The 57,671-nt window shown below is 63.6% G+C and carries 50 protein-coding genes (1 of these 50 cut by a window edge); 27 read left to right on the top strand and 23 right to left on the bottom strand.

Annotated elements, in window-relative coordinates:
- Window positions 1-85 precede the first annotated feature (85 nt).
- Window positions 86-472, bottom strand: a complete 387-nt coding sequence (locus ABDB81_RS16010) for a hypothetical protein (RefSeq protein WP_160473414.1) — start codon at window positions 470-472, stop codon at window positions 86-88.
- A gap of 312 nt (window positions 473-784) precedes the next feature.
- On the opposite strand from ABDB81_RS16010, the gene ABDB81_RS16005 reads away from it, so the two are divergent.
- Window positions 785-2,140: a tetratricopeptide repeat protein gene (locus tag ABDB81_RS16005; protein ID WP_346812064.1), complete on the top strand. Its 1,356-nt coding sequence runs from the start codon at window positions 785-787 to the stop codon at window positions 2,138-2,140.
- Here the strand turns inward: ABDB81_RS16005 and ABDB81_RS16000 are convergent.
- Both ABDB81_RS16000 and ABDB81_RS15995 read right to left on the bottom strand, forming a co-directional pair.
- A complete protein-coding gene (locus ABDB81_RS16000; RefSeq protein WP_137925634.1) occupies window positions 2,127-2,954 on the bottom strand; it encodes a class I SAM-dependent methyltransferase in 828 nt (275 codons plus the stop codon). The genes ABDB81_RS16005 and ABDB81_RS16000 overlap by 14 nt on opposite strands.
- Window positions 2,955-3,174: 220 nt before the next feature.
- A complete protein-coding gene (locus ABDB81_RS15995; RefSeq protein WP_237380430.1) occupies window positions 3,175-4,701 on the bottom strand; it encodes a BON domain-containing protein in 1,527 nt (508 codons plus the stop codon).
- A 310-nt stretch (window positions 4,702-5,011) separates the two neighbouring features.
- On the opposite strand from ABDB81_RS15995, the gene ABDB81_RS15990 reads away from it, so the two are divergent.
- The 3 genes from ABDB81_RS15990 (at window position 5,012) to ABDB81_RS15980 (ending at window position 8,872) form a co-directional block, all read left to right on the top strand.
- The gene (locus ABDB81_RS15990; RefSeq protein WP_137925635.1) at window positions 5,012-5,578 is read left to right on the top strand and encodes a lipocalin family protein; all 567 of its coding nucleotides are present in this window, start codon (window positions 5,012-5,014) and stop codon (window positions 5,576-5,578) included.
- A 220-nt stretch (window positions 5,579-5,798) separates the two neighbouring features.
- Entirely contained in the window at window positions 5,799-7,658 is a 1,860-nt protein-coding gene (gene ilvD, locus ABDB81_RS15985) for a dihydroxy-acid dehydratase (protein WP_346812063.1), read from the top strand.
- Window positions 7,659-7,798: 140 nt separating this feature from the next.
- Window positions 7,799-8,872 (top strand): mechanosensitive ion channel family protein, encoded by a 1,074-nt coding sequence (locus ABDB81_RS15980; protein WP_346812061.1) that lies wholly within the window; start codon window positions 7,799-7,801, stop codon window positions 8,870-8,872.
- On the opposite strand, the gene ABDB81_RS15975 is transcribed toward ABDB81_RS15980, so the two are convergent.
- Complete coding sequence (locus tag ABDB81_RS15975; RefSeq protein WP_346812060.1) at window positions 8,855-10,597, bottom strand: ABC transporter ATP-binding protein; 1,743 nt, start codon at window positions 10,595-10,597, stop codon at window positions 8,855-8,857. The genes ABDB81_RS15980 and ABDB81_RS15975 overlap by 18 nt on opposite strands.
- A gap of 167 nt (window positions 10,598-10,764) precedes the next feature.
- Here ABDB81_RS15975 and ABDB81_RS15970 point away from each other — a divergent pair, with 167 nt between their 5' ends.
- Window positions 10,765-12,171, top strand: coding sequence for a selenium-binding protein SBP56-related protein (locus tag ABDB81_RS15970; protein WP_346812058.1), 1,407 nt, complete (start codon window positions 10,765-10,767; stop codon window positions 12,169-12,171).
- A gap of 74 nt (window positions 12,172-12,245) precedes the next feature.
- The gene (locus ABDB81_RS15965; protein ID WP_237380716.1) at window positions 12,246-12,848 is read left to right on the top strand and encodes a hypothetical protein; all 603 of its coding nucleotides are present in this window, start codon (window positions 12,246-12,248) and stop codon (window positions 12,846-12,848) included.
- Between the two features lie 14 nt (window positions 12,849-12,862).
- On the opposite strand, the gene ABDB81_RS15960 is transcribed toward ABDB81_RS15965, so the two are convergent.
- Window positions 12,863-13,798: a LysR family transcriptional regulator gene (locus tag ABDB81_RS15960; protein WP_137925641.1), complete on the bottom strand. Its 936-nt coding sequence runs from the start codon at window positions 13,796-13,798 to the stop codon at window positions 12,863-12,865.
- Window positions 13,799-13,911: 113 nt separating this feature from the next.
- Between ABDB81_RS15960 and ABDB81_RS15955 the strand changes: the two genes are divergently transcribed.
- From ABDB81_RS15955 to ABDB81_RS15935, 5 genes are all read left to right on the top strand, one after another.
- Window positions 13,912-14,874, top strand: a complete 963-nt coding sequence (locus ABDB81_RS15955) for a tripartite tricarboxylate transporter substrate binding protein (protein WP_346812056.1) — start codon at window positions 13,912-13,914, stop codon at window positions 14,872-14,874.
- A gap of 32 nt (window positions 14,875-14,906) precedes the next feature.
- Window positions 14,907-16,325, top strand: coding sequence for a 3-isopropylmalate dehydratase large subunit (leuC, locus tag ABDB81_RS15950; protein WP_346812054.1), 1,419 nt, complete (start codon window positions 14,907-14,909; stop codon window positions 16,323-16,325).
- Entirely contained in the window at window positions 16,318-16,962 is a 645-nt protein-coding gene (leuD, locus tag ABDB81_RS15945; protein ID WP_346812052.1) for a 3-isopropylmalate dehydratase small subunit, read from the top strand. The genes leuC and leuD overlap by 8 nt, the downstream gene beginning before the upstream one ends.
- A gap of 178 nt (window positions 16,963-17,140) precedes the next feature.
- On the top strand, window positions 17,141-18,409 hold the full coding sequence (locus ABDB81_RS15940; protein ID WP_346812050.1) for a serine hydrolase domain-containing protein: 1,269 nt from the start codon (window positions 17,141-17,143) through the stop codon (window positions 18,407-18,409).
- A gap of 27 nt (window positions 18,410-18,436) precedes the next feature.
- Window positions 18,437-19,447 carry a tripartite tricarboxylate transporter substrate binding protein gene (locus ABDB81_RS15935; RefSeq protein ID WP_160473404.1) on the top strand — a complete coding sequence of 337 codons (1,011 nt, stop codon included), beginning with the start codon at window positions 18,437-18,439 and terminating at the stop codon, window positions 19,445-19,447.
- Between the two features lie 4 nt (window positions 19,448-19,451).
- Here ABDB81_RS15935 and ABDB81_RS15930 read toward each other — a convergent pair whose 3' ends face one another.
- The gene (locus ABDB81_RS15930) at window positions 19,452-20,351 is read right to left on the bottom strand and encodes a LysR family transcriptional regulator (protein ID WP_137925646.1); all 900 of its coding nucleotides are present in this window, start codon (window positions 20,349-20,351) and stop codon (window positions 19,452-19,454) included.
- Between the two features lie 725 nt (window positions 20,352-21,076).
- Window positions 21,077-22,417, bottom strand: coding sequence for an LLM class flavin-dependent oxidoreductase (locus ABDB81_RS15925; protein ID WP_346812048.1), 1,341 nt, complete (start codon window positions 22,415-22,417; stop codon window positions 21,077-21,079).
- A 269-nt stretch (window positions 22,418-22,686) separates the two neighbouring features.
- Here ABDB81_RS15925 and ABDB81_RS15920 point away from each other — a divergent pair, with 269 nt between their 5' ends.
- The 5 genes from ABDB81_RS15920 to ABDB81_RS15900 are packed head-to-tail and all read left to right on the top strand — an operon-like array spanning window position 22,687 to window position 28,137.
- Window positions 22,687-24,303, top strand: coding sequence for an ABC transporter substrate-binding protein (locus tag ABDB81_RS15920; protein ID WP_346812046.1), 1,617 nt, complete (start codon window positions 22,687-22,689; stop codon window positions 24,301-24,303).
- Window positions 24,304-24,307: 4 nt separating this feature from the next.
- Window positions 24,308-25,306 carry an ABC transporter permease gene (locus ABDB81_RS15915; protein WP_346812044.1) on the top strand — a complete coding sequence of 333 codons (999 nt, stop codon included), beginning with the start codon at window positions 24,308-24,310 and terminating at the stop codon, window positions 25,304-25,306.
- Entirely contained in the window at window positions 25,303-26,181 is an 879-nt protein-coding gene (locus ABDB81_RS15910) for an ABC transporter permease (RefSeq protein ID WP_160473398.1), read from the top strand. The genes ABDB81_RS15915 and ABDB81_RS15910 overlap by 4 nt, the downstream gene beginning before the upstream one ends.
- Before the next feature lie 4 nt (window positions 26,182-26,185).
- A complete protein-coding gene (locus ABDB81_RS15905; RefSeq protein WP_346812042.1) occupies window positions 26,186-27,193 on the top strand; it encodes an ABC transporter ATP-binding protein in 1,008 nt (335 codons plus the stop codon).
- Window positions 27,190-28,137: an oligopeptide/dipeptide ABC transporter ATP-binding protein gene (locus tag ABDB81_RS15900; RefSeq protein WP_346812041.1), complete on the top strand. Its 948-nt coding sequence runs from the start codon at window positions 27,190-27,192 to the stop codon at window positions 28,135-28,137. Before ABDB81_RS15905 ends, ABDB81_RS15900 begins: the two co-directional genes overlap by 4 nt.
- A gap of 458 nt (window positions 28,138-28,595) precedes the next feature.
- On the opposite strand, the gene ABDB81_RS15895 is transcribed toward ABDB81_RS15900, so the two are convergent.
- A complete protein-coding gene (locus tag ABDB81_RS15895) occupies window positions 28,596-29,927 on the bottom strand; it encodes a hypothetical protein (RefSeq protein ID WP_346812039.1) in 1,332 nt (443 codons plus the stop codon).
- A gap of 268 nt (window positions 29,928-30,195) precedes the next feature.
- Here ABDB81_RS15895 and ABDB81_RS15890 point away from each other — a divergent pair, with 268 nt between their 5' ends.
- Both ABDB81_RS15890 and ABDB81_RS15885 read left to right on the top strand, forming a co-directional pair.
- Window positions 30,196-30,879 (top strand): response regulator transcription factor, encoded by a 684-nt coding sequence (locus ABDB81_RS15890; RefSeq protein ID WP_346812037.1) that lies wholly within the window; start codon window positions 30,196-30,198, stop codon window positions 30,877-30,879.
- A complete protein-coding gene (locus ABDB81_RS15885; RefSeq protein WP_346812035.1) occupies window positions 30,872-32,830 on the top strand; it encodes an ATP-binding protein in 1,959 nt (652 codons plus the stop codon). Before ABDB81_RS15890 ends, ABDB81_RS15885 begins: the two co-directional genes overlap by 8 nt.
- Here ABDB81_RS15885 and ABDB81_RS15880 read toward each other — a convergent pair.
- Window positions 32,793-34,007, bottom strand: a complete 1,215-nt coding sequence (locus ABDB81_RS15880; RefSeq protein ID WP_346812034.1) for an MFS transporter — start codon at window positions 34,005-34,007, stop codon at window positions 32,793-32,795. The genes ABDB81_RS15885 and ABDB81_RS15880 overlap by 38 nt on opposite strands.
- Before the next feature lie 82 nt (window positions 34,008-34,089).
- On the opposite strand from ABDB81_RS15880, the gene ABDB81_RS15875 reads away from it, so the two are divergent.
- The gene (locus ABDB81_RS15875; RefSeq protein WP_346812032.1) at window positions 34,090-34,905 is read left to right on the top strand and encodes a helix-turn-helix transcriptional regulator; all 816 of its coding nucleotides are present in this window, start codon (window positions 34,090-34,092) and stop codon (window positions 34,903-34,905) included.
- On the opposite strand, the gene ABDB81_RS15870 is transcribed toward ABDB81_RS15875, so the two are convergent.
- Together ABDB81_RS15870 and ABDB81_RS15865 are read right to left on the bottom strand one after the other, a co-directional pair.
- Window positions 34,887-36,311, bottom strand: a complete 1,425-nt coding sequence (locus ABDB81_RS15870; RefSeq protein WP_346812030.1) for an amidase family protein — start codon at window positions 36,309-36,311, stop codon at window positions 34,887-34,889. The genes ABDB81_RS15875 and ABDB81_RS15870 overlap by 19 nt on opposite strands.
- A 15-nt stretch (window positions 36,312-36,326) precedes the next feature.
- Window positions 36,327-36,791 (bottom strand): RidA family protein, encoded by a 465-nt coding sequence (locus ABDB81_RS15865; protein WP_137927103.1) that lies wholly within the window; start codon window positions 36,789-36,791, stop codon window positions 36,327-36,329.
- A 143-nt stretch (window positions 36,792-36,934) separates the two neighbouring features.
- Here ABDB81_RS15865 and ABDB81_RS15860 point away from each other — a divergent pair, with 143 nt between their 5' ends.
- Complete coding sequence (locus tag ABDB81_RS15860) at window positions 36,935-37,387, top strand: YaiI/YqxD family protein (protein ID WP_137927104.1); 453 nt, start codon at window positions 36,935-36,937, stop codon at window positions 37,385-37,387.
- Window positions 37,388-37,390: 3 nt separating this feature from the next.
- On the opposite strand, the gene ABDB81_RS15855 is transcribed toward ABDB81_RS15860, so the two are convergent.
- From ABDB81_RS15855 to tauA, 3 genes are all read right to left on the bottom strand, one after another.
- Window positions 37,391-38,206 (bottom strand): ABC transporter permease subunit, encoded by an 816-nt coding sequence (locus tag ABDB81_RS15855; RefSeq protein WP_237380714.1) that lies wholly within the window; start codon window positions 38,204-38,206, stop codon window positions 37,391-37,393.
- Window positions 38,207-38,298: 92 nt separating this feature from the next.
- Complete coding sequence (locus ABDB81_RS15850) at window positions 38,299-39,141, bottom strand: ATP-binding cassette domain-containing protein (RefSeq protein ID WP_346812028.1); 843 nt, start codon at window positions 39,139-39,141, stop codon at window positions 38,299-38,301.
- A 34-nt stretch (window positions 39,142-39,175) separates the two neighbouring features.
- Window positions 39,176-40,222 carry a taurine ABC transporter substrate-binding protein gene (tauA, locus tag ABDB81_RS15845; RefSeq protein WP_346812026.1) on the bottom strand — a complete coding sequence of 349 codons (1,047 nt, stop codon included), beginning with the start codon at window positions 40,220-40,222 and terminating at the stop codon, window positions 39,176-39,178.
- 141 nt (window positions 40,223-40,363) lie between these two features.
- On the opposite strand from tauA, the gene ABDB81_RS15840 reads away from it, so the two are divergent.
- Together ABDB81_RS15840 and ABDB81_RS15835 are read left to right on the top strand one after the other, a co-directional pair.
- The gene (locus ABDB81_RS15840) at window positions 40,364-41,845 is read left to right on the top strand and encodes a PLP-dependent aminotransferase family protein (protein ID WP_346812025.1); all 1,482 of its coding nucleotides are present in this window, start codon (window positions 40,364-40,366) and stop codon (window positions 41,843-41,845) included.
- Window positions 41,846-41,971: 126 nt separating this feature from the next.
- Complete coding sequence (locus ABDB81_RS15835; RefSeq protein ID WP_346812023.1) at window positions 41,972-42,847, top strand: amidohydrolase family protein; 876 nt, start codon at window positions 41,972-41,974, stop codon at window positions 42,845-42,847.
- On the opposite strand, the gene ABDB81_RS15830 is transcribed toward ABDB81_RS15835, so the two are convergent.
- The 3 genes from ABDB81_RS15830 to ABDB81_RS15820 all read right to left on the bottom strand — a co-directional run bounded on the left by ABDB81_RS15830 (window position 42,762) and on the right by ABDB81_RS15820 (window position 47,467).
- Window positions 42,762-43,865 carry a T6SS immunity protein Tli4 family protein gene (locus ABDB81_RS15830; protein ID WP_137927108.1) on the bottom strand — a complete coding sequence of 368 codons (1,104 nt, stop codon included), beginning with the start codon at window positions 43,863-43,865 and terminating at the stop codon, window positions 42,762-42,764. The two genes, ABDB81_RS15835 and ABDB81_RS15830, sit on opposite strands and share 86 nt — an antisense overlap.
- Window positions 43,862-45,724 carry an alpha/beta hydrolase gene (locus ABDB81_RS15825; RefSeq protein ID WP_346812021.1) on the bottom strand — a complete coding sequence of 621 codons (1,863 nt, stop codon included), beginning with the start codon at window positions 45,722-45,724 and terminating at the stop codon, window positions 43,862-43,864. Before ABDB81_RS15825 ends, ABDB81_RS15830 begins: the two co-directional genes overlap by 4 nt.
- 303 nt (window positions 45,725-46,027) lie before the next feature.
- Window positions 46,028-47,467: an FAD-dependent oxidoreductase gene (locus ABDB81_RS15820; RefSeq protein ID WP_346812019.1), complete on the bottom strand. Its 1,440-nt coding sequence runs from the start codon at window positions 47,465-47,467 to the stop codon at window positions 46,028-46,030.
- 210 nt (window positions 47,468-47,677) lie between these two features.
- Here ABDB81_RS15820 and ABDB81_RS15815 point away from each other — a divergent pair, with 210 nt between their 5' ends.
- The 3 genes from ABDB81_RS15815 (at window position 47,678) to ABDB81_RS15805 (ending at window position 50,175) form a co-directional block, all read left to right on the top strand.
- Window positions 47,678-48,070, top strand: coding sequence for a nuclear transport factor 2 family protein (locus tag ABDB81_RS15815; RefSeq protein WP_137927111.1), 393 nt, complete (start codon window positions 47,678-47,680; stop codon window positions 48,068-48,070).
- The gene (locus ABDB81_RS15810; protein WP_346812018.1) at window positions 48,067-49,002 is read left to right on the top strand and encodes an EamA family transporter; all 936 of its coding nucleotides are present in this window, start codon (window positions 48,067-48,069) and stop codon (window positions 49,000-49,002) included. Before ABDB81_RS15815 ends, ABDB81_RS15810 begins: the two co-directional genes overlap by 4 nt.
- 228 nt (window positions 49,003-49,230) lie before the next feature.
- The gene (locus ABDB81_RS15805; RefSeq protein ID WP_346812017.1) at window positions 49,231-50,175 is read left to right on the top strand and encodes a histone deacetylase family protein; all 945 of its coding nucleotides are present in this window, start codon (window positions 49,231-49,233) and stop codon (window positions 50,173-50,175) included.
- A gap of 28 nt (window positions 50,176-50,203) precedes the next feature.
- Here the strand turns inward: ABDB81_RS15805 and ABDB81_RS15800 are convergent, their stop codons facing one another.
- Window positions 50,204-50,494 carry a hypothetical protein gene (locus tag ABDB81_RS15800; protein ID WP_237380426.1) on the bottom strand — a complete coding sequence of 97 codons (291 nt, stop codon included), beginning with the start codon at window positions 50,492-50,494 and terminating at the stop codon, window positions 50,204-50,206.
- Between the two features lie 583 nt (window positions 50,495-51,077).
- Between ABDB81_RS15800 and ABDB81_RS15795 the strand changes: the two genes are divergently transcribed.
- Window positions 51,078-52,625, top strand: a complete 1,548-nt coding sequence (locus ABDB81_RS15795) for a beta-propeller fold lactonase family protein (RefSeq protein ID WP_346812016.1) — start codon at window positions 51,078-51,080, stop codon at window positions 52,623-52,625.
- A 15-nt stretch (window positions 52,626-52,640) separates the two neighbouring features.
- Here ABDB81_RS15795 and ABDB81_RS15790 read toward each other — a convergent pair whose 3' ends face one another.
- From ABDB81_RS15790 to cyoA, 5 genes are read right to left on the bottom strand one after another with little or no spacing between them, the layout of a single operon-like run.
- Window positions 52,641-52,946 (bottom strand): hypothetical protein, encoded by a 306-nt coding sequence (locus tag ABDB81_RS15790; RefSeq protein ID WP_137927115.1) that lies wholly within the window; start codon window positions 52,944-52,946, stop codon window positions 52,641-52,643.
- A 19-nt stretch (window positions 52,947-52,965) separates the two neighbouring features.
- Window positions 52,966-53,331, bottom strand: coding sequence for a cytochrome o ubiquinol oxidase subunit IV (gene cyoD / locus ABDB81_RS15785; RefSeq protein ID WP_346812013.1), 366 nt, complete (start codon window positions 53,329-53,331; stop codon window positions 52,966-52,968).
- Window positions 53,328-54,014 carry a cytochrome o ubiquinol oxidase subunit III gene (gene cyoC / locus ABDB81_RS15780; RefSeq protein ID WP_346812012.1) on the bottom strand — a complete coding sequence of 229 codons (687 nt, stop codon included), beginning with the start codon at window positions 54,012-54,014 and terminating at the stop codon, window positions 53,328-53,330. Before cyoC ends, cyoD begins: the two co-directional genes overlap by 4 nt.
- Window position 54,015: 1 nt before the next feature.
- A complete protein-coding gene (gene cyoB, locus ABDB81_RS15775) occupies window positions 54,016-55,992 on the bottom strand; it encodes a cytochrome o ubiquinol oxidase subunit I (RefSeq protein WP_346812010.1) in 1,977 nt (658 codons plus the stop codon).
- A gap of 4 nt (window positions 55,993-55,996) precedes the next feature.
- Window positions 55,997-56,899, bottom strand: a complete 903-nt coding sequence (gene cyoA / locus ABDB81_RS15770; protein ID WP_346812008.1) for a ubiquinol oxidase subunit II — start codon at window positions 56,897-56,899, stop codon at window positions 55,997-55,999.
- A gap of 191 nt (window positions 56,900-57,090) precedes the next feature.
- Between cyoA and ABDB81_RS15765 the strand changes: the two genes are divergently transcribed.
- Window positions 57,091-57,671: the beginning of a PLP-dependent aminotransferase family protein gene (locus tag ABDB81_RS15765; RefSeq protein ID WP_160473382.1), read on the top strand. 808 nt of this gene lie beyond the right edge of the window; only the first 581 of its 1,389 coding nucleotides appear in the window; its start codon is at window positions 57,091-57,093; its stop codon lies beyond the right edge, outside the window.

Raw genomic sequence — 57,671 nt, 5'->3', positions numbered from 1 at the left:
TGAACTGCCACGCGGTAAGAATTTCACGCCGGCCCCACGAAACTGCCATGCCCCAATGTGGAACATGGCGCAGGACCGGCCGGCTTCAGGCGCCGTCGAGGTACGGATTGCGTTGGCCCAGTCGCGTACCCAGCGCATCGGGCGCCAGCGTCATGCTGGCCGGGTCCACCTGTGCAGGCGGCGGAGTCATGGCCGTCGATGCAGGCGGGGCAACGACGGCGCCCGGTGCGGGCGGCACACCGGTCTGCACGCCCTGCATCGAACCTTGCGCATAGGGGTTGGGCTGCTGCGCGGGTACGGCTTCCGGCGCTGTCGGTGTCGCGCCGGCCGGTACAGCGGAAGGTGCGGCCTGGTATGGCTGTGCGGCTGGCATCGGCTGGCCCTGCTGGAATGGGTTCTGCTGCGCGAGCAGCGGATACGACGCCACCAGCGCGCCAGCCATCAACAGGGATTTCGCCAGATGTTGCTTCATTCAAGATCCTCCGTATAAACGCCTACAGGCATTGGGAACGGCAACTGTAGCGGTGAGGCCCCTGACATTCTGTTCGATTTTGCAACTGACATTTACCAGCCTTGCGACGTCCGCGCATGCACGATATGTACGCGCGCGTGTGCTCGACACGCCGCAGTGCGATGGGTTCCGACATTCCGCTTGTCCCGGTTGTGCCGCAACGTGGCATGCTGTCCGGGACGTGTGTCCCGATACATCGAGCACGCGGTTCCCTACGATGTCTGCCGATTCCGCGCCTCTCGGCGCGGACGCCACGCAAGCACGGAGTACGTCATGGCACATACGGATGCACGAGGACTCGCAGTCTCCACACAGCACGCGCGCTCGGTCGAGCGATACGAAGCGGCACTGGCGCTGCTGAACGGCTACTACGCCGATCCGCTGGCCGAAATCGACGCCGCACTGGAGGACGATCCTGCGTTCGCGATGGGTCATGCGTTCCGCGCCGGCCTGATGGTGACCGCTGGCGATGGCACGGCGGCACCGCTGCTTCGCCAGAGCGTGGAAGCGGGCGAGGCGCTTTATGCGCAAGCCAACGACCGGGAGCGCCGCCACATCGCCGCCGCGCGCGCATGGCTGGATGGCCGCTTCGACCAGGCGCTGCGCCAGTACGGCGACCTCGTGATGGATTACCCGCACGACCTGCTCGCCATCCAGGTAGCGCATCTCTGCGATTTCCTGCTGGGCCAGTCGTCGATGCTGCGCGACCGCATCGGCCAGGTGCTGCCGCATTGGGATACGCACACACCGGGCTACAGCTACCTGCTCGGCATGCAGGCGTTCGGATTCGAAGAGACGCATCTCTACGACCGCGCCGAAGCGGCGGGACATCGCGCACTCGACATCAATCGGCGCGACCCGTGGGCCGTGCATGCCGTGGCGCATGTCATGGAGATGCAGGGCCGTACGGACGATGGCGTGGCGTGGCTCGACAGCCGACGCGACGACTGGGCCAGCGACAACATGTTCGCCGTGCACAACTGGTGGCACCTGGCGCTGTTCCACCTTGAGGCCGGCCATACGGAGGAAGTCCTGGCGCTCTTCGATCGATACATCGCACGACCCCTGCCTGCCATTGCCCTCGATCTGATCGACGCGTCGGCCATGCTGTGGCGCCTGCATCTGCGCGGTGTCGAGGTCGGCCAGCGCTGGCAGCCCGCGGCCGACGACTGGCTGGGGCGCGGCGCAGCCGGCTACTACGCGTTCAACGATGTGCACGCGATCATGGCGAGTCTGGGCGCCGGCCGGCCTGATGGCGCAGCGGCATTGCGCGCAGCACTGGATACGGCGGCGCAGGGTGAAGGCACCAATGCCGCCATGGCACGCGATGTCGGGTTGCCGGTGGCCGATGCGCTGATCGCATTCGAGCGCGGCGAGTTCGCGCAGACCATCGAACTGCTATTGCCCGTGCGACTCATTGCGCACCGGTTCGGCGGCAGCCACGCGCAGCGCGACATCATCGGCCTGACACTGATCGAGGCCGCGATACGCGATGGCCGTGCCAGTCTGGCTGGTGCGCTGACCGCCGAGCGTGCCGCACTCAAGCCGATGAGTCCGAGCCTGCAAATCCTTGTGCGGCGCGCCGACGCGTGCCGCACCAGTGACCAGCCGCAGGTCAGGGCCGCTTGACGGTCACGCGCAGGAAGGTCGCGGGAATCGACGTGGTGTCTGCATTCCCGCTTTTGTTCTGCGCGTTGAACAACGCCTCCAGTTCACGCTGCAAGTCGTCGGTACGTCCGTTGGCCTCCGCCGCGGCAAACGCGTTCATCGTCGGTCCGTAGTAGTTGCGGAATTCCGCGAGCAGTTTCGACGGCGAGCCTGCGAACTTGAAGTCGTAGGTTTCCTTCGAGAAGGAAATATTCCCGGGCGGCACGCCTGCCTTGCCGAAGCGCTCCGTCACCGCTGCCTCGCTGCCCCACAGCATCGGACTGATAAAGCCCTCGGGTGGCGGCGGCGAGTAGCTCATGCTGGTCTTGAGCACCTGCGCCACGAGCGTGGGATCGTTCGGAATCCAGTTGCCCATCACGATGCGGCCACCGGGCTTGGTCACGCGCACCATTTCTCGTGCCACGTCATCGGGCTTCGGCGCGAACATCGCACCGAACATGCTGACGACCAGGTCGAAGGTGGCGTCCGGCAGGTCCGTCAGCGCGCAGGCGTCGCCTTCCTGAAAGCGCAGATTGTCGAGTCCGGCTTCTTTCGCCCGCTTGTTGCCGGCCGCCACGAGGTTGCTGGCGATATCCACGCCCAGCACATCGGCCCCTCGCTTTGCGGAAGGCAGCGCCGTGGTGCCGTCGCCGCAGCCGAGATCCAGCACTTTCATGCCCGGCTTGACGCCAAGGCTCTCGATGATCTGATCGCCGCTATCGCGCATCGTCGCCGCCAGCCGCGTGAAGTCGCCCTTCTCCCACAACGCCTTGTTCGGATTCGGATTGGTATTCATGTGCAGTCCCCTACGATTGGCATTATTGCGGCGGCGCGCTGCAAGAGCAGCGTCGCTGCCGGCTCCCCCGGGGGTTCTGGTTTTGTAGACCATGCGCCCCGCGCAATCAATCCATAGTTGGCCGCTCGTCTCGAAGCCGACGCAAAAAGCCCCGCCAGCAAGACATGCCCGGCGGGGCGATACCAGGGACCGTCAGTTCCGATGTGGCGCTAACGATCTATCAAGTAGACGATTTCGTTGGTGTCGTGGTGCCGCCGTGGGGATCGGTCCCAGCCGGCGTCGTGCCGCTGCGGCCTGCTTCCATGCCACCGCCATAGCTGCTGGCGGACGATCCGGTTGCGCTGCCGCTACTGCTGATGCCGCTGGTCTGCCCCGCCACGTTCTGGCTGGCCGTCTGGCCGGCCTGCCCCAACTGGCCGGTCAGGCCTGGCTGCGAGGATTGACGCGTCCACTGGCCGCCTTGCCCACCTTCCTGCCGTGTGACGCGAAGCTGATTGGTCACCTCCTTCACACCAAAGACCTCGTCGGCCATGTCCTCGATACGGTACTTCTGCTGGCGATCCTGCACCGAACCGCTCAGCGTCACCACCCCATCGGACACCTTCACTTCCACATCGCGGACATCGAGCCGCCCGGAATGCGTGAGCCGTTCGCACAGGTCTTCACGAATGCGATCGTCGGAACGCACGTAGCCCTTCGGACCGACGCGCTTGCGCGCCGGCATGTCGCCGCTGCCGCCAAGGTCGTAGCCATAGCCACCCTGTCCACCGCCCTGGCCGCGGCCTTGCCCATAGCCACTTTGTCCACCCATGCCACCCTGACCGCGCGTCATCCCCTGGCGCTCGTTGGCACCCGTGAACTGTTCGTAGCCGCGGCTCTCGCCACCGCCCGCACCCCGGTCGCCGCCATAGCCGCCGTAGCTGCGTTCGAGAGAGGTCTGGCCGCGTCCGCCGCGAGACCCTTCATAGCCGCCACCTTCATAGCCGCCATAGCCGCTCTGGCCGATGCCACCGCTCTGCCCCCGCTGACCTTGCTGCCACGATTGACCCCGCCCCTGCCCGCCGCGCGTGCCTTGCTGTTCGTCGCCCCATGACTGCATGCCCTGCTGCTCGCTGCCGCGGCGCCATTGTTGCTGCCGATTCATGTCGCTACCGTAGGCATCTTCCTGATGCCAGTCGCCCCAACGCTCGCGATCTCCGCTGCCACCGCGTTGCTGGCCGAAGCGCTGGTTGCCGCCACCGCCGAACCGGCCTTCGCCGCGTTCGCCATAGCGTCCTTCGCCATAGCCTTGATCGCGGCGTCCGTAGCCTTCTTCGCCACGGCCATAGCGTTCCTCGCTGCGTCGTCCTTGCGAGCTCTGCAGGTCGCGCTGATAGTCGCTGCGTTCATAGCCTTGCCCGCTGCCTGACTCGCGTCCCTGTCCCGCGCGCTGGTTCGCGCGCATGCCGGTGAAGCGTTCGTCTTCCATGCGGCGCTGGTCACCGCCGTAGTGGCTGGACGACGATGAAGAAGACAAATCGCGATCCGCATTCCAGTCGCTGCCTGCGCCCTGCTGGCGCGACGCTCCGCCCTGCCAATCCGAACCGCCGCCCTGCTGTCGTTGCGACATCCATCCACCACTATCCGCCTGCTGCTGGCGTTGCGAACCTTGCGATTGCCAGCTATTGCGTTGTGTCTCGCCGCGATGGTCGTCGCTATCGCCATAGCGATTGTCCGTACCGCCGCGTCCGTTGTTTTCCTGAGCCATGATCGTCTCCGGTCAATGCGTCGATGAAAAGGTCCGCGCGGGTGGCTGTCGCCATCGCCACGCACTGGAACCTGATTGACGCAAATTCCATACCGCCTGAGCCGCGCGCCCCGAAGCGCCCCGCAAGGCACGCCAGCGCACCGTGGCGCGCGTAGCGCCCGGACGTTCTTGCACGCTCGTATAAATCCTGCGTGTGTGCTGGCCGGCAGTGCAGGCCGCGTGTCGGCGTTTGTCTGATTCGATGCGCGCAGCGTTGATCGCTTCGCCAGGATGCGCATAATCGACCCGACCATTCCATTCGGAGACCGCCGTGAAACGATCCGTCCTGCATCTCACTGCCGCCAGCGCCGTGCTGGTGGGTTGCGCGTTGCTCGTCCAGGCGTGCAGCACGTTCTCATCGGGCAAGCGCGGCAACATGGCAGTGCCCGAACCGGCCAGGCAAGTGGATCTCAAGCGCTACCTTGGCAAGTGGTACGAATACGCGCGCTATGAAAATGGCTTCGAGCGAGGCTGCGATGGCGTGACCGCCGAGTACGCCCTGCGCGAGGACGGCCTGGTCTCCGTGATCAATACCTGCGGCAACGGTGGCGACAAGGGCGGCGGCGCCCGCACCTCGGAAGGCCGCGCCAAGGTGGTGCCGGACAGCGGCAACGCCAAGCTCAAGGTGTCGTTCTTCGGCCCGTTCTATGTGGGCGACTACTGGGTGCTCGACCATGGGGACGACTACGAATGGTCGATCGTCGGCGAACCGTCCGGACGATACCTGTGGATTCTCACGCGGGACGCGCGTCCCGACGAATCGACAGGCCTGAAGTTGGTGGAACGCGCCCGATCACTGGGCTATGACACGGCGATGCTGAGGAAGACCGCGCATTGAGGGTGGGGCGAAGGGCGATTTCAGGCGGCAAACCGGGCATGCATGTATCCCATGCGCCACATCGACATGATGCGCCGTTCGTGCGTCATATGGGATAATCCTCGGCTTTGCCCCGGGCGCGACTCAAGAGGTTGTCTGCACGGACGAGCGATGGGCCCCAATCCCGCTGGCCCGCCTGATTTCACGCGATTTCCCCGCGAACCTTCATCAGCACCCACAAATGCCCGTATACCGTTCCAAAACCTCCACCGCCGGCCGCAACATGGCAGGGGCGCGCTCGCTGTGGCGCGCTACCGGCATGAAAGACGATGACTTCAACAAGCCGATCATCGCGGTGGTCAATTCGTTCACCCAGTTCGTTCCCGGCCACGTCCACCTGAAGGATCTGGGCCAGCTGGTCGCCCGCGAGATCGAAGCCGCTGGCGGCGTTGCCAAGGAATTCAACACCATCGCCGTGGATGACGGCATCGCCATGGGCCACGACGGCATGCTGTACTCGCTGCCGAGCCGCGACATCATCGCGGACTCCGTCGAGTACATGGTCAATGCCCACTGCGCCGACGCGATGGTCTGCATCTCGAACTGCGACAAGATCACCCCGGGCATGCTGATGGCCGCGATGCGCCTGAACATTCCCGTGATCTTCGTGTCGGGCGGCCCGATGGAAGCGGGCAAGACGCGCCTGGCCAACCCCGTTACCAAGCAGATCGAGTTCAAGAAGCTCGACCTCGTCGATGCGATGGTGATCGCCGCCGACTCGAACTACTCGGACGCCGACGTGGCCGAGGTAGAGCGCTCCGCCTGCCCCACCTGCGGTTCGTGCTCGGGCATGTTCACCGCCAACTCGATGAACTGCCTGACGGAAGCGCTGGGGCTCTCGCTGCCGGGCAACGGCACCGTGGTGGCCACGCACGCGGACCGCGAGCAACTGTTCAAGCGCGCCGGGCGCCGCATCGTGGAACTGGCCCGCATGTACTACGAGCAGGACGACGAACGCGTGCTGCCGCGCTCGGTGGGCTTCAAGGCGTTCGAAAACGCCATGACGCTGGACATTGCCATGGGCGGTTCCACCAACACCATCCTGCACCTGCTGGCGATTGCCATGGAAGCCGGCATCGAATTCACGATGACCGACATCGACCGCCTGTCGCGCGTGGTGCCGCAGCTTTGCAAGGTGGCCCCGAACACGAACAAGTACCACATCGAAGACGTGCACCGTGCGGGCGGCATCATGGCCATCCTCGGTGAACTCGATCGCGCCGGCAAGCTGCATACCGATGCCCCGACCGTGCATTCGGCCACGCTGGGCGACGCACTGGACCAGTGGGACATCGTGCGCACCAAGGACGAAGCCGTGCGCAAGTTCTACATGGCCGGCCCCGCCGGTGTGCCGACGCAGGTGGCATTCAGCCAGGACACGCGCTGGCCGAGCCTGGATCTGGATCGCGCCGAAGGCTGCATCCGCTCGTACGAACACGCGTTCTCGAAGGAAGGCGGACTGGCCGTGCTGTTCGGCAACATCGCCCTCGACGGTTGCGTGGTGAAGACCGCCGGCGTGGACGAGAGCATCCATGTGTTCGAAGGTTCGGCACACGTGACCGAATCGCAGGACGAAGCCGTCGAGAACATCCTCAACGACAAGGTCAAGGCCGGCGACATCGTGATCGTGCGTTATGAAGGTCCGAAGGGCGGCCCCGGCATGCAGGAAATGCTCTACCCGACCAGCTACATCAAGTCGAAGGGCCTGGGCAAGGAATGCGCGCTGCTGACCGATGGCCGCTTCTCGGGCGGCACCTCGGGCCTGTCGATCGGCCACTGCTCGCCGGAAGCTGCTGCCGGTGGCGCCATTGGCCTGGTGCGCGACGGTGACCGTATCCGCATCGACATCCCCAACCGATCGATCAACGTGCTGGTGTCCGACGAGGAACTGGCCCGCCGCCGCGAGGAACAGAACGCCCGTGGCTGGAAGCCGTCCAAGCCGCGTCCGCGCAAGGTATCGGGCGCGCTCAAGGCCTACGCCAAGCTCGTGATGTCGGCTGACAAGGGCGCCGTGCGCGACCTGTCTTTGCTGGACGATTGATTTGGCTGTGCCGCCGGTTTGCTCCCCTCTCCCGTTGCAGGGGAGAGGGGAGCAAACCACAGGGTCGATTCAATCGTTACTCCTGAACTTCCCCTCCTTCCTCCTGTCGTTATGGATTGCTACCTCACATTGCACATCCAATGAACGCTGAGCAGATCCTCTCCCATCCCTGGTTCAACACCTGGACGGCTGCCGTCATCGCTGTCATTGCAGCGCTCGTCGTGCATCGCATTGGTGGCCTGCTGTTGTTGCGCGTCACCCGCTCCACCCTGCTACTACGTGCCATCGTGATCAAGGTGCGTGCGCCGGCGCGGTTCGTGTTGCCGTTGCTGGCGCTACAAACCGTGTGGCAGGCGGCGCCCGATGACTTGCGTTGGATAGACAGCGTGCGGCATGTGAACGGCCTGCTGATGATCATCGTCATCACCTGGCTCGTGGTGCGGATCATCGGCGGGTTCGCGGAAGGCGTACTGGGCCGCAACCCCGTTGACGTGGCCGATAACATCGATGCGCGCCGCATCCACACGCAGACCCGCGTGCTATCGCGCATTGCGATGACGCTTGCGATCGTGATGGGTGCCTCGCTGCTGCTGATGACATTCCCGGGCGCGCGGCAGGTGGGTGCCAGCCTGCTCGCCTCCGCCGGTGTGGTCGGCCTGATTGCCGGCTTTGCCGCCAAGCCCGTGTTCAGCAACCTGATCGCCGGCTTGCAGTTGGCATTGACGCAGCCGATCCGTCTTGACGATGTGCTGATCGTCGAAGGCGAATGGGGGCGTGTGGAAGAAATCAGCGGCAGCTATGTGGTCCTGCGGATCTGGGACGAGCGGCGCATGATCATTCCGCTGCAGTACTTCATCGAGAAGCCTTTCCAGAACTGGACCCGCAGCAGCGCGCAGTTGACGGGCTCGGTCTTCTTCCACGTGGACTACGGCATGCCGCTGGCACCGTTGCGCGCGGAACTGGAACGCATCGTCCACGCCGCGCCGGAATGGGACCGGCGCTTCTTCAACCTCGTGGTCACCGATGCCAACGAGCGCACCATGCAGCTGCGCGTGCTGTGCACGGCAGCCTCGTCGGGACTCGCATGGGATCTGCGCTGCGTGGTACGCGAAGGGCTGATTTCATTCATGCAGCGCGAGTATCCGCAGTATCTGCCACGCCTGCGCATCGAAGCCGATCCCACGCCACCCACCGACTCACCCGGCGCGCCGTGACAGCACCGCGTCGCGCGGTCCGGCATCGGTCACGCGGCCAGCCTCGACCACGACAATCGTATCGAAGCGCGACAGCAGGCTCGGGCGATGCACCGACGCCACGATGCATGCCGTGGGAAACGCCTCGAACATGCGCTCGAACACACGCCCTTCGGATTGCGGATCGAGCGCGCTGGTAGGCTCATCCAGCAACAACAGCGAACTGCCCTGCGCCGCCAGCGCACCGCGCGACAGTGCCAGCCGCTGCCGCTGTCCACCCGACAGATTCCCGCCGCGCTCGTTCAGTGCACTCGCCAGTCCATCGGGCATGCGTTCCAGCACCTCGTCGAATACGCCGGTATGGACTGCGGATTGCAGCGCGGCGGCATCGGCCGGTTCACCGAAGGTGAGGTTCTCCTCGACACTCGCTTCGAACACTTCGGCTTCCTGCGGAATCAGCGTGCCCAGCGTACGCAACGCCGCCCAATCAATCGGCGCACCATCGCAAAGCAGTTCGCCGTGTTGCGGACGATAGAGTCCGGCCAGCATGCGCAATAGCGTGCTCTTGCCGCCGCCACTCGGACCAATGAGTGCGATGCGCGCACCACGTTGCAGATTCAAGTCGATGCCATGCAATCCGCCGCGTGCGTCGTCTGCGTAGCGCAACGTGGCGGCGCGCAATTCCAGCGATTGCCACGGCGCATCTGCCACGATGGCTGGTGTCACTGCATCGGCATCGCCGGGTGCATCCCAGATCGGTTCCGCGCTGCCGTAGTCGGTATGCATGCGCGCGAAGCTCTGGAAGTTCGACGCCATGGCGCCCACCACCGTGGCTGCCTGCTGCGCGTACTGGTAGATCATGAAGATCGTGCCGAGCAGCACTGCCTGTCCCGGCTGGCGTGTCTGCAACACATAGACCACCACGAGAATCCACGTCAGCCCCATGCCGAGCAGGTCCACAGCAAACCACTTGCCCTCGTTGACCATCACCGCGCGGCGCAGAGGCACCATCACGGCATCCATGCGATGGCCCAGCAGCTTGCGCGATGCGGCCTGCAATCGCAGCCCCACGACCGTGCTCGCGTTGCCGACGAAATCGAGCAACGCCGCCGCATAGCGACGCTCGGCATCATTCTCCGCGCGCGCCAGTTGCATCAACGTGCGGTCGAAGCGCAGGATGATGATCGCCACCGCCACATAGCCCGTGATCGCGATCACGCCACTGGTACGCGACAGCAAGGCCAGCGCCACAATCGGTCCCACAAAGTTGAACGCACTCTGCAGATAGCCGAACTGGTTCTGCGCGAAATCCGACAGCGCACGGCTCGACTGCACCACACGATGCTGCAACTCGCCCGAATGGCGCCCATCGCGCCATGCCAGCGGCGCCATGGCAATGCGCGCATAGAGTTGATCCGATAGCCGCTCACGCACCCGTACGCCTACGTTGCGCTCCAGGATGCGCCCCGGACCATGCAACAGCCATGACAGCAGATAGATGCCGATGAGATACACAATCCAGCGCCCGGCCACGTCCATCTGGCCCTGCTGCAATGCATTGATGGCCTGCGCAGCGAGCCATGGCATGGTCAGGCGCAGCAACTGGGCTGCCGAGAGCAGGCCCGCTGCGCCCAGCAGATGGCGCCGTACGCCGTGGGCGTGGCGCCAGAGCGCGCGATACAGGTCGCGTGCCGCACTGCCGAGGCCAATGGCGGGCGGACGTGTGAGTGTGTCGGGTGCCGTCATGCGCAAGGTATCCAGGCTGGTGTGTACGCGTGATTCTATAGGCCCGAGTGCGCTGGTGTGATCGCCGTTGACCCTGTGCGCATCAACTCCTACTCTAGGTACGGTGTTCTTCCCGCTGCGCGTGAGTCCATACCCACGACGCGGTACAGGTATCGAGGAGACCTCATATGACGCTGCGACCCGACCCGACGTTTCACGCATCGCCAGAACTCGCGATGCGCGCACCGCCGGAAGAATATGCTTATACGGTGCTGCTCTCCCCCGATGGCTCGCAACCCGACGCGCTGGCCGTTGTCGATGTCAAACCCGGCTCGCCGCAATACGGCACCGTGGTACATACGGTGCCGATGACGCACAAGGGCGACGAGCTGCATCACTTCGGATGGAACGCCTGTTCGTCTGCGCTTTCGCCGCTGACAGGTCATGCGTTTCTGGAGCGGCGCTTCCTGATCATTCCGGGCATGCGCTCGTCACGCCTGTATATCGTCGATACCAAGCCGCATCCCACGCAGGCCAGGATCCATCGCGTGATCGAACCCGACGAGGTATTCCAGAAGACCGGTTACTCGCGTCCCCACACCATCCATTGCGGCCCGGAGGGGATCTACGTCAGTTGCCTCGGTGGCGGTGGCGCCGACGGTACGGAAGGCGAGCCCGGCATCTTCATCATGGACTGCCAGACGTTCGACGTACTGGGCCGCTGGGAGATCGACCGCGGTCCGCAGGACAAGCACTACGACTTCTGGTGGAACCTGCCGCGCGACTACATGGTGTCGAGCGAATGGGCGCTGCCGCCGCAGTTCGAGAACGGTATCGTGCCCGAGGATCTGCTGGCCAACCGCTACGGCCACCGGCTGCATTTCTGGGATCTGCGCGGCCGGCGCAATGTGCAGACGCTCGACCTCGGACCACAGCATCAGATGGCGCTGGAAGTGCGGCCTGCGCACGATCCGATTCGCGAATACGGCTTTGTCGGTGTTGTGGTGGACACCACGAATCTCGAAGGATCGATCTGGACGTGGTGGCGCGAAGACGGCCAGTTCTTCGCCGAGAAAACCGTGACCATCTCGCCGGAACCTGCTGACAAGGACGATCTCCCGCCCCTGCTGCAAGGCTTTGGCGCGGTGCCGCCGCTCGTGACCGATATCGATCTCTCGCTCGACGATCGCTTTCTCTACGTGTCGTGCTGGGGCACCGGCGAAATGCGTCAATACGATGTCACCGATCCGCACAGCCCCAAGCTCGTGGGCTCCGTGCATCTCGGCGGTATCGTCCGGCGCACGCCGCATCCCAATGGCAAGCCGTTCGCAGGCGGCCCGCAGATGGTGGAGATCAGCCGCGATGGCAAGCGCGTCTACTGGACCAATTCGCTGTATTCCACATGGGATGACCAGTTCTATCCCGATGGCGTTCCCGGTGCGCAGGTCATGGCGAACGTCGGCCCCCATGGCGGACTCACGCTGCAGAAGGACTATTGGGTGGAATTCGCGGATGGCTACCGCGCCCACCAGATCCGGCTCGAAGGCGGCGACTGCTCGACCGATTCCTTCTGCTATCCGTCGATCCGGTCTTGAGTGACGCGTGGCAGTACGCGGGCCTGTGGGCGGCCGTGGTGTTCAGCGGCCTGTACCACGGACTGAATCCAGCGATGGGGTGGCCGCTGGCTGTGTCCAATGGATTGATGGCGCGCACGAGTGGACCATCGTCTCATGCCACATCGCGCGCCATGGCCGGTGCCATGGGCTACCTCGGTGCGGGCCATCTGCTCGCGGTGCTCGCGATGACGCTGCCGTTCGGCATGCTCGCGTCGCTGCTTGCATGGCAACGGCCCTTGCAGATTGTGGCGAGCCTGCTGCCCGTGGCCTTCGGCATCGTGCTGTTGCTGCGTCGCCGCCATGCACGCGTGCTGGCGCGTATCCGTCCCACGCAATTCGCGCTCTGGTCGTTCGCGATTGCCATTGCACACGGTGCGGGGTTGATGCTGATCCCGATCTATCTCGGGCTGTGCGATGCAAATGCGGATGCCGGGCATCAGGCCATGGCCGCACTGTCCACGCGCAATCTGGCGATGGCTGCGTGCGTTGCGTTGATCCATACCCTCGCGATGATGGCAGCCGGGGGGTCCATGGCATGGCTGACGTATCGGCATGTGGGCCTTCAACTCGTGGGACGTAGCTGGTTCAATCTCGATACCGTATGGGCCGCGAGCCTGATTCTCGTGGGCATGGTGTCGCTGTTGCTGCTGACCTGATCACGTAGCGCGCACTACCAGCGTCCGCTGCCACTCGTCTTGCCCGCACGCGTTTCCGCACGATGCGCGGCAAACCGTTCGAGCAGGAAGTCCACCAGCACACGCACCTTGTCAGAGCGATTGTTTCGCGCGCTGTAGACCAGATAGATATCGGCAGGTGCAAGTTGCCATTGCGGCAGCACCCGCACCAACGCGCCGCTGCGCAGATGTCCGGCCACGTCCCACTCCGATCGCACGATCACGCCCTGCCCTTCGAGCGCCCATGCCAGTGCCGACGCGCCATCGTTCGTACTCATCGTGCCGCGCACCTTGACGCTCTCCTGCTGCGTACCGCTGCGCAGATGCCACGTACCAAACGTCTCGTCGGCCTCGCGAATGAAGATGCAGTCGAAGCGCGAGAGGTCGCGCGGGCTGGCGGGCAACCCTGCGCGGGCGATGTATGACGGTGCGGCGCACAGCATGCGCGCATTGTTCGCCAGCAGCCGCGCCGTGAGTCGCACATCGGGTGGCTCACCAAAGTGCACGACCGCATCGAGGCCCAGTTCCGTGAGATTCATGGGGCGCTCGCTCAGATGCAACTGGATTTCGATCTTCGGATACAGCCGCGCGAAATCCAGCAATGCCGGGGCGATGTACTGGCGCCCGAAGCCCAGCGTTGCGCCGATCTTCAGCAACCCATGCGGCGTGGTGCTGCTGCCTGCCACGGTTCGCTCCAGCGACTCCAGTTCGGCAAGGATGCGCCCACCCTCCACCAGGTAGCCCTCGCCCTCCGGCGTCAGGCTGATGCGGCGCGTGGTCCGGTGCAACAACCGCACTCCGAGCCGCGCTTCCAGCGCCTGCAGTCGCTTGCTCACCGCAGACGGCGTGACGCCCAGTTCCTGCGCTGCCGATGCCAGGCTGCCGTGGCGATTGATGCACAGAAAAAAGGCGATATCCGAGAAGCTGTCCATGGCGCGTCAATTGCTGAATCGCAGGAACTAAAGAAGTGATTGTGCCTAAATTATGTTCCACAAGGCAAATGATAGGATGCCTCGCATAACGATTCCTACAGACGGAGACCCCCATGAAACTCGCCAGCATCCTTGCGTTTGCAGCCTGCACCGCCGTGATCGGCACCGCTTCGGCCCAGTCATATCCTCAGAGGCCGGTCCGCCTGATCGTGCCCTACGCCCCCGGCGGCAGCGCCGATATCGCGGCCCGGCTGGTTTCGGATGCGTGGTCGAAGAGCCTGGGCGGCACCATCGTGGTCGAGAACCGCGCCGGCGCAGGCGGCAACATCGGGGTCGACGCAGTGGCGAAGTCGCCGGCCGACGGCTATACCATCGGCCTCCAGACCGTGTCGCTGGCGATCAATCCGGGCTTGTTCCCGCGCATGCCGTATGACACGCTGAAGGATCTCGCGCCCATCGGCATGGTCGCAAGCTCGCAGCACGTGCTGGTCATCAACAACAAGGTGCCGGCCAAGAACCTGCAGGAACTGGTGGCGCTGGCCAAGGCGAAACCTGACAAGCTGACTTACGGCTCCGCAGGCAACGGCAGCACCTTCCATATGTCAGCCGAACTGTTCAAGTCCGTAGCCAATGTCTCGATCGTCCACGTACCGTATCGTGGCGGCGGCCCTGCGTTGGTCGATACCATTGCCGGACAGGTCGACATGAGCTTTCCCGTGGTGTCCGCCGCGCAGCAGCACGTACAGGGCGGCAAGCTGACCGCGCTTGCCGTGACTGGCAGCAAGCGCTCGCCGTCGATGCCCAACGTGCCGACCGCCGCCGAAGCCGGATTGCCTGATTACCAGTTCGAAACATGGTTCATGGTGTTCGCGCCCACCGGTACGCCCAAGGCCGTGATCGACAAGCTCAACGCCACGCTGAATGCCACGCTCGCGTCGCAGCCCGTCAAGGAACGCATGGTCAAGGAAGGCTTCGAGCCCACGCCCACCACGCCGGAAGCGGCCCGCCAGCGGCTGGAGAAGGAAATGCCGATGTGGGCCAAACTGATCAAGCAACGCGGTATCGTTGCCGAGTAAGTCCAGACATAACACGCTAACCAGGTAGCAACATGCCTCCCCGCACCCTTTATCACAAGCTCGTCGACTCGCACACGGTGTCGCGCATCGATGACGACAACGTTCTGCTGTACTGCGACCTGCACCTGATGAACGAGTACACCAGTCCGCAGGCATTCGCCGGGCTGCACGAGCAAGGGCGCGAAGTGCTGATGCCGGGACAGAACGTCTCGGTGGTCAGCCACATCATCCCCACGCATCCCACAAAGATTCGCGTGATTGCGGACACCGCTTCGGCACTGCAGGCCACCAACCTGCGCGCGAACTGCGAGCGCCACGGCATTCCGCTGTTCGATACCAACGACACGCTGCAAGGCATCGAGCACGTCATCGCACCCGAGCACGGCATGATCCGTCCGGGCATGGTGGTGATCTGCGGTGACAGCCATACCACCACCTATGGCGCACTTGGCGCGCTCGGCTTTGGTATCGGCACATCGGAAGTGGAGCACGTACTCGCCACGCAGACACTGGTCTATCGCATGGCAAAGACCATGCGTATCCGCGTGGATGGCAAGCTGCCGGTGGGCACCACGGCCAAGGACCTGATCCTCAAGATCATCGGCAAGATCGGCGCACAAGGCGCGCGCGGCTACGTGGTGGAGTATTGCGGTAGTGCGATCCAGGATCTCAGCGTCGAAGCGCGCTTCACGCTCTGCAACATGACCGTAGAAGCTGCCGCACGCGGCGCGCTGATCGCACCCGATGACGTGGCACTGGATTACGTGCTGCGCCGCGCGTCCGATATCGACGACACGCAGCGCACCGATGCCATCGCGTACTGGAACACCCTGCACAGCGATGCGGATGCGGCTTTCGATATGGAGTTCGCTTTCGATGCCGCCGATATCGAACCCTATGTCACATGGGGGACGAGCCCGGATCAGGTGCTGCCGGTATCGGGGCACATCCCGTTTCCCGAAGACCAGATGGATGACGCCGACCAGCGCTCCGTCGAGCGTGCGCTGTCCTATACCCATCTTTCACCGGGCGCGGCACTTGAGGGCACGGCAATCCAGCACGTCTTTATCGGGTCCTGCACCAATGGCCGGATCGAAGACCTGCGCGCGGTGGCCGACGTGGTGCGGGGCCGCAAGGTAGCCGATGGCGTACGCGCGATGGTCGTGCCCGGCTCCGGCGCCGTAAAGGCACAGGCCGAACGCGAAGGGCTTGCCGACATCCTGACCTCGGCGGGCTTCGAATGGCGCCAGCCGGGCTGCTCGATGTGCCTGGCGATGAACGACGATGTACTGGCCGATGGCGTGCGCTGCGCCTCCACCACGAACCGGAATTTCGAAGGGCGGCAGGGACGTGGTGCCATCACGCACCTGATGAGCCCGGCGATGGCGGCTGCCGCTGCCGTCACCGGCATGATCACCGACGTTCGCAAACTGGAGCTGCAACATGTCTGAGCACACCCATATCATCGGCAAGGGCGCCGCGATCCGTTTCGAGAACCTCGACACCGACCAGATCATGCCGAAGCAGTTCCTGCGCGGCATCGACAAGGCCGGACTCGACAAGGGCGTGCTCTTCGATCAGCGTTTCGATACCCACGGCAACCTGCGCCCCGAGTTCGTACTGAACCGCCCGGAATACGCCGACACGCGCATCCTCGTCGGCGGCGCCAACTTCGGTTGCGGCTCCAGCCGCGAGCATGCGGTGTGGGGACTCCAGCAGTTCGGCATCCGCGCCGTGATCGCCCCGAGCTTCGGCGAGATCTTCTATTCCAACGCGATGAACAATCGTCTGCTGCTGGTGATGCTGCCGCGCGACGTGATCGAAGCGCTGATGGATGCCGTGGACGCCGACAGCCACAATGCCATCGCCTTCGATCTGCAAACCATGCAGGTCACCACCCCGATCGGCACCTTCCCGTTCGAGCTTTCCGCGCGTCATCGCAGCATGTTCCTGCAAGGGCTCGACATGATCGGCTTGTCGCTGCGCCAGCGCGCGGACATCGAACGTTTTGCCCAGCAGTACTGGCAGGCGTATCCGTGGACGAAGAATGTGGCGCAGCGCACGCGGGAGCGGTTGGGCACGACGTAAGCCCCACTCTGCTGCAGGGCCGTCGCATCTGTGACGGCCCGTCGTCCTTCCGGTCTCACTTTCCGCTCCGTTATCGCTGAATTCCATTCCGGAATATCAGATACGCACGCGCTGCTCCACTATGTGCCCATGCGCCTGCCGCCCTGGCAGACGTCGCGGACAAGAACGTGGAGAGGTCATGACAGTACGGGGTATGGAGTGCGATGACGGCATCATGCAGGGCTTTCCCCCGCCCCTCGACAAACAGGTGGCGCGCGGCGGCGGAATGCGTCCGCCGTTCATGCGGTGGGCACTGAGCCACACGCGCGAGGTAGCGCCGACCGTTGGGATCCGCCATGCCGCGCAGCCGATGCCGTTGCCGGTTGCCAGTGACGATGCTGGCGAGCACCTCGACGATATCCCGCTGACAGTGGGCGGCGCGTCCATGCAACTCGACCAGTACCTGAAGGCCACGCACACCGATGGCTTTCTGGTCGCGCATTGCGGTCATATCGTCTATGAACGCTACTGCGGCGGCTTTCACGCGCACCAGCCGCATATCTGGGCATCGATGACCAAGTCGGTGACGGGCCTGCTTGCCGCGATGCTCGTCAGCGAAGGCCGCCTCGATCCGCAGGCGCCGCTGCATCGATACGTGCCCGAACTCGCGGGCAATCCGTTCGGCGATGCCACCGTGCAGCGCAATCTCGACATGGAAGTGGCCGTGGGCTATCCGGCGGCGCTGCCCCCGGATCTCGGGCTGTTCGCTGCGGTCGGCATCCTGCCGCGCAAGGACGATGCGCCCGACAACATTTACGACTTCCTGAAGGTGGCACACGCAACCGGCACGCACGACGACGCACCCGTCTGGTACTACCAGAACGGCTCCGCCGAAGCCGTTGCCTGGGCGCTGCGCCGCATCACGGGTCAGCGCTGGTCCCAACTCGTCACGGATCGCCTGTGGTCGAGATTCGCCGATGACGATGCCTATACGAGCGTGGATCGGCTCGGCACCGAGATGGCCAGCGGCGGCCTGAACTCCACGCTGCGCGACGCCGCACGCTTTGCCGAAGCGGTGCGCCGTGCGATGCAGGGCGATGTATCGGGACCCGTTTCCCCTGACGTCGCCCGCATCCTGTTCCAGCCCGCCGACAACCACGCCCGATTCGCACGCGGCAATCTGGTGTCCGGCCGCGACGGCTACGGCTATCGCCACTACTGGTTCCAGTGCAACGATGGCGACGGCAGCGTCGAGGCCAGCGGGCGGTTCGGCCAGCGCCTCTACATCAACCCGACGCAATCCCTCGTCGCGGTCAAGTTCTCGTCGAGTCCCGACGACGCGGCGCGCCCCACGCATGCCGCGGAAATTCAACGCCGCGACGATCCGGCCCGCGTGCTGGAAACGTCCGCGGCATTGACGGCGGCAGTCACGGCCATCCATGAATCGGTCATTCGCCACAGGTCTTGAGCCGACCGCCAGGAAAACAAGGAGACGATGTTGGGCAACAGTTTCACCAAGCACGATGCAGCACAGGGCCGGCGCAAGTTCCTGATGCAGGCCGGCGGCGCCGTCGCCATGGCGCTCGCAGGTTCCGCATACGCCGAGAAATGGCCCAGCCGGCCGATCCGTTTCGTCACGGCGTCGGGCGCAGGCGACCCCGTGGATCTGCAATTGCGCGAGTATCAGAAATCGCTCTCGCCTGCGCTGGGCAATGTGCCGATGATCGTCGACAACAAGCCCGGTGCCGCCGGTCAGATCGCGGCACAATCCGTGCTGCTCTCGGCGCCAGACGGCTATGATCTGCTGCTGGCCAATGCCAATTTCACGATCACGCAGAGCTATTTCCGCAAGCTGCCCTATCGGCCCATGCAGGACTTCGTGCCCGTTGCCATGACAGGCGCTGCCCCGATTGGCCTGGCGATACCGGCCTCGAATCCGAGCCGCACATTGCGCGAGTGGGCAGCGTGGGCGCGCCGCCAGAACGGTACGCTGAACTATGCGTCACTCGGCAACGGCACGGTGCCGCATCTCTACGGCTTCCAGCTCACCAACGACCTCGGCTTCGAGGCCACGCATATCCCCTACAAGGGCGCAGGCGCGGCATTGATGGATATCCTGCGCGGCCAGATCTCATACATGATGCTGGACATCGTGAACCTGCGCCCGCTGCTCGCCAAGCAACAGGTGAGGATTCTCGCGGTCACCGGCACCGAGCGTTCCGCGCATCTGCCCGACGTACCGACGTTCAAGGAGCAGGGCTTTGCGGGTTACGAGCGCACGGGCTGGACGGGATTGATGGTGCGTCGTGGCACGCCGCAGGACATCGTCCTGACGCTGAACCGTACAATGGACAAGACGAGTGCGACGGAGGAATGGCGCCGCAAGCGCGCCGAGGTGTGGTCGAGCTGGAAACCGATGGCACCCGACGAGATTGCGCGGCAGATGCAGTCGGAGGCCGCCGCATGGGGCAACCTCGTCCAGCGCGTGGGAATCTACGGAGACTGAGGGTCTACGACTGATGGCGGCTCGATTGCTTGACCAGTATCTCGATCAGGCGATCCGCCAGCGGCGAATGGTAACTGCCAGCGCGCCGCAGGATACCCACGCTGCGCGGCCAGCGAATGTTGGGCACATCAAGCGCACGCAGCCCGCGCGTGGCTTGCGTCAGCGTGCGGCGGCCCACCACGGTCAGCAAGTCGGTCTTGCGAATCACCGCCATCAACCCTTCCGCCGACGAATTGGCTTCCAGCGCCACGTTCGGCGGGGGCAGCCCGGCTTCGGTGAAGCATGCATCCACCAGCTTGCGTGCAATGACATTGGCATTGGGCAACAACCACGGGTAGCCGCCAAGATCCGCCAGGCGCAACGATCGCTTGTTGTGCAGCGGATGATGTTCGCGCCCGACGACCACCAGGTCGTTGTCGAATAGCGGCGTCTGCTCGATGTCCGCATCCGGCTTGCGCGACAACGTGGCGATGCAGAGATCGATCTCTCCGCGATGCAACGCCGCCAACAGCGGATCATGCAAGCCGATGGTGATCTGCACGCGTGCGGCCGGGCGCTGCCTGATCAGTTCGGCAAACGCATCCGAGAACACCGACCCCGTCAGCGATGAAGGCACACCTACCCGCACCACGCCCAACTTGCCGAGATGCAAGTCGTGCGCTTCACGTATGGCGTCGTGCAGCGAACTGCGCACGGCCAGAATGCGTTCGAGAAAGACTTCGCCCGAGGTAGTCAGGTCCATGCCGCGCGAAGACCGCACAAATAGCTGGATGCCCAGTTCCTGCTCCAGCCGCTGAATCCCCTTGGTCAACGCGGGCTGGCTTTGGCCCATGTCCTCGGCAGCGCGCGCGATCTGGCCCGCCTGCGCCACCGCCGCAAAATAGTTCAAATCTTCCAGCCGCATGCTATTCCGTACTGTTATCGGAGATCCGGTTCCGATAATGACGGCGTAGTCACGACAACGTCAAGAATTGCGCGCTAGTGAATACCCTTGCAGGCCTCGGTGTGTACTCCCCTCTCCCGCCCAGTGGGAGAGGGGCTGGGGGGAGAGGGCCGGAGGTTCTGCTTGCCGACTGATCGCAATTTGAACTGCTTGCCCTCTCCCCCGCCCCTCTCCCGCACTGCGGGAGAGGGGAGAAAACCAACAGTGTTCGAGATGCCCGTGGTTAACTCCCCTCTCCCGCGCAGTGGCAGAGGGGCTGGGGGAGAGGGCCGGAGGTTCTGCTTGCCGACTGATCGCAATTTGAACTGCTTGCCCTCTCCCCCGCCCCTCTCCCGCACTGCGGGAGAGGGGAGAAAACCAACAGTGTTCGAGATGCCCGTGGTTAACTCCCCTCTCCCGCGCAGTGGCAGAGGGGCTGGGGGAGAGGGCCGGAGGTTCTGCTTGCCGACTGATCGCAATTTGAACTGCTTGCCCTCTCCCCCGCCCCTCTCCCGCACTGCGGGAGAGGGGAGAAAACCAACAGTGTTCGAGATGCCCGTGGTTAACTCCCCTCTCCCGCGCAGTGGCAGAGGGGCTGGGGGAGAGGGCCGGAGGTTCTGCTTGCCGACTGATCGCAATTTGAACTGCTGGCCCTCACCCCCGCCCCTCTCCCGCACTGCGGGAGAGGGGCGCAAACCATGGGCACCTTACGCTGCGGCCTGCTGTCGCACTCTTCCTGCCGGTCTCACCAGCCCCATATGCTCGCGCAGCGTATGTCCCGTGTACTCGGTGCGGAACAGGCCGCGCCGTTGCAGGATCGGCACCACGCCATAGACGAAGTCGTGCAGCCCATCGGGCAACGCATCGGGCATCAGGTTGAAGCCATCTGCCGCACCGTTGCGGAACCAGTGTTCGATATCGTCGGCGATCTGCTCCGGTGTGCCGACGATGACGCGATGCCCGCCGCCGCCCGCCAGTTCACGAATCAGCGTGCGCACTGTGGCGTTCTGACGCCGCGCGAAAGCCACGGTGGCCGCGAAGAACGTGTGATTGCCATTCGCAGGCAGCACCAGATCGTCGGGCAATGGGGCGTCGAGTGACAGACGATCCACGGGGATACCAAGCGTGCCGGCCAGTCGATTCAGGCTGTAGTCCCATGGAATCAGGTCTACGAGTGCGTCGCGGCGCTGACGGGCCTGCGCTTCGGTTGCACCGACGATGGTCGTCAGTCCGGGCAGGATCTTGACGGCATCGCGTCCGCGACCCAGTGCCTCGGCACGCTGATTGATATCGCGCCGATAAGCCGCCGATTCCTCGACAGTCTGCGCCGCAGAGAACACCGCTTCGGCATGGCGCGCGGCGAGGTCGCGCCCATCGGACGACCCGCCAGCCTGGAACAGCACCGGATGGCCTTGCGGGGTACGCGGCAAGTTCAGCGGGCCCTGCACATCGAAGAACTCGCCGTGATGCGCAATGGGCTGCAGCTTGTCGGTATGCACAAAGCGTCCCGCCGCACGATCGCCGACAAAGGCATCGTCCTCCCAGCTATCCCAGAGCGACTTGACGATATGCGTGAACTCGTCCGCGCGCGCATATCGCCTCGCGTGCTCGGCGGGTCCGGTCTGGCCGAAGTTGCGCGCGGAACCCGCATCGGCCGTGGTCACCACGTTCCATCCGGCGCGACCGCCGCTGACGTGGTCGAGCGTGGCGAACCGGCGCGCGATGTTGTAAGGCTCGTTGTAGCTGGTGGATGCGGTGGCCACGAGGCCGATATGCGTCGTAGCCGCTGCCACGCAAGCGAGCAGCACCGTAGGCTCCAGCGCCGTGATCGGCCGGAAGTTGATCTGATCGGCAATCGACGCGTTATCCGCCAGAAAGATCGCATCGAACTTGCCAGCTTCGGCTACCTGCGCCAGACGCACGTAGTGCTGCGCATCGACAAACGCGCGCGGATCGCTGCCGGTCAGGCGCCACGCCGACGGGACAAAGCCCGAATGCAGCGCGTTGAGATTCAGATGAAGCTGGCGGGGTGGCGCGGAGATAGACATAGCGAGGGTGGGACATAGGGGAGCGTCACAGCATAGGCACCGCCATGCCGCATGGGAACGAACGAAACCCGATATCGATATGCCGCATATCGAAACGCCACTTTGTTCGTTCCGTTCCCACCGGGCATGGCGTACGGTTTTCAGGTCACACTTACCACACGAAACGCGATAGCAAAGAGGAAATCCTTCGTTCACGCCGTAGCGGACAGTTTCTACACTCAGTGCCTGCGCTTTGCTGACCCCTCCGAGAAACTTCTGCCCCGCTTGCCATGAACCGTCGCGATTTCCTTGCTGCTTCCTCGCTCCTTTCCCTCGGCGTACCGTTCTCTGCTGACGTACTCGCGAACGCCGCCGCTGCACAGGGTGCGCCCATACGTGGCGGCGTGCTCAACGTGGCGGTGTCACCTGAACCCACGCTGCTGACATCGGCATTCATCACGACGATGAACATCGGCCAGGTGTCGAGCAAGGTGCTCGAAGGGCTCGTGGCCTACGACCTGAATCTGCGGCCCGTGCCCGCATTGGCGACCTCTTGGACTACGTCGGCGGATGGCCTGACCACCACCTTCCAGCTTCGCAAGAATGTGAAATGGCATGACGGCAAGGACTTCACTGCCGCCGACGTCAAGTACACACTGCTCGAAGTCTGGAAGACACTGCATCCGTTTGGCCGTGCGGCATTCGCCAACGTCACGGCCGTCGATACACCCGACCCGCATACGGTGATCATCCGCCTGTCGTCGCCCGCACCGTACCTGCTCAACTACATCAACACGTATGGCGCGCAGATCCTGCCGCGCCACCTGTACGAGGGCAAGGATGTGTTGAGCAACCCGCTGAACAATGCGCCCATCGGCACGGGTCCGTTCGTGTTCAAGGAATGGGTCAAGGGCAGCCATGTGCGGCTGGAACGCAACCCGAACTACTGGCAGAAGGACCAGCCCTATCTCGATGGCGTGGTCTTCCGCTTTATTCCCGATGCCGCCGCGCGCACCGTGGCGCTGGAGGCCGGCGAGATCGACGTGGCGCTCGGTTCCAGCATTCCGCTGTCGAACCTCGGACGCTTCCAGGACAAGCAGCGTTACCGCATCAATACCGACGATGGCCGCTATCTCGCCACGATCTTCCTGACGCAGTTCAACGTGCGCAAGCCGTACTTCGCGGATCGGCGCGTGCGTCAGGCACTGGCCTATGCCATCGACCGCAACGCACTGCTCAAGGTTGTGTTCCTCGGCTATGGCAAACCCGCCACGGGCCCGGTGCCATCGTCGGTGGTCAACTACTACTCGCCCGATACGCAGCAGTATCCGTACGACATCAAGAAGGCGGCGGCGCTGCTCGATCAGGCTGGCTTCAAGCCGGGCAAGGATGGCAAGCGCCTGCGCATCACGCTCGACTACGATGGCGGCGGCGGCGTGACCGCGAGCCGGCCCGCCGAGTTCATCAAGCAATCGCTGGCGCGCGTGGGTGTGGAGGTGGAATTGCGTGCGGGTGATACCGCCACCTATCTGCGTCGTGTCTTCACCGATCAGGACTATGACCTGATGATCTCCAGCCTGCACCGCCTGCCCGATCCCACGCTGGGTGTGCAGCGTCTGTTCTGGACGAAGAACATCATCAAGGGTGCGCCGTGGACCAATGGTTCGGGCTATTCGAATCCGGAACTGGACCGCATCATGGAAGCCGCTGGCCGCGAAGCCAACGAGAGCAAACGCAAGGCACTGATCACGCAGTGGCAGAAGATCGTGCAGGACGATGTGCCGGTGCTCGATCTCGTGGAGCAGACCTGGGTCACCGTGTCCACCGCACGCTTCCGCAAGGCCACTGCGCAGGGCGACGGACTGTTCGCGTCGTACGCCGATGCGTGGCTGACACCGAAGGCTTGACGCTATGCGCCACCCCGCCCTCGCTTTCCTGCGCCAGCGGTTGTTGCAGGTGATCCCCGTGGTACTCGGTATCGCACTGATGAACTTCGTCATCCTGCAACTGGCGCCCGGCGATGTCGTCGATGTACTGGCCGGCGAGGCTGGTGCGGCCAGTCCGGAGACCATGGCACAACTGCGCGCCAGCTTCGGACTCGATCAGCCGGTCTGGCTGCAACTGGTGCGCTATCTCGGTCAGCTTGCCACGCTCGATCTCGGCTTCTCGTATCGCCAGAACATGCCGGTGCTCGATCTCATCCTGAGCCGGCTTCCCGCCACGCTGCTGCTGATGGCACTGGCGATGGGCATCGCGCTCGCGCTGGGCGTGGCACTTGGCGTGCTCTCCGCCGTGCGTGTGCATCGCTGGCCGGATCGACTCGTCTCGCTCGTCACGCTGGTAGCGTATGCCGTCCCCACGTTCTGGCTCGGACTGATGGCAATCGTGCTGCTTTCCGCGCGGCTCGGCTGGCTGCCGTCGGGAGGCATGGTGGATATCAGCGCGGGCCATACGGGATTGGCCTGGGCGGCCGATGTGGCGCGTCACGCGGTGCTGCCCGCCTGCACGCTCGCCACGTTCTACCTCGCCGTGTACACCCGGCTGGTGCGCACCGCCATGCTCGAACTCGATGGCGCGGATTTCATTCGTACGGCGCGCGCCAAGGGCGCGGGCGAAGTGCGTGTGACCGTGGTGCATGCGCTACGCAATGCGCTATTGCCGCTTGTCACCATGGCGGGCTATCAACTTGCATCGCTACTCAGCGGCGCGGTACTTGTCGAATCCGTGTTCAGTTGGCCGGGGCTGGGTCGCCTCGCTTTTGAATCGGTACTCGCGCGTGACTTCAATCTGTTGCTCGGCATCCTGCTGCTGAGTTCGGTGATGGTGACCGTCGTGAATATCTTCGTGGACCTGCTGTATGCGGCCATCGATCCGCGCGTCTCGGTGACTGTGAAGGGCGCCACGACATGAGCACGCTGATCTCTCGCCTGCCCGTTGCAACGACACCGCTCGCGTGGTGGCGCTTCGCCCGTGCATATCCTTCGGCAACGCTGGGGCTTGTCCTGATGCTGGCGGTGGTACTGGTAGCGCTCGTCGGCCCGCTGATTTTCCCCGGCGATCCGTGGGACATGGCTGGGCCGCCGATGCTGTGGCCGGGCGATGATCCCGGCTATCCGCTCGGCACCGATTTCATGGGCCGCGATCTCGCGACAGGTCTCGCGGCGGGCGCGCGCGTGTCGTTGCTGATCGGTCTCGTCAGCACTGCACTGGCTGCCACGCTGGGCATTACCGTGGGTGCCATCGGCGGTTACTTCGGTGGACGCGTCGATGCAGCGCTGATGCGTGTCACCGAAGTCTTCCAGACCGTACCGAAGTTCGTACTGGCCGTGGTGCTGGTTGCCATCTTCAAGCCATCGGTCACGACCGTTGTCGTGGCGATTGGCGTGGTGTCATGGCCCGCCACGGCAAGACTCGTACGCGCGGAGTTTCTCTCGCTACGTTCGCGCGAGTTCGTGCTGGCTGCGCGCACGGTCGGCATGAGCGACGCGCGCCTCATCCTCACGCAGATCCTGCCGAACGCCTTGCCGCCGGTGATCGCCATGGCGACGCTGACCGTGGCTACCGCGATCCAGACCGAGGCGTCGTTGGCCTTCCTCGGCCTGGGCGATCCCAACGTCATGAGCTGGGGCACCATCATCGGCGGTGGCCGCGAACAGGTGGCCGATGCGTGGTACATCTGCGGCCTGCCAGGTCTTGCCATCGTGGTCACGGTGCTCGCCTTCAACCTGATTGGCGACGGCATCAACGACGCCCTGAATCCGCATCTGCGCCAGCGACGGCACTGACAACATGGCACTACTCGATATTCGCGCGTTGCGCACCGGCTTCACGACGGCCACCGGTCACGTTACGGCACTGCACGATGTGTCGCTCTCCATCGATCGCGGCGAAACGCTGGCACTCGTTGGCGAAAGCGGATCGGGAAAATCCGTCACCGCATGTTCGATCCTGCGCTTGCTGCCGCGCCGTGTGGCGCGCGTGACTGGCGGACAGATCCTGTTCAACGGCGCCGATCTGCTTGCGCTCGACGACCGCGCGATGCAGGGCATACGCGGCAATCGCATCGCCATGATCTTTCAGGAGCCGATGTCCGCGCTCAATCCGGTGATGCGCATCGGGGACCAGATCATCGAGGCCGTGCGCCTGCATCGCCGCGTGACGCACGCCGAAGCGCACGCGCGTGCGCTGGCGTTGCTCGAACAGGTGCGCATGCCGTCGCCGCGTGAACGCGCCAATGATTTTCCGCATCAGCTATCGGGCGGCATGCGGCAACGCGCCATGATTGCGATTGCGCTGGCCTGCGAACCGGACCTGCTGATCGCCGATGAACCCACCACGGCGCTCGATGTCACCACGCAGGCGCAGATCCTGGCATTGCTCAAGCGGCTTCAGGCAGAGACTGGCATGGCGATGTTGCTGATCACGCACGATCTTGGCGTGGTCGCGGAGACCGCCGACCGTGCAGCGGTCATGTATGCGGGGCGCGTCGTCGAGCAAGGGCCAGTCGAGGCATTGCTCACACGTCCCGCGCATCCCTACACAGCGGGCTTGCTCGCCTCGCTCGCCATCGAAACATTGCCACCGGGCAGTCGACTTCCAGAGATTCCCGGCACTGTGCCGCCACTTTCGGCCATGCCGGCCGGCTGCGCCTTCGCGCTGCGCTGCACTCACGCAGTGGCGCGTTGCAGGACCGAGGTGCCCGTGCTGGAACCCGATGGCTCAGGCGAGGTGGCCTGCCACGCGCGGCTGCGCGTCCCTTCGCCAACCGTGATCGAGATCGAGGAGGTAGCGGCATGACCGAACCGCTGCTGGCACTTCGCCATGTCTCGCGCCACTACCGCACCCAAGGCGGCACGGTACGCGCACTCGATGATGTGTCGCTCAACGTGGCGCACGGGCAGACGCTCGGCCTCGTTGGCGAGAGCGGTTGCGGCAAGTCGACGGTTGCGCGCGTGGCGATGCGACTCACCGATGTCGATGCAGGCGAGATACGTCTTGATGGCGAAGACATCACCACACGACAGGGCCGCGCGCTCGACGATATCCGTCCGCGCGTGCAGATGGTGTTTCAGGACCCGGCTGCATCATTGAATCCGCGCGCGACCATCGGCAAGACGCTGGAAGCGCCGCTGATTGTTCATCGACGTGGCAATGCTGCGGCACGCCGTGAACGCGTAGCCGCCATGCTCGACAAAGTCGGATTGCACCGCGACATGGCGCACCGGCTGCCTCACGAACTCTCTGGAGGCCAGCGCCAACGTGTTGCCATCGCGCGTGCGCTGATGCTCGACCCCGAACTGATCGTCTGCGACGAAGCCGTGTCCGCACTCGATGTCTCCGTGCGCGCACAGGTGCTGAACCTGCTGCTCGACCTGCGCGAGACACTCGGCATCGCCTACCTGTTCATCTCGCACGATCTGGCGGTGGTGCGGCATATGTCCGATCACATCGCCGTGATGTATCTCGGCCAGGTCGTCGAACAAGGCCCGCGCGATGCAGTGTGGCATTCGCCGCGCCATCCGTACACACGCGCGCTGATGGCGTCTGCGCCTTCGGCCCGCCCCGGTGCGCGTCGACTGCAACAGGCGTCCATCGCGGGCGAACTGCCCAGCCCACTCTCACCGCCGTCAGGCTGCCGCTTTCATACGCGATGCCCGCACGCCACCGCGCAGTGCCGTGAATCGGCACCGGTCTTCACCGAGCGCGGTGTTGATCATTGGGTGGCGTGTCATCTGGCTTGATCGCTGAGTCGCTGGCCGGTGTTGCTCCCCTCTCCCGCGAGCGGGGGAGGGGAGAAAACCAACAGTGTTCGAGATGCTCGTGGTTGGCTCCCCTCTCCCGCGCAGTGGGAGAGGGGTTGGGGGAGAGGGCCGGAGATTCTGCTTGCTGAACATGTCGCAAATTGCACGGCTTACCCTCTCCCCCGCCCCTCTCCCGCGAGCGGGAGAGGGGAGAAAACCAACAGTGTTCGAGATGCTCGTGGTTGGCTCCCCTCTCCCGCGCAGTGGGAGAGGGGTTGGGGGAGAGGGCCGGAGATTCTGCTTGCTGAACATGTCGCAAATTGCACGGCTTACCCTCTCCCCCGCCCCTCTCCCGCGAGCGGGAGAGGGGAGAAAACCAACAGTGTTCGAGATGCTCGTGGTTGGCTCCCCTCTCCCATGCAGTGGGAGAGGGGAGAAAACCATCGGTCAAGGAAAAATCAGCCCTTGCGGCACATGCCCTGCGCGATATACGTCCATTGCACCGGATCGGATGCCTTGGCATTGACCTCGGCATAGTAGGCCATGGTCTGCGCGTCGATGGGCATGAACACCTGCGTGCGAAGGCCGCTTGCGACTTCCTGCGAGATCCAGTTCACTGACAGGACACCGGGTACGGCAGCCGGGAGCATCATGCCAATCAGATTATTGGCCGCATTCAGCGTCACCGCCGCCGACAGATTCGTGCGTGCACTGACGATCAGACCCGCATCGTCGATCGTCAGTGTTTCCTCCTGCACCGATCCATCCAGCGCAACGCGCAGGCCGATGCCGGTGGGCGCGTCATACGATACGCCGGGTTGCCGGCAGACCCACTGGCCTGCCACCTGATTCATCGTGAGGGTCTGCGCCTGCCGGAAGACACCCGATCCCGCGATGCGATTGCCGCCGGTGTCCATCTGGTTGTGATCGAAGTACAGCGTCGTCACGCCGTTCTCGCGCCGCGCAAACACACGGCCCCACACCTTGCCGCCCAACGTCAGCGTGTAGGCACCGGGATAACTGGTCTGGTCGGCCAGCACAAGCGTGCCGGTCAGGCCCATGCCGCAGGCATCGCTGTAGGCGCTCGTCTGGCACATCCGCACGGCCCCGTCCGCGCCGACGCGCATCTGGCCGCCGTAACCATACTGGACCTGAAGGTTGCCGGAACTGGTGTAGTACGTGGACTGGGCGCGCACGAAGGTGTACGTGGCAGCCAGATCCGTGGCACTGACCGGCGCGGTCACACTGCTGGCCGTTACCTGGCCGGTGAGCTTGCCATTGCCAAGCTGTTTCGGCAGCCCCGCGATTTCACCGGTCAGCGTGGTGCCCGATACCGTGAACGTTGCCGTGACCGAACTGAGTAACGCAGTGACAAAAGCAGGCGGCGGCTCGGCATCGTCCGCCTTGAGGCCGCTAACGGTGTAGACATCGCCGCTCCTTGCGTAGTTGCCGATCACCGCACCGGCCAGACCGAAAGCGGAATCGGAGAAGCGGATACGGACCTGACCCGCAGCGGGCGCGTCGAGCGTCACGGCGATGGTGTCGCCGAAGCTGATCACGCCCAGGTATGTCACGGCCTGCGGCGTGGTGGGTGTCTCCGGTGTCCCTGGTGACTGCGGCGTATCCGGTGTGGAAGGAGACGAAGGCGGGGTGCCACCTCCGCTCCCGTTCCCCGCGCTGCTTCCCGCACCGTCGCCATCCCCACCGCACGCAGCCAACGCCACGCTGACCGTCACGGCCCCTGCGATCCGCCACACCCGCCACCTCGACAACCCGCTGCCGTGCTTCATTTGCGACCCCTTCCCCGTCCCGTTGAGTTCTTGACTCCCAACACCAGGAGCCTGTTGTTTTGGTGCATGCCCCCATGGGCTGTCTTTGCATACAGTCCCATGCGTGCAACAATTTGGCTGGATCATAGCCCTGGCGTTTCGGGCTGTATGTCCCCTGATCGTGCGACGGGCGTGCATTTCTCATGCCCCCACTTCGGAGGGGGTATAGCGGTAGCACGAGCCGCTGCTTGTCGTGCGTCGATTCGCTCGCTCCGCACCTACACCCGCCGTGTCCACTGCCCCCTCCCTGCCAATCCGCGTTGCACTGATCGAAGACGATTCCCGTTTTACGGCCGCTTTTCTCGACGCACTGGAAAGCGCGCCCGACATGTGCAGCGCAGGCACGGCGGCAACGTTGGACGATGGGCTCGCGCTGCTGCGGCAATTGCCTGCCGCAGACATTCTTGTCGTGGACCTCGGACTGCCCGATGGATCGGGCATCGATGCCATTCGCGCCGTACGCACCGCGTGGCCGGCATGCAATGTCATGGTGGCAACCGTCTTTGGCGACGAGAGCCACGTCATGCGGTCCATTGCGGCGGGCGCCACCGGCTACCTGCTCAAGGACAGCTCCGCCGCGCATATCGTCAGCGAGTTGCGCTCGCTCCATGACGGCGGCAGTCCGATCAGTCCGCTGATCGCACGGCAGGTGCTGACGCGATTGCAGGCGCCCGCGGCCGACGCGCCGCAGACACCCACGGGCCCCAAACCCACCGAACTGTCGCCAAGGGAATACGAAGTGCTGGGCGATATCACGCGTGGCTTCTCGCACGATGAAATCGCGCAGCGCATGGGGGTATCGCGGCACACCTTGCTCACGTATGTCCGCCGCATCTACGTCAAGCTCGACGTGCATTCCAAGGTAGAAGCCATCAACGTGGCGCGCCAGCACGGATGGCTGCGCGATGTGTGAGCGTGCCTTGCCGCTGGCCTGGGGACGGTGGATCGTCGCCATGGTGCTGTGCCTCGCCGGCTTGTTGCACAACGCCGCCGCCGAATCCTTGCCGTGGCATGTGATCACCGGACAGGTGCTTGTCACGCCGGAAGGCACGCTCGACAGGCTCTCGCCGCAGCTTGCCCTTCCCGTTGTACGCGAAGGTTGGGAAGCCACGTCACTGCCCCTGGTGATACCGCGACACGTTGCGCCGGACGACGTCAGCGCAGGCCAGATCGAAACCGTCTGGCTGAAGCTCGACCTGCCGGCCGCGAGCGCATCCGCGCGCATCAACGAACCGCTCTACCTCTACGCGCCCCGCTGGCAGACCGTGGGGCGCCTGACCGTCTACGCGGATGGCCAGCAGCTCTGGCAGTCGCGCGGCGGCCCGGTGTGGAACGGCTATAACTATCCGCTGTGGATTGCACTCGGCCATGCGCCGAAGGATCTCGTCATCCGCATCGATGTGGTCGGACAGGTGGGCGCCGCGATGTCGACGGTGCGCATCGGCACGCGCGGCGAACTGTTCTGGCGTTATGCGATACGCAGCTTCCTGCAGACCCAGTTTCCATACTTGTCCAGTGGCGGCCTGCTGGCCGTGGGCATCTTTTCCTTGCTGGTCTGGATCAGGCGTCGCCACGAATCGCGCTACCTGCTGTGCTTTCTGGCCGCGAGCGCCTACTTCCTTCATACGCTGCAATACCTCGTCGGACAGGACCCGCTGCCCATCCCGGAGGAGTGGTTCAGCTGGCTCGCGTTCAACAGCATCGCCTGGCTGATCCTGACCTGCTACATCTTTGTCTTTCGCTACCTCGGGCTGCGCTACCGGCGCTTCGAGGCCGTGTTGTTCTGCACGGTCATCTTCCTCGGCACCAGCACATTGCCGCTGTCGTGGCTCACGCACCTCGTCTTTCTCTATCCGCTGTCGCAACTGCTGCTGGTAGCGCTAAACCTCGTCGTCTCGGTGGCCGCACTGCGCGCAGCGTGGCGCGCCAGATCGCAGGAAGCGCTGGTGTTTTCGATCTGGAACGCGATGAGTACACCCATCGCCTTGCACGACATCCTGCTGCAGAACTATCGCGTCGATATCGAGAGCATCTACCTGCTGGCCTACCTGGGCTGCGTGCAGCTTCTGCTGTTCATGTACCTGATGTACCGGCGCTACGTCAGTGCGCTCGACGAGGTAGCGCAGGCCAACGCCAATCTCTCGCTGCGCCTGGCGCAGCGAGAAGCCGAGTTGCTGGAAAGCCATCGGCAGTTGCGCGAGGTGGAACGTCGTGACACGCTCACGCGCGAACGCCAACGTCTGCTGCAAGACATGCACGACGGCCTCGGGTCATCGCTGATCAGCGCACTGCGTGTGGTCGAGCGCGATCCGGGTGGCACCGCGCGCGCCGATGACATCGCGCAGATCCTGCGCGAATGCATCGACGATCTGAAGCTGACCATCGACTCGCTCGAACCCGTTTCGACCGATCTGTTGCTGCTGCTGGCGACGCTGCGCTATCGGCTGGGACCGCGACTGGAATCGGCCGGTATCTCGCTGGCGTGGGAGGTGGGCGACATTCCCGCACTGCAATGGATCGATGCGCAGAGCGCGCTGCACATCCTCCGCATCTTGCAGGAGGTGTTCACCAACCTGCTCAAGCACAGCCACGCCACCGCCATTCGCGTGCAGACGCGACACGACGCACAGTCAGTGACGGTGCGCGTGCATGACAACGGCACACCGTTCGATCCCGCCCACGTCCCCGCCGCACACCGTGGCCGGGGACTCGCCAGCATGCAGCGCCGGGCGCAGGCACTTCATGCGGAAGTGTCCTGGCAACCCGACGCCACCGGCACATGGTTCACGCTGCAATTGCCCTTGCGATCTCCCGTGATGCCTCCCGTCATGCCACTGCCTGTGCTTCCCGCAGACGCGGCTTGAGCCATGGCGTCAGCACCAGCAGCACAACCGATGCGGCCACAAGCAGCCCATACGGTGCGCGATAGGCGCCAGTCACATCGCGCAGGAAGCCGAACACGAACGGTCCCAACGCGGCAACGAGGTATCCGACGAACAGCATGAACGCGGTCCACTGGCTGGCTTCATGATGCGACGTGGTGTTGTCCAGCGGCAGCGTCATGGCCAACGCGAAGCACACCCCCTGCCCTGCCGCGATGGCGAGCACCGGCATCGCACCCAGCGTGCCCGGCGACAGCCACAGTACCGCCGCGCCACCGATCGACAGGATTGCGGACCATGCCAGCCAGCCCCGACGATCCAGCGACCCGCTTGTCACGATGCCTGCCAGGAAACTGCTGAGCGCGATCATCGCGGCGAACAAGCCCAGGTTGACACCGGAACTCAGCGCGTTGATCTGCAACTCGCGGCTGCTCTCACCCACCCAGGCAAAGCACGCGTAGCAGATGAACTGGCCGACGCCGAAGTACACCGCAATCAGCCATGCACGACCGGATCGCAACGGTGAACGGGCCGGCGCAGCACTCACATGCGATGCATGCGGCTTCGAAGGATACGTGGACGTCAGCCGCTTCCAGCTCACAATCGCCAGCACGCAAACGACAGCCCAGATACCGGCACCCAGCCGCCATCCGCCACCGGCCAATGCAATGGACTCGCTACCCACTGCGGCCAGCGTGGCACCGACACCGAGCCCTGCCGCGTAGATCCCCATGAAAAGCGCCGCCTCGCCCGAGAAATGACTCTTGATCCAGCCGCCGATCAACGGACCTGAAATCGCGACGCCGATGCCGACCAGCAATGTCGCCAGCAACAGGCTGGCAGGCGATCCGGCCAATGCGCGCAGCACGAGCGCCACACCGAGCAACACCAGCGAGAACAACACGACACGATCACTGCCGAAGCGGCGCCCCAGTGCCGGCACGAAGATCGCGAAGACGCCCATGCAAATATCGGGAATGGCGGTCAGCAGCGCGGCTTCTGCATGCTTCATTCCAAATTCCGTCTGAATGGCATGCACGAGCGGGCCGATCGACACGATGCCGGGCCGCAGCGCCAATGCCATGATGAACAGCCCCACGCCCGCGAACAGCTTGAGCGCCCTCGATTCCCGCCTGTCCTGTCCGATTTCCGCTAACACTGGCTTCTCCCGAAAATTGATCCGATGAACGCGTGCGTTCCGTGATCAAATGGTAGGCGCGCCCCACGATGACAATAACCGCATGAATGCCAGAATTCGTCGCCAAAGTGACAAACCCGCCGTGACCGGCCGGAGCGACAACTACCACGACTATCAGGAAGTCCCCCGCGTCATTACGGCTTTCGCGAGCGAGAAAAAGGCAGGCAGCTACAACGCCCCGCACAGCCATCCGCGCGGACAGTTGCTCTACGCGAGCAAGGGGTTGATGCGCGTGGCCAGCGCAAACGGCATCTGGTTCATTCCGCCGCAGCGGGGTCTGTGGATTCCGGCGGGAATCGTCCACGATCAGGCGATGCTTACCGCGACGCAGATCCGTACGATCTACATCGACCAGAAGAAGGCGCGGCAATTGGGAGATCGCGTGAAGGTGGTGGAAGTGGATGCGCTGCTGCGCGAGCTGATCCTCGCGCTGGTCGAGCAGCCAATGCTCTATCCCGACGATGCGTGCAACCGGAGCATCGTGACGCTGATCCTCCACAAGCTCGCGACGTCACAGACACTGCCGATTGAAATCCCGTGGCCGGGAGACCGGCGACTGATCGCGATCTGCGAAACCATTCTCGCGTCGCCGGGCGATCAGCGCACCATCGAACAATGGTCGGAAGTGGTCGGCGCCAGCAGCCGCACCCTGATTCGTCTCTTTATCAAGGAGACAGGCATGACGTATCGGCATTGGGTGCAGCAGGTCCGCCTCGCGCAGGCACTCACCATGCTGGAGGCGGACACCCCCATCAACCGCATTGCCGACGAACTGGGCTTTGCCAGCCCCAGCGCGTTCTCGGCCATGTTCAAGCGGATGCTGGGCGAAGCCCCCCGCAACTATCGCAGCGAAGCGTGAATGCCTGCTGCGCCTGGATCGATCGGCGCAGGCGGCGTGCCGCGCGCCTCGATGGCCTTGCCCGCCAGTAGGCACAGATCTTCGCGGAAATGGCTCGCCACGATCTGCACGCCAACCGGTACGGAGTCGATCAGGTTCGTGGACACCACGAGTCCCGGCAATCCCATCGCCGGCAGCGCGCGCATGGTCAGTTGCGCTTCCCATACCCGTGCGAAACCTGCCGCACCCTGCAAGTCCAGTCCATCGGGGAACGGTAGTTCGCCCGACACCGGAAGCAGCAACACCGGATACTTCGCGAGGAACAGGCGCCACTGCCGCGTCAGCGTCGTGCGTCGCACCAGCGAACTGTTCACCACATCGGCAGGCATCGCACTGACCTTGGCGCGCACTTGCTCCACCACGGCGGCAGCACCGGGATCGCCATCACGCGCCACCGCGTCGGCAAACGCCGCGAAACCATCGCCCAACCACAGGCGCTCCTGCACTTCGGCAGCGTCGCGGATCAGCGGGGTATCGTCGATTTCTTCCACGATCCATCCCGCATCGACCAGCCTGCGCCCCGCATCGCGCAGCGCCGCTTCCACTTCCGGCGAGATCGTCATGCCACCCGGACGCAGACAGATGGCAGCGCGCAGCGGCACGTCGGGACCATTCAGCGGTGCAGGCACCCACCATGGATCACGGACATCGGGCGCCGACATCGCCGCCAAGGCGACTTCGAGATCCGCCACGGTCCGTGCCATCGGACCCGTTGCGGACATCAACTGCGCGCCGATAGGACGCTCGGGCAGCGCAGCATTGAAAGCCGGAACTCGACCGAACGAGGGGCGCAAGCCATGGATGCCGCATGCATACGCGGGATAGCGGATCGAGCCGCCGATATCGGTGCCCAGTCCGATGCAGCCGATGCCGGCTGTCACCGCCGCTGCACCGCCGCCGCTCGAACCGCCAGGCGTCAGTGCCGCATTGCGCGGATTGAGCGTCTTGCCGTGGACAAGGTTGCTCGTGAACCAGCGCAGCGCAAACGTCGGCGAATTACTGCGCCCCAGCAGGATGGCACCGGCACGCGCGAGGTTATCGACGGCCGGACTGCTGGCCTTGGCCACCACGCCCTCTTGCAGGCGCGTGCCGTTGGTCGTGGCATATCCCGCATGGTCAGTGTTGATCTTGGTGGTGACGGGCACACCAGCCAGCGGGCCGGGGTCTTCGCCGCGCGCCAAGGTCTTGTCGATATCGTCCGCCTGCGCCATCACCCATTCCGGACGATGCGCGACCACGGCGTTGATCAATGGATTCACCGCGTCGAGGCGTTCGAGCGCCGAGGCAGCAGCCTCGCGCGCGGACACCTCGCGATTGCGAACCAGCGATGCCAGTTCGGTTGCCGATAGACGCCAGAGTTCGTTCACGATCACGCTCCGGTGTCAGTTCAGTTCGGCAATCAGTTCGATTTCGAGGCAGGCATCGAGCGGAAGCTGTGTCACGCCGAACGCGCTCCGCGCATGCTTGCCGCTCTCGCCAAACACCTCGGCGAAGAATTCCGATGCACCGTTGGTCACCAGATGCTGCTCGGTAAAAGCAGGCGTTGAGTTCACGAGACTCGTCATCTTGACGATGCGGCGCACCTGGTTCAGATCCTTGATCTGCGCATGCAGCGTGGCCAGCAGATCGATGGCCACGGCACGCGCGGCAAGCTGTCCGTCCTGCGTCGTCAGCGTTTCACCGAGCCGGCCCTTCCACACGATGCCATCCTGCTTGGCCAGATGGCCCGACAGATAGGCGAGCTTGCCGCTTTGCGTGCACATGGTGTACGCCGCTGCGGGAAACGTTGCGGTGGGTAGCGCCACACCGAGTTCCGTGAGTCGCGTGTAGATGTCGGGCCGGTCCATATTGTCTCCTTGGTATTGGCAGGGACAATAGCCTCGGCGTGGTGTGCCGCATTCCCGTCAGCGATGGAAATTGTCGAAAACGCACGGCTTTCCCCCGCAGGCACGCAGTAGAATGGGCGCCCGCCCACTCCCGGTATTCTGCAATGCAGATTCTCGTTGACGCAGACGCCTGCCCGGTTGTCATCAAGGACATCCTGTTCCGCGCCGCCCAGCGCGTGGAAATCCTTGTCACGCTGGTGGCGAACCAGTATCTCCGCACGCCGCCTTCCCGTTTCATCAAGTCATTGCAGGTGCCTGCGGGCTTCGACGTGGCAGACCAGCGCATCGTCGAACTGGCGGAGTCCGGCGACCTCGTCATCACCGCCGACATCCCCCTTGCCGCTGCCGCGCTCGACAAGGGCGCGCACGTACTCGATCCACGCGGCACCTGGTTCAGCCGCGAGAACATCCAGGAGCGCCTGACGATGCGCGACGTGCTGGACCAGCTCCGCGCCTCGGGCATCGACACGGGTGGCCCCGCGCCGTTCTCGCCGCAGGACAGCAAGACCTTCGCCAGCCAGTTGGACAGGTTCCTGGCGAAGAATGCTGCCCGCTAGCGATCAGCCGCGCCCCTTCCACGGCACCAGTCGACGTTCGAGCCAGCGCATGACCACGTCGAACAACAGAGCCATGGCGCCGATGACGAGGATGCCCATGATGACGACATCGGTCACCATGAACTTCGATGCGCTCAACACCATGAAGCCGAGCCCGGCCGTGGCAGCCACCATCTCTGCGGCCACCAATGTGGTCCAGCCGAATCCGATGGCGATCCGCATGCCGGTGAGGATGTCGGGCAACGCCGCAGGCGCGATCACGTACCAGAGCACTTGCGAGCGCGTGGCACCCATCGAATACGCGGCGTGGATCTGCTCGATGGCTACCGAGCGTACGCCCGCACGGGCACTGAGCGCGAGCGGCGCGAACATCGCCAGATAGATCAGTACGATCTTCGAGACTTCGCCAATGCCGAGCCAGATCACCACCAGCGGCAGGTATGCCAGCGGCGGCAGCGGGCGATAGAACTCCACCAGCGGATCGAGCAGACCGCGCGCCACGCGGTTCACGCCCATCATGACGCCAGCGGGCACTGCGGTCAGCACGGCCAGCACGAATGCGCCGAAGACCCGCATCGCACTCCATCCCACGTGCGTCATCAGCGTGGCATCGGCAAACCCTTCGGTCAGCACGTCGATGAACTGCAACCAGACCGATTGCGGTGACGGCAGGAATAGCGGTTCGATGTAGCCGAAATGCGTGGCAGCGGTCCACGCCGCCAGCACCACGATCACCGTCAGCAAACTGATACGCCAGCTCGACCCATTGCCGGGCGCGCCGTATTGCTCGCCTGGCCGCGCCGGGGCCGCGCGACGCATACGTGCAAGCAGACTCGTGCGCGTTGGCGCAGCCATGGGAATGTCCGTCATGCCAGACTCGCTGGATGCGGGATTCACGGATTGGATGCTGTTCATGCCGCGATCTCCTCATCGCCGTGAATGATGCCCAGCACACGCTCACGCAGCGCGATGAATGCCGGGCTCGACTTGACCTCGCGCGCGTTGCGCGACTGCAGGAACTGCCGCCCAAAATCGATCGGGATCTCATGACTGATACGCCCTGGCCGCGGCGACATGATGATCAACCGCGTGCCCATGAACAACGCCTCTTCCACGTCGTGCGTGATGAAGAACATCATCTTGCTGGTGCGATGCCAGATATCGAGGATCAGTTCCTGCAGACGCTCGCGCGTCAGGGAGTCGAGCGCCCCCAGCGGTTCATCCAGCAGCAGCATGTGCGGATCATTGGTCAGCGCACGGGCAATGCCCACACGCTGCTGCATGCCGCCCGACAACTGATAGACGGCGTGATGCCGGAAATCCGCCAGCCCTGTGAGCGTCAGGAAATGCATGGCCCGTTCCTCGCGCTCCTTCTTTGCGACACCTTTGAGCTTCAGCCCGAACGCTACGTTCTCCAGCACATTGAGCCACGGCAGCAGCGCGTGTTTCTGGAAGACCACGCCCCGATCGGCGCCCGGTCCGGTGATCTGGTCGCGCAGACCCGTGCCAGCCTGGGCGTCCACCGGCGGCGTGCGGGTGTAGTGCCCCAGCGTCATCAGCCCCCGGGTCGGCTGGATAAAGCCAGCCATGAGGTTCAGCAGCGTTGTCTTGCCACAGCCCGACGCGCCCAGCGCCACAACGAAATCACCGGCAGCAATCTGCAGGTTCACGCCGGACAGGGCAACTACCTGCTGGCCCTTGACCCGGCCGGGATACACCACCGACACATCGCGGAGGTTCAGATTCAAAGTCATGTTGCCGCTCCCGGCGTGTACGTGATTGCCATGCTTACTTGACCACGCCAACCGCTTCGACAAAGGCCGGATTGATGGCGACGCTGTAGTCGGGCAGCACCGCCGGCACCTTCTTCTGTTCCTTCAGGAACTCGGCCGTCGCGGCCAAAGCGCGCGCTGCCACACCATCCTTGCCACCACCGAGCCATGCCTTGCCCGATTGCTCTGCTGCCAGCGGAAACTGGTAGAGCGCCAGCACGCCGGGCACTTCCTCCGGCGTGGCGCCCGATTGCTTCGCCACTTTGATCACCTGCTGCGAGCTGGCCGTCCACGACTTCGGTGCCTTCACATAATCGGCAGTCGATTGCTCCAGCACACGCGTGAACGCCTTCATCCCCTCGGCGTTCTTTGCCGCGAAATCCTTGCTGACCACGAGCGCATCGAACGTGGCCTTGCCCAGTTTGGTCAGGTCACCCGACGTCAGCAGCACCTTGCCGTCGCGCTTGAGTTTGCCCAGTGCCGGGTCCCACACAAACGCGGCATCGATGTCACCGCGCGACCATGCGGCCGGCATGTCAGAGGGCTGCAGGTTGATGACCTTCACCTTGCCGGCGATGCCGTAGTGCTCCAGCGCGAACAGCGTATGGAAGTGCGTCGTCGACACAAACGGTACGGCCAGGCGCTTGCCCACCAGATCCTGCGGCTTGTCGATCCCCGCACCGTTGCGCACCACCAATGCCTCGGCCTCGTTGATGTTGTCGAGAATCCAGAACACCTCCACCTTCACGCCCCGGCTGACGGCCGCCGCAACGGGACTGCTGCCCGCCACGCCGATCTGCACATCGCCCGATGCCATGGCGGTCATCACATCGCCACCACTATCGAAGCTGCGCCACTTGATGTTCCATCCGGTGGCCTTCTCGAACTCCTTGTCCGCGATGGCCTTCTTCCACGGGCCAAACATGCTCTGCACGCCGATCGTGACGGTGGGTGCGGATGGTGTCGATTGCGCCAGCGTCGGCAGCGCGACGGCACCGGACAACATCGCGACACCACAAGCCAGCAGGCACCGGCGAACGCGGGAAGCAACGGAATGATTCATGACTAGCTCCGAAATGATGGGATGGGGATAACGGAACCAATGGTAGGACTGGCTTGCAAATTGCTTTGGATCCAGAAGCGACCTGGGCTGGTGCCAGGTTCGCAAGAAGCGAGCCAATCAACCCAAACAAGGAAGTCCCCGATGCTGGAGCGGTATCTGCGCCCCTTCGAACCTGGCCGCGGTCTGCAGGAGCAACTGCGCGAGAACCTGCTCAATGCCTTGCTGGACGGTGCACAACTCCCCACGGAGCCCATGCCTTCCTCGCGCGAACTCAGCAAGCTGCTGAAGGTCTCGCGCAATACCGTGGTGCTGGTGTACGAGCAACTGGTGCAGGACGGCTTCCTCACACCCGCCAGCCGCCGTGGCTACTTCATCAACGAAGCTTTCGTGCGCCAGCAACTGCGCATGCGCATCAAGCCCGTGCCGGATTCCCTGTTCGAGGGCGTGCCGCTATCCCTGGACTGGGGCACGCGCCTGCGGCAACGTCCCTCGACGCAACAGGTCATCGTCAAGCCGCAGAACTGGCGCGAGTTCCGCTTTCCGTTCATCTACGGTCAGGTCGAGTACGACGAGATGACCGCCGCGCGCTGGCGCAACTGCAACCGGCTGGCCACGCTGCGCGCCCATATGTCGCGCTGGGTCGATGACCAGGTCACGCTCGACGATCCGCTGCTGGTGGAGCAGATCATCCAGCGCATCCTGCCGCGCCGCGCTATCCAGGCCACGCCGTCGCAGGTACTCGTCACCGTTGGCACGCAGAACTCCCTCTATCTGCTCGGTCAGTTGCTGGGCCACGGCGGCATGGTGATGGGCATGGAGAATCCGGGCTATGTCGATGCGCGCAATATCTTTTCGCTAGCGGGATGCCAGCTCAAGCCGTTGCGGGTGGACAGTCAGGGACTGGTGCCCGGTCCGCAACTCGATGATTGCGACGTCGTGTTCTGCACGCCTAGCCATCAATCGCCCACTGGCACAACCATGCCCGTGTACCGCCGCATGGAATTGCTCGAACGCGCGCGCAGCCAGGATCTGGTGATCGTCGAGGACGACTACGACACCGAGCACAACGACCTCGGCGGCAATCATCCTGCACTGAAGAGTTTCGACAACGGCGGCCGTGTGATCTATCTGGGAAGCCTCACCAAGAACCTGTTGCCCGGTGTGCGTCTGGGCTTCGTGGTGGCCGATCCACCGCTTATCGCGGAACTGCGTGCACTACGCCGCTTCATGTATCGTCATCCTCCCCTCAACAACCAGCGCGCAATGGCGCTGTTCCTGTCAATGGGCTATGGCGACGATCACGCAAGGCGCAATCGCGAAGTGCTCGCGCGCAAATGGCGCACCATCACCGCTGCCGTGCAGCAGCATATGCCTGACTGCCGTTTCAGCGGCACCTCGGGCGGCTCGTCGCTCTGGATGCAGGCGCCGTCCGGCACCGACACGTGGATGCTGCAACGGCTGGCCGCACGGCGCGGGGTGCTGATCGAGCCGGGCGACATCCACTTCTTTGGCGCAGATCGCCCTTCGGAGTATTTCCGTCTGGGCTTCGGCGCGATTGCGGAAGCGCAGATCGAACCCGGGATCGCGTTGCTGGGCCAGGTGTTCCGCGACATGCCACGCTGACGATTCGTAGCGAACCGTTCGCGGCTGGCTTCATGCCCTCGCGCGAATGGACCCATTGGCTGCACGTTGTGACTTCTAAGATCGCCGCATTCGTCAATCCAGGCGATATCGATTCAGGAGAACAACGTGAAATTGCAGGGTCGCCCTACGCTTGTCCCCTTCTTCCCGCTCATTCCCCTCGCGCTCTGCGCGGCGCTTGCCGGCTGCGGCAGCGACGAGAATGCAAGGGCCGCCGTCGACAAGAGCGGTAACGCCGCCGATGTCGTCTATCGCAATGGCGAAGTGCTGACCGTCGACGCCGCCGACACCCAGGCACAAGCCATTGCGGTACGCGATGGCAAGGTATTGGCGACCGGCTCGACAGATGCCATGCGCGCGTACATCGGCACGCAGACCTCGGTGGTGGATCTCGCAGGCAAGACGCTGATACCGGGCTTCTACGATGGGCACAGTCACTTTCTGTACTCGGGGCTGACGGGGCAGTTCGATGTCGATCTCAACAGCCCGCCGCTTGGCACCGTGGACAGCATCGACACCATTCTTGCTCGCCTGCGCGCGAAGCTGGCCGAAGCCGATGCCGCAAGCTGGATCACCGGGTCCGGCTACGACGACACCTTGCTGGCCGAGCAGCGCCATCCGACGCGCGAAGACCTGGACAAGGTGTCTGCCACGCGCCCCATCTTCATCAGCCATATCTCCGGCCATCTCTCCGTGGCCAACTCCGCCGCGCTCGCTGCAGCAGGCATCGACGCCAGCACGCCGGACCCGGCAGGTGGCGTGATCCGGCGCGACTCGTCGGGCAAGCCCACTGGCGTGCTCGAAGAATCGGCTTCCAACATGATGCAGGTGAAGGTGCCGGCCAAGACCGCTGCGCAATGCCTCCATGGATTGCGCGGCGACGGGATGGCAAAGCGGCTTACAGCGCCCCCGGACGCAAACGGAAGCTGTCGAGCAGCGTGTCCCAGGCTTGCAGGGCGCCGGCTTCGTCGACCAGCGAGGTAGATTGCTCGGCTGTTCGATAGTAGCGTGGCTCGGCGCCGAGTCTAAGCTCCAGTTCCGCATATGGCTTTGCATTGTCACCTTCGGTGCCCGGCGCAATCAGATGGAAGCGGAACATCTCGACCCCGTTGTCCTTCATCGCGAGTAACACCTCTTCCGCCTGCATGCCCGCGAACTCGCGCTTGCCGGCACGCAGAACGCGAACCTTGTTGAACAGCAAGGCTTTATCAAGACGTCGACGTAGATCGGGAATCGCATTCAGCAGCGAGGTCTTCTGATCGAAGTCGAACGAGTTTCGCATCTTGATACTGAACAACGCCGGGCGCCCCGCATACATCTGGAATATCTGCTTTACGTTTTCCACGGGGAACGGCGGCCCGCCAATCAGCGCGCTTTTGATGCAGAAGCCGCGCTCGGTGGGGACGGTCCAGTCGTCTCGGGCGACGGTCTCCTTGTACCAGACCGAGTTTCTTCGGATGACGTCATCCACCGCGGTTTTGTTGAGCACGCCCTTTAGCTTCAGGAGATTCCGGCCCGCCAGAATGTAGCCTTCTGCGTCGAGCAGAAGGCTATAGGCCGTGACATGTTCGTCCACGTGGATGAAGAGTCGGCTGTTCGGTGATGGAGTCGCCATCTTCTCCAGATACGGAAGGGACGTCTCAACATCCATGGAATTCAATCCTTTACTCAACATTTCCTTGTAAGAGATCGTGAACGTCCGCTTCTTCTCCCGCAGTTCCTTTTCTCGCGCCGCCATCAGACGATCGAAGCGTTCCTTGCTGTTATCGGGCTCCACAACAATTTCGCTGCCCGCATATTCATATCTCTCGGCATGCATGCTGCTCGCGGCCGGTCGATCAAATACCATTCGACCGATACACCACGGACGCAGGTTGGCGATAACGGGGTTGTCTTTCATCATGGGTTCCTGATTGGGGGAGTTAGCGCAAGCGGAGATGGCGACGGCGCTCGCAAGCAACATCGCACGCAGCGCGTGTGACACACGGAGGGACATCGTCATTTGAGATTCCCCCGCTTGGCCCGATAGACGGCCTGCGCGACGCTATAGAGCGTGGCCCAGCGAGACCATGGATGCAGGCAACTGGACTGATGTTCGTATCCTTGTTGCCTGAACGCCATGTGCACGCCCTTCGCACGGTTACCTGCCACGCCGGCAACCAGCCCGCGCCCTTGTGCCTCCGCAGAAGAGTGAGGAACCGTCCCGTCGCCTGGCACTACACCGTTGTCCTTCAGATAGCCATCCTTGCGACTCAGCGCGCGCGTCTCGTTCTGCACGCGTAGTGTCACGGTTTGCCCAGCGACCTGCAGCTTCATCTCCCCCTTGCCGTTATCGTAGTGCAGTGTTCCGGCCTTCAGTTGCTCGGCGGTGATGCCATCCGGGATGTCCCCTTGCCAGATCACCTTCCCGAATGCCAGCAGGTCGGCTTCCGCTTTGCTTTTTTCGCGGATTTCACCGCATTCATTTGGCGCAATCGCGCCGCTCCCAAATAGCGCATAGGTGTTGGGGTGATAGGCATTGGTCAATGCTCTGTGTCTTTTCCCAACCTGCTTCATTGTTTTGATGTAGTGCTCATGGACACTGTCTTTGCAGTGGATACTGTCGAGGTACTTCCTCACTACGCCAGCCGGATCCAGAATTCCCGGGTCAGGCAATAGCCCGTACCATGCACCGCTGGTGTAAAGATCATTCACCGCATTGGTCTCCGGCATTCGCAACCGCTCCCGACCCTTTCGATCCACCACAATCCACCACGGCTCGCCATTCATGTAATCCGGCATCGGCGCCAACTCCATTGGCCCCTGTGCATAACTCGCAACGGCAACAAACTCCGCCGCGTCCCGGCCCATCAGGAACTGGTTGATCAGTCGTTCCAGGAAGTTGTCACCTTCCGCCCCGGTGCGGAATCGTTTGGCAAACACCGGCGCGCCGGTTGCCGGCTGCACGCCGTGGACCACGCCGAGAATGTCTTCCGATCCACCGCATAGTGCCGAAGCCATGCGCGCCACTAACCCGCCCATCGAATGCGTGATGACGATGGCCTTGTCCGTGCGGTTCTCGCGGCAGATTTCCCGGATGCCCATGACGTGGAAGCGATTCCCGTCTTCATCCTCGAACTTCACCCCATCCAGTACATCCTTCGCCGACTGTTCATTCGACTGCAGGAAGTTGTAGCCAATCGCATAAACCGGATAGCGGTACTTCATGAAGGTCTTGAACACTTCCGAATCGGGCGTGAGCGCTTCGCCTTCACCAAATCCGCCGTACTCAGAGGGGTGCGTGCCCAGTATCGCCTTCAGTGCCGTGATCTCGCCGTCCTCGCTGCCGTGGATCCATTCGCCCTGTAGTACGCCGCGGTACATCGGTTTGTCGAGGGCAATTTGCAGCCATTCCAGCACGCGCTGATAGCTGGAACGGTGGACGGTGGCCCAGCCTCGGCGGCGCGCTTCGTCGGCGTCGAAGCCGAGTTTGTCGGGGTCGATGTCGATCAACGTGCCGCGCGGGTCCACCATGGCGGGCACCGGATCAAAGCGTTCGGCGCGGGTCTTCGCGCTCTGGAACCACCCGCTGATGACCGTTGGCAGCCCGGCAATTTCTGCGACGATGCTGTCCGTGTTGGGCGGGTCCCACACCTCCTCGCCCGTATCCTTGTTCATCAGGATGCTGCCCATGACGCCTGGCAGGAAGATCACCGGAATCGGCCTGCGCGGATCGACGAGAATTTCCTTGATGCGCGTGTCGCTGCTGGGTGTCAGTGCGACACGGACGATCTGGCCGCGGTCAGCCTCGAAGCGGGCCTGATAAACGACGATCTCGTCGTTATCCACGATGGGTGGGGTGAGTTTCGACCGATCGATCATGGTCGCCCCCTCTTTGCGCCACCGCTGCGCACCACCTCATGAGAATACGACTGCTGCTTTCCTGCTACCAACCGGAATCTATCTCCGACGCTTGTCATATCAGCTTCAATCCGAGCGTTAACGTGGACCTGCGCGCAGCACGTTATCCAGCTTTACGCAGCCTGAAAATCTCGGAACTGAGGTATTTGCAATGCGCTCGATGCAACGCAATCCATGCGTTTGTGAACCTGACAATCTCGGCGTTTTGCGATGGCCGCGGCCATCGCGGTCTGCTACGCGCGAGGTCCGCCGCGTCCATTTCTTTCACCGCCGCTCGTCGCGTGCGTGATACCAGTGATACAGCACCTGCTGCCCGAGGCGACGTACCGGGGCAAACCAGCGCGACTGCGGCAGGCCGATGTTATTGAACAGGAAGGGGTAGTCGAGTGCCGAGCGATAGATCGGCAGATCCAGATCCGCGCCGCGCTTGCCCGCGATGCGTTCCGCCAGCCGGCGCCCTGCGTGCGCGGAGAACGATACGCCGTTGCCGCCATAGCCCAGCGCGTAGAATACGCTTTCGTGCGTATCGGGCTGCACCACGCGCGGCATCATGTCGTGGCTGACATCGACCCACCCCCACCACGAGTAGTCCACGTCGATCCCCTTCAGCGCGGGGAATTTCCGATGCAGGCCATCCACCAGCACCGCCATATGGCGCGGATTGGGCGCATCGGCACCGGTGATGGCGCTACGGCTGCCGATCTGGATGCGGCGATCCGGCAGCAGGCGGTAGTAGTAGCGCAATGTGCGCGTATCGGTGATGACCTGATGCGTGCGGAATCCCGTGGCCTCGATCTCGGCGTCGGTCAGTGGGCGCGTCACGAGCGAGTTGGACAGGATCGGCATCACCTTCGCGTCCAGACTGGGATGCAGGCCAAAGCTCGTATAGCCGCCCGTGGCAAACCCCACGGCACGTGCGCGGACCACGCCGCCCGGTGTCTGCAGGTGATACACGCCGTCGCGCGCCGCGAAGCCCGTCACAGGACTGGCCGTATGGATCTTCGCGCCCAGCGCACGGGCGCGCCGATGATAGCCGTGAGCGAGCCTGAGCGGATGCACGCCGATACCATCGGGCTCGTGCTGCGCGCCGAAGCATTCGGCATCTCCCACATATTGCTCGCGCACTTCCTGTGCGCTCAACATGCGGGCGTCGTATCCGAACACATCGCGCATCACGCGCGTCTCGTTGCGCAGAAATTCGAGCTTGTGCTCGCGATGCGCGATGTAGAGGTGGCCGCCCGGTTGCGGCTCGCATTCGGGAATTTCCTCCACGAGACTGCGAAACGTTTCGAAGCCTTCGCGAATCTCGGCATCGAGCCGCAACGCGGTGGATTTCCCCCAACGCTCGATCCACTGCGAACGGTACAGCCGTCCGCTCGCGTTCTGCCCCTGCCCGCCGTTGCGACTGGTGCATCCCCACGCGGTGCGGTTCGCTTCGAGCACCACTGCGCGGATGCCATGTTCTCGTGCCAGGAACAGGGCCGTCGAAAGTCCGGTGAAGCCGGCGCCCACGATCACGACATCGGCATCGATATCGCCCTGCACGGGGCCATCGTCCGGCGGCGGCGCGCCAGCGGTATCCACCCAATACGTTGGCGCGTACTCGGTGCCGCGCCCCGGTGTACGGGCGACGAGCGGATCGTACCGGGGGTCATAGGGCGCGAGGGGAGCCGTGGCGTCGACCACGGGATCTTGCAAGGACATGGCGGCGTACTCCTGCTGTAAGCATGGGCTGATCTTTGGCCAGGACATGTTGCACCGGGCGATCGGCACACGATGGAGCCAGACCTCCCCACCGATGGATCCACGCAGGCATCTGGTCGCACGCCATGGCGCATCTGGACCCATGCCCACGCGGGGTGCCCCCATACGATGTCGAACGTGCATTCTTCCTCTACGCAAACCGGTTACACCATGCCCCTCGATACCAGTACTCACTACCTCGCCCTGCTCGATACCTTCTCCGCCGCCTGGAACCGCCACGACATCCACGCGCTGATGGCATGCATGACCGATGACTGCACCTTTCACGCGGTGGCTGGCGATGCCCTGCTCGGACGCAGCTTCATCGGCCGCGAAGCCGTGCAGGCAGGCTTCGCACTGGCGTGGGCAACCTGCCCCGATGCGAGCTGGCGCGACCCGGTTCATTTCGTTGCTGATGATCGTGGCGTCACGGAGTCCACGTTCCGGGGCACGCGCGCCAGCGACGGCAAGCGCATCGAGGCGCGCATGGTCGACGTCTTCACGTTTCGCGACGGCAAGATCGCCGTGAAGAATGCCTATCGCAAGGACCGGCCCGCGCAATGAACCGGACCTCAGCAGCAAGATCGGCCACCGCCACCACCTCGGCGATGTCCATGGCCGACCTCGCCGCCGCGATGACGGTCGTGGTGATCTGGGGTCTCAATTTCGTGGCGATGAAACTGGCGCTACGCGAGTTCACGCCCATGCAACTTGGCGCCGCCCGCTACGCATTTGCCGCGATGCCGCTATTGCTGATGATTCGCCGCCCTGCGCTGCCTTTGCGATGGGTGGCGGCGTACGGCCTGCTGCAGGGACTCGGGCAGTTCGGCTTGCTGTTCATGGCATTGCGGCTCGGCATGACCGCCGGACTCGCCTCGGTGCTGATGCAGACGCAAGTCTTCTTCACCGCGTTGATGGCATTCGCCTTCCTTGGAGAAAGACTGAGCCGCCCCATGCTCGGCGGCCTGGTCTTCGCTCTCGCGGGACTCGCCTGCTTCGGCATCGAAGTCATTGCCGGTTGTGGCACAAGCGCCGATGTCACGCTGGCGGGACTGCTGCTGACCATCGGCGCAGCGGGCATGTGGGGGGCATCGAACATTCTTGCGCGCCATCTGCAGCGCCACTATCCCGACTACAACCCCATCCAGTTCGTGGTCTGGTCGAGCCTCGCACCTGTACTGCCATTCCTGCTGCTCACATGGCTGGTCGATGGACCTAGCGCGCAGCACCAGTGGATGGACGCATCGATCAGCGCCTGGGCCGGTGCGGCCTATCTGGGGTGGTTCGCCACGGTGATGGCGTACGGCCTGTGGACCGGCCTGCTCAAGCGCCATCCCGCCAACCAGGTTGCACCGTTCGGATTACTGGTGCCCGTGGTCGGCCTGCTGGCCGGCATGCTCCTGCTGCATGAATCGCTCTCGGGGTGGCAGTTGGCAGGCACTGCGTGGATTGCTGCGGCGCTGGTGATTATCTTGTTAGCGGCGCGGGGGCGGTAAAGGACGGATTGCCGACCTGCCGACTTGCCGGCCGATGCCCGTCGATCCCAGGACCGCCACCAACCTATCGTTTACCCGATGCGCCACAAGCCGCTCGATGGCTCCCACGCCGGCGACACCTCAGGAATGTTTTGATATATTACATACCACCGTGGCGCCGTGATGGTCCGCGGCGCTTGTTGATATGTGATGTAGAGAAGTTGCCGGTTGAACCGAGGACAGCCGAACATGACAGCTACGATCATCTATACCCACGCGGCGTGTCTGGAACACCGCCCTGGTCCGCATCATCCGGAGTCTCCCGAACGTCTGAGAGCCGTCGTCAGTGCGCTGCAAACACCGGACTTCGCTTCGCTGGCGTGGCGCGAAGCGCCGATGGGCACCGTCGAGCAGTTACGGATGATCCACGAGGCGGACTACATCGAAGAGATCGAGCAAAGCATTCCCGCTCATGGATACGTGCCACTCGACGCGGGCGATACCGTCATGTCGCCGGGTTCATGGGAAGCCGTGATGCGCTGCGTCGGCGCGGCTTGTGCGGGTGTGGATGCCGTGATGGACGGCCAGGCGCGCAACGTGTTTTGCGCAACGCGGCCGTGCGGCCACCACGCCGAACCGGCGAAGGCGATGGGCTTCTGCATTTTCAACCAGGCGGCCATCGCGGCAGCCTATGCGTATGAAGTCCACAAACTCGAACGCGTCGCCGTGGTCGATTTCGATGTGCACCACGGCAATGGCACGCAGAACGCCTTCTTCGACCGCCCCGAGTTGTTCTATGCGTCCAGCCACCAGTCGCCTTTCTATCCCGGTACGGGTGCGCGGTCCGAAACGGGTGTGAACCACAATATCGTCAACGTTCCGTTGCCTCGCGGCTGCGATTCCAGGCAATTCCGCGAAGCCATTTCCGCTCACGTATTGCCCGCGCTAACGGCGTTCGCTCCCGAAATCCTGATTCTCTCCACGGGATTCGACGCGCATCGCCTGGATCCCCTCGCAGGCATGAACCTCGAGGACGGCGACTTTGAGTGGATCACCAGGGAATTGATGCAGATCGCGGACAAGACGTGCGATGGCCGCATCGTGTCGATCCTCGAAGGGGGGTATAGCCTGGACGCATTGGCCACGAGTACGGCGGCGCATGTCAGCGCCCTGATGCAAGCCGAAGCCGCGTGAAGAATCTACACGCGATGGCTTGGCGTACTCAGTCCCTGCAGTAGCCTTCACCGGTGCGAACCGTCAAACAGTTCTTCTTGTCGGCGAGCCATTTCATGCCGGTCTCGGCGCCATTGGTCGCGCGAATGACCTCCCTGGTCCCGTCACGCTCGAACTCGATACCGCCGTCGGCATACCGGCCCTCGAACTTGCGCGGACCATCCAGGTTCTGCACGGTGACGTCGTACTTGCCATGGCCGCCGGCCAGTTCGAGGAACGTGCCTTCCGGGCCGGTCCACTTTCCGAGCCATTCGTCAGTGCGCGGTGCACTGGCTGTCATTGGCGTGTTGTCCGCAGTCTTCTGAGAGGACGTGTTGCGGTCCGAGCATCCTGCGACGACTACGACGGCAACTAGCAATACGGCGAGGGAGAGAGCGGGTGTCTTCATGGGTCGATTGACATGGAGGGGCATGCGCGGATATGCGGGCGCACCGTGCGCAGACAACGCTCGATCACGGCGGCCTCGTTCTTGACGATCATCGACAGGCAGATTCGCATTCGATTTCGCTCTCCAGACGGACGATATGAACCAGCATGGGCACGGCGCAACACCTTGCACATGCTACCAGTCGTCTGGCTTCGTCGATCTCCCGCGCAGCGGGAGAGGGGAGAAAACGTTGTCACACGTTCTGGGGACATCCGGAATCCGTTCGTTCTGGTACTTTGCACGCCAAAGATGTCGGCCGCGTCGATGCATGGGCTGGCAGACCACATGACGATGGAACGGGGATGGGCGGCAGATGACAGGGCGAACCACAACACGTATTGGACTATTCGGGATCTTGCAGACAGCTTTGCTGGCATCGGCACTCTCATTGGCCGGTTGCGGCGGCGATTCACCAGACGCCGAGTCGCCCGCGTCCGTGACACCTCCCGGAGCCGTAGCACCACCGCCTGCACCTTCGACACCAACCGCGCATGCCGTCGGCGGAACGGTCAGCGGACTGACGGGCAAGAGCCTGGTACTGCTGTTGAATGACGACAGCAGCGTCGCGGTATCGTCCAACGGAAGCTTTTCGTTCCCGGCGCGGCTGGAGGCCGGTGCGTCGTACCGCGTCGCCGTGAAGACCCATCCGGAAACACCCACACAGCTCTGCACCGTCGATGCCGGGTCCGGTGTCGTCAGCGATGCCGATATCGCGAGCGTGAAGGTGGTGTGCGCCGATGCATTCCGGATCGGCGGGACGCTCGGCGGATTGAGTGGCAACGGACTCATCCTGCAAAACAACGCTGGCGATCTGCTGACTGTCGATGCCAATGGCAACTTCACGTTCCCGACGCCACTGCTCTCCGGCGCGTCCTACAGCATCAAGGTATTGCGGCCCGGGATTCCGGCACAACGCTGCATCGTCAACGCGGGAAGCGGCGTGGTGAGCGGTGCGGACATTGGAGACATCGCCGTCATCTGCACCACCCCGACAGCGCGCAGTGCCTATGTGAGCAATATCTGCTCCAACAGCATCGTCACATTCGGCGTGGACCCGGCAACGGGCGCGCTGAACAACGCTGTCTCCGTTCCAGCCGGGGACTTTCCGGAATACCTCGCCATTGCCCCTGGCGGAAAGTTCGGCTATGTGCCGAACTACGGGGACGGCACGATTCACGGGTATGCGATCGATGCGGCAACGGGCGCGCTAACCGCCTTCGGCACGCCGGTCGCCACCAACCAGGCCGCACCTGTCACCATGACGTTCCATCCGGCCGGCGGCATTGCATATGTGCCAAATCTCACCGCGAGCACCTTGTCGGTGTTCTCGATCGATGCATCTTCCGGCGCCTTCACGGCAATCGATGCGCCTGTTGCGAGTCCGGCATACCCCAAGGACATCGTATTGGACTCCATCGGCAAGTTTGCCTACGGCCTTCACAACAACCTCGCGACGCCCCTTTCCGCATACGCGATCGATGATGCGACGAAGATACCGACCGTGATAGCCGATGCGGTACCGTCGGCCCTCCCCCTGGCAACGGACATTGCCATGCATCCGAACGACAAGTACCTCTACGTCACGAACAACAATCAGACCCTGACCGCTTTTGCCATCGACCGCACCACAGGGAAACTGACGCAGATCGGCGCTCCTGTCCCCACGGGCTGGCAGCCGGATTCCCTTGCCATCGATCCCTCCGGGCGGTTCGCCTATGTCGCGAATCACTCAAGCGACTCGATCTCGGCATATCGAATCGATCAGCAAACCGGCGCCTTGTCCTCCCTGGGTCCGGAAGTTGCCACGGGCAGGAATCCTACTGGCCCCGTCTTCGATCCATCTGGAAAGTACCTCTACATCATCGGATTCCGGGATGGTCAGATCTGGCGCTATGCATTCAATGCAGCAACGGGACAACTCGATACCGGCACGCTGGCCAGCTCCGGAAATTGTCCGCTGAGGCTCCGATTCGGCATACCCTGACTATCTGGACGCCAACTACCGCAACGCCCGGCCCCCATACCATCCGCCACCAAACGCCAGTGGATGCAGCCGGTCGATCAGTGCCCGCGCCTGTGCCACGGTCTCGATGGCCAGCGCGCGCTGGACTTCCAACTGGCTGAGTCGCGCGGTTTCCACATAGATCGCTACAGCAGTGACCACGGCGGCCTTGGCCAAGGGTTCCAGCAACGATGTGGGGTCCACGTCGAAGTGCCGCTGGCTGGCGATCCAGCGGCCGCAGGCGTAGTCCGCCTGCTCCAGCGCCTGCCGCACGAAGACCTCGTCCTTGTTACCTCTGAACAAGACTTGCTCCGATAAAAGATCAACGCGCCGCAGGGATCGACTGCATCGGCATCATGTTCAACGTCGCGTTGTGCATGACCCAGAGCGAACCGGACACGACGATGGCAATCAGGAACACCGTGCAGGCGAAGATGGCCGAGTTGCCGCGCTGGCCCTTGCGCGGCCCCAGGTGCAGGAAAAACACCAGTTGCACGATCAGTTGCGCGACGCACAGCGCCACGATGATCGCCAACGCAGCAGACGGCGGCAACAGCTTGCCCATCACCGCACCGAAGGAAACAAGCGTCAGGACGACGGACAGCGCATAGCCCACCAGATGGCTGCGCAGGCTGCCGTGCGAGCCGTGCGCAGCATGCTCGCTGGCGTGGGTATCGGTAGTGCTCACAGGAATTCCCTCAGATAAACGATGGTGAAGACGCAGATCCAGACCAGATCCAGAAAGTGCCAGAACAGGCTCAGACATGCGAGCTTGCGACGCACGGTGCCATCAAGCCCGAACACCTGGATCTGATGCACCATCACGGTCAGCCACAACAGGCCTGCCGTGACGTGCAGGCCGTGCGTACCCACCAGCATGAAGAACGCCGACAGGTAGGCGCTGCGATGCGGACCGGCACCTTCGTGCAGCAGTTCGCGGAACTCGTAGATCTCCATGCCCACGAAGGCGGCGCCCAGCGCGAAGGTCAGCACGAGCCAGCGCACCACATGGCGCGCATCGCCCGGCTGTCCACTCTTGCCGCGCTTGTCGAGCCCGAGCATCGCCACGCCGAACGTCAGGCTGCTGGTCAGCAGCAGCATGGTTTCACCGAGCACGAAGCGCAGGTCGAACAGTTCGCGGCCGGAAGGCGCACCGGCCGTGTTGTTGACCAGCACGCCGAACGTCGCGAACAGCACCGCGAAGATCAGGCAATCGCTCATCAGGTACAGCCAGAAGCCCAGCGTCAGGCGTGACTGCACTTCCTCGTCATGATGCCCATGGTCATGATCGGCATGGGTGTCGTGCGGATGGATGACCGCGCCCTCAGCAGTCGTCGCCGCATCCGCGCGCAGTTTCAGGGTTGTACTCATCTCAGTTCACCGTCCGCAGGGTATCGAAGCGCGCACGCTCGATCTTCTCGACTTCCGCCGCAGGCACGTAGTAGTCCACGTCGCGGTCATAGGCGCGTGCGATGAACGTGCCGATCATCGCGATCAGGCCCGCGCCCACCATCCACCAGATATGCCAGACAAAGCCGAAGCACAACACCAGCCCGAACACCGAGACCAGGAACCCGGCCGAGGTATTGCGTGGCATATGGATGTCCTCGTACTGCTTCGGCTGTTGCCATGCACGGCCCGCCTCCTTGTCGTCCCAGTGCTGCTCCAGCGACGTGATCTGCGGCACGTGCGCAAAGTTGTAGAACGGCGCGGGCGATGACGTGGCCCATTCCAGGCTGCGTCCGTCCCACGGATCGCCGGTCAGGTCGCGGTTCTGGTTGCGGTCACGCACGCTGACGAACAGTTGCCACAGGATCGCGAGAATGCCGCAGCCGATGATCACCGCACCCACCAGCGCCACGATCAGATAGGGCTGCCAGTCGGGATTGTTGTAGTGGTTCATGCGACGCGTCATACCTTGCAGACCGAGTGCGTACAGCGGCATGAAGGCCAGGTAGAAGCCCACCAGCCAGCACCAGAACGCCACCTTGCCCCAGAACTCGTTCAGCGTGAAACCGAACACCTTCGGGAACCAGAACGTCATCGCCGCGAGGCAACCGAACACCACGCCGCCAATGATCACGTTGTGGAAGTGGGCAATCAGGAACAGGCTGTTGTGCAGCACGAAGTCCGCACCGGGCACGGCCAGCAGCACGCCGGTCATGCCGCCCACGGCAAACGTACACATGAAACCGATGGTCCACAGCGTGGACGAGTGGAATCGGATACGCCCCCGGTACATCGTGAACAGCCAGTTGAACAACTTGACGCCCGTGGGAATCGAGATGATCGACGTCATGATGCCGAAGAACGCATTGACGCTGGCGCCCGAGCCCATCGTGAAGAAGTGGTGCAGCCAGACGAAGAACGACAGCACGCCGATCGACGACGTGGCGTAAACCATCGACGTGTAGCCGAACAGCGGCTTGCGCGAGAACGTGGCGATGATCTCCGAGAACGCGCCGAAGCACGGCAGGATCAGCACATAGACCTCGGGGTGGCCCCAGATCCAGATCAGGTTCACGTACATCATGGCGTTGCCGCCCAACTCGCTGGTGAAGAAGTGCATGTCCAGGTAGCGGTCGGCCGTGAGCAGCGCCAGCGTGGCGGTCAGCACCGGGAAGATGGCCACGATCAGGATGTTCGTGATCAGCGCGGTCCAGGTGAACACGGGCATCTTCATCAGCGTCAGGCCCGGCGCACGCATGCGCAGGATCGTGACGATGAAGTTGATACCGGTGAGCGTGGTGCCCAGCCCCGATATCTGTAATGACCAGATGTAGTAATCCACCCCCACTGTCGGGCTGTATCCGAGACCGGATAGCGGCGGATACGCGACCCATCCCGTGGCCGCGAAGTCGCCCACGAACATCGACATCATGACGAGCACCGCGCCCATCGCCGACATCCAGAAACTCAGCGAATTGACGAACGGATAGGCCACGTCGCGAGCGCCCACCTGCAGCGGCACGATCACGTTCATCAAACCCAGGATGAACGGTGTGGCCACGAAGAAGATCATGATCACGCCGTGTGCCGTGAAGATCTGGTCGTAGTGATGTGGGGGCAGATAGCCCGCTGCATCGCCCACGGCAATGGCCTGTTGCGCGCGCATCATGATGGCGTCGGCAAAGCCGCGCAGCAGCATGATCAGCGCCATGATGATGTACATCACGCCGATGCGCTTGTGATCGACCGAGCAGATCCATTCGGTCCACAGGTAGCGCCACTTGCCGAAGTACGTGATGGCGCCCAGCAACGCGGCGCCGCCGAGCAGCACCACCAGCAGCGTGCCCATGATGATGGGCTCGTGCAGCGGAATGGCGTCGAGAGAGAGTTTTCCGAACATGGTGTCAGCGCTCCAGCGAGGTGGGTGCGGCCTCGGGCAGAGGCGGCAGTGCGGCGCGCAGGGTCACGGGACTGTCGGCGCGGCAGATGTCGTCGCTGGCAGCCATGTACTGATCCACCACGCCCTGGAACAGGCGCGGCGATACGTTGGCGTAAGTCTTCACGGGGTCTTTGCTGCTGGGCTGTTCCAGCTTGCGGTAGGTGTCTGCGTCAAGCGTGCCGCCCGATGCGCGCACACGCGCCACCCACGCATCGAACTCCGCGCGGGAGGTGGCAATCGTCTTGAAATGCATGTCCGAGAAACCCGCGCCGCTGTAGGCGGCGGATCGGCCCTCGAACACGCCGGTCTGGTCGGCAATCAAATGCAGCTTGGTCTGCATGCCGCTCATCGCGTAGATCATGCTGCCCAGCTTGGGGATGAACAGCGCGTTCATCGTCGATTCCGCCGTGATGCGGAAATTGATCGGCGTACCCACCGGCACCGGCAGTTCGTTCAGCGACGCCACACCGTATTGCGGATAGATGAACAGCCACTTCCAATCCAGCGCAATGACATCCACTTCGATGGGGGCCACCTTCGACTCCAGCGGACGGAACGGGTCCAGCTTGTGCGTGGAGTCCCAGATGATGATGCCCAGCATCGCCACGATCACGCATGGAATGCCCCACACCACCACCTCGATCTTCGTCGAGTGCGACCACCGCGGCGCGTATTCGGCTTTGGTGTTGGTCTCGCGATAGCGCCATGCAAACACCAGCGTCAGGATGATCACGGGGATCACCACCAGCAGCATCAGCGCCGTGGACAACACGATCAGGTGCCGTGTCTGTTCGGCAACGGAGCCGCCGGGTGACAGCAGATCCCATGAACAACCGGTGAGCCAGAGCGGCAACGCCAGGGGCGCCACGCGACGAATCGTTGAAACGAGAGGGGTGTGGAGTTTTCGCCGACGTTCCCTTGTCGGGTCGGCCGATGGCGATGGCTTGCGCATATCAATACCTTGATGTCCGGGGGCGCGGCGAAATGCTGTTTGTATGGATTTCCCCGCGATGCGCGGCATGCTAAGGTAAGACAACATCCATACAAGGGTTTCACCTCATGCCTACAACGCCGCGTGACGCCGACTTGCCGAACTGGATCGGCACCTTTGTGGCAGGCCCCCGCTATGTGCAGATTGCGGACTTCCTGGAGCGTGCGGTGGCAGGCGGGAAGTTGTCGCCGGGAGACCGGCTTGCACCGCAGCGCGAACTCGCCGCCATGCTGGGGGTCGACTTGACGACCGTTACCCGTGCACTGGCCGAAGCGCGCCGGCGCGGCCTGATCACCGCCCGTGGATCGCAGGGCACGTACATCGCCGCGCCCGCGTTCGATCTGGTGCAGGCCGTGGACCTGAGCATGAACGTGCCGCCACCGCCCGCCGAGATCGACTTCGACGACATGTTGCGTCGCGGACTGGCGCAAGTGACCGTACGCGCCGATGCCAGCCTGCTGATGACCTATCAGTTGGGCGGCGGCACGCAACCCGATCGCGCTGCGGGTGCGCAGTGGCTCGCGCCGATACTTGGGACGATTGCACCAGCATCCGTGATCGCATGTCCCGGCGCGCAGTCCGCGCTGGCCGCACTGATCCTGTGCCGCACGGCGCCCGATGGCGTGGTGGCGACGGAACCGCTGGTCTA

Source organism: Cupriavidus sp. DL-D2 (assembly GCF_039710735.1).
Taxonomy (GTDB): Bacteria; Pseudomonadota; Gammaproteobacteria; order Burkholderiales; family Burkholderiaceae; genus Cupriavidus.
Note: the sequence above shows the minus strand (reverse complement) of the source record. Positions and strands in the feature narration are given on the sequence as shown.

Bases quoted from the DNA above. Each gene is read 5' to 3' on its own strand.
- leuC (WP_346812054.1), top strand. From the start codon at position 14,907: ATGCCTCCCCGCACCCTTTATCACAAGCTCGTCGACTCGCACACGGTG.
- ABDB81_RS16000 (WP_137925634.1), bottom strand. From the start codon at position 2,954: ATGAATACCAATCCGAATCCGAACAAGGCGTTGTGGGAGAAGGGCGAC.
- ABDB81_RS15860 (WP_137927104.1), top strand. From the start codon at position 36,935: ATGCAGATTCTCGTTGACGCAGACGCCTGCCCGGTTGTCATCAAGGAC.
- cyoC (WP_346812012.1), bottom strand. From the start codon at position 54,014: ATGAGTACAACCCTGAAACTGCGCGCGGATGCGGCGACGACTGCTGAG.
- ABDB81_RS15975 (WP_346812060.1), bottom strand. From the start codon at position 10,597: ATGACGGCACCCGACACACTCACACGTCCGCCCGCCATTGGCCTCGGC.
- ABDB81_RS15875 (WP_346812032.1), top strand. From the start codon at position 34,090: ATGAATGCCAGAATTCGTCGCCAAAGTGACAAACCCGCCGTGACCGGC.
- ABDB81_RS15905 (WP_346812042.1), top strand. From the start codon at position 26,186: ATGGCACTACTCGATATTCGCGCGTTGCGCACCGGCTTCACGACGGCC.
- ABDB81_RS15825 (WP_346812021.1), bottom strand. From the start codon at position 45,724: ATGATCGATCGGTCGAAACTCACCCCACCCATCGTGGATAACGACGAG.
- ABDB81_RS15925 (WP_346812048.1), bottom strand. From the start codon at position 22,417: ATGTCTATCTCCGCGCCACCCCGCCAGCTTCATCTGAATCTCAACGCG.
- ABDB81_RS15965 (WP_237380716.1), top strand. From the start codon at position 12,246: ATGGGGTGGCCGCTGGCTGTGTCCAATGGATTGATGGCGCGCACGAGT.
- ABDB81_RS15810 (WP_346812018.1), top strand. From the start codon at position 48,067: ATGAACCGGACCTCAGCAGCAAGATCGGCCACCGCCACCACCTCGGCG.
- ABDB81_RS15895 (WP_346812039.1), bottom strand. From the start codon at position 29,927: ATGAAGCACGGCAGCGGGTTGTCGAGGTGGCGGGTGTGGCGGATCGCA.
- ABDB81_RS15960 (WP_137925641.1), bottom strand. From the start codon at position 13,798: ATGGACAGCTTCTCGGATATCGCCTTTTTTCTGTGCATCAATCGCCAC.
- ABDB81_RS15840 (WP_346812025.1), top strand. From the start codon at position 40,364: ATGCTGGAGCGGTATCTGCGCCCCTTCGAACCTGGCCGCGGTCTGCAG.
- ABDB81_RS15865 (WP_137927103.1), bottom strand. From the start codon at position 36,791: ATGGACCGGCCCGACATCTACACGCGACTCACGGAACTCGGTGTGGCG.
- ABDB81_RS15935 (WP_160473404.1), top strand. From the start codon at position 18,437: ATGTTGGGCAACAGTTTCACCAAGCACGATGCAGCACAGGGCCGGCGC.
- ABDB81_RS15920 (WP_346812046.1), top strand. From the start codon at position 22,687: ATGAACCGTCGCGATTTCCTTGCTGCTTCCTCGCTCCTTTCCCTCGGC.
- ilvD (WP_346812063.1), top strand. From the start codon at position 5,799: ATGCCCGTATACCGTTCCAAAACCTCCACCGCCGGCCGCAACATGGCA.
- ABDB81_RS16010 (WP_160473414.1), bottom strand. From the start codon at position 472: ATGAAGCAACATCTGGCGAAATCCCTGTTGATGGCTGGCGCGCTGGTG.
- ABDB81_RS15910 (WP_160473398.1), top strand. From the start codon at position 25,303: ATGAGCACGCTGATCTCTCGCCTGCCCGTTGCAACGACACCGCTCGCG.
- ABDB81_RS15955 (WP_346812056.1), top strand. From the start codon at position 13,912: ATGAAACTCGCCAGCATCCTTGCGTTTGCAGCCTGCACCGCCGTGATC.
- ABDB81_RS15915 (WP_346812044.1), top strand. From the start codon at position 24,308: ATGCGCCACCCCGCCCTCGCTTTCCTGCGCCAGCGGTTGTTGCAGGTG.
- ABDB81_RS15855 (WP_237380714.1), bottom strand. From the start codon at position 38,206: ATGCGTCGCGCGGCCCCGGCGCGGCCAGGCGAGCAATACGGCGCGCCC.
- ABDB81_RS16005 (WP_346812064.1), top strand. From the start codon at position 785: ATGGCACATACGGATGCACGAGGACTCGCAGTCTCCACACAGCACGCG.
- ABDB81_RS15805 (WP_346812017.1), top strand. From the start codon at position 49,231: ATGACAGCTACGATCATCTATACCCACGCGGCGTGTCTGGAACACCGC.
- ABDB81_RS15930 (WP_137925646.1), bottom strand. From the start codon at position 20,351: ATGCGGCTGGAAGATTTGAACTATTTTGCGGCGGTGGCGCAGGCGGGC.
- leuD (WP_346812052.1), top strand. From the start codon at position 16,318: ATGTCTGAGCACACCCATATCATCGGCAAGGGCGCCGCGATCCGTTTC.
- ABDB81_RS15820 (WP_346812019.1), bottom strand. From the start codon at position 47,467: ATGTCCTTGCAAGATCCCGTGGTCGACGCCACGGCTCCCCTCGCGCCC.
- cyoB (WP_346812010.1), bottom strand. From the start codon at position 55,992: ATGTTCGGAAAACTCTCTCTCGACGCCATTCCGCTGCACGAGCCCATC.
- ABDB81_RS15800 (WP_237380426.1), bottom strand. From the start codon at position 50,494: ATGACAGCCAGTGCACCGCGCACTGACGAATGGCTCGGAAAGTGGACC.
- ABDB81_RS15995 (WP_237380430.1), bottom strand. From the start codon at position 4,701: ATGGCTCAGGAAAACAACGGACGCGGCGGTACGGACAATCGCTATGGC.
- ABDB81_RS15850 (WP_346812028.1), bottom strand. From the start codon at position 39,141: ATGACTTTGAATCTGAACCTCCGCGATGTGTCGGTGGTGTATCCCGGC.
- ABDB81_RS15940 (WP_346812050.1), top strand. From the start codon at position 17,141: ATGACAGTACGGGGTATGGAGTGCGATGACGGCATCATGCAGGGCTTT.
- tauA (WP_346812026.1), bottom strand. From the start codon at position 40,222: ATGAATCATTCCGTTGCTTCCCGCGTTCGCCGGTGCCTGCTGGCTTGT.
- ABDB81_RS15900 (WP_346812041.1), top strand. From the start codon at position 27,190: ATGACCGAACCGCTGCTGGCACTTCGCCATGTCTCGCGCCACTACCGC.
- ABDB81_RS15970 (WP_346812058.1), top strand. From the start codon at position 10,765: ATGACGCTGCGACCCGACCCGACGTTTCACGCATCGCCAGAACTCGCG.
- ABDB81_RS15815 (WP_137927111.1), top strand. From the start codon at position 47,678: ATGCCCCTCGATACCAGTACTCACTACCTCGCCCTGCTCGATACCTTC.
- ABDB81_RS15980 (WP_346812061.1), top strand. From the start codon at position 7,799: ATGAACGCTGAGCAGATCCTCTCCCATCCCTGGTTCAACACCTGGACG.
- ABDB81_RS15830 (WP_137927108.1), bottom strand. From the start codon at position 43,865: ATGACGATGTCCCTCCGTGTGTCACACGCGCTGCGTGCGATGTTGCTT.
- ABDB81_RS15885 (WP_346812035.1), top strand. From the start codon at position 30,872: ATGTGTGAGCGTGCCTTGCCGCTGGCCTGGGGACGGTGGATCGTCGCC.